The 46564-nt window shown below is 62.6% G+C and carries 45 protein-coding genes and 3 pseudogenes (1 of these 48 cut by a window edge); 24 read left to right on the top strand and 24 right to left on the bottom strand.

The genetic code is table 11. The features are described from left to right. Positions 1-387 precede the first annotated feature (387 nt). Positions 388-702, top strand: a complete 315-nt coding sequence (locus HDG39_RS09130) for a DUF4148 domain-containing protein (protein WP_184005191.1) — start codon at positions 388-390, stop codon at positions 700-702. Between the two features lie 274 nt (positions 703-976). On the opposite strand, the gene HDG39_RS09125 is transcribed toward HDG39_RS09130, so the two are convergent. Both HDG39_RS09125 and HDG39_RS09120 read right to left on the bottom strand, forming a co-directional pair. After that, positions 977-1225, bottom strand: coding sequence for a hypothetical protein (locus HDG39_RS09125; protein ID WP_129961873.1), 249 nt, complete (start codon positions 1223-1225; stop codon positions 977-979). 183 nt (positions 1226-1408) lie between these two features. Beyond that, a complete protein-coding gene (locus HDG39_RS09120; RefSeq protein ID WP_184005189.1) occupies positions 1409-2455 on the bottom strand; it encodes a phytoene/squalene synthase family protein in 1047 nt (348 codons plus the stop codon). Positions 2456-2963: 508 nt separating this feature from the next. Between HDG39_RS09120 and HDG39_RS09115 the strand changes: the two genes are divergently transcribed. From HDG39_RS09115 to tehA, 3 genes are all read left to right on the top strand, one after another. After that, the gene (locus HDG39_RS09115) at positions 2964-4499 is read left to right on the top strand and encodes an ATPase domain-containing protein (protein WP_221305653.1); all 1536 of its coding nucleotides are present in this window, start codon (positions 2964-2966) and stop codon (positions 4497-4499) included. Positions 4500-4505: 6 nt separating this feature from the next. Then, positions 4506-4856: a response regulator gene (locus HDG39_RS09110; protein ID WP_184005187.1), complete on the top strand. Its 351-nt coding sequence runs from the start codon at positions 4506-4508 to the stop codon at positions 4854-4856. Positions 4857-5036: 180 nt separating this feature from the next. Then, positions 5037-6059 (top strand): dicarboxylate transporter/tellurite-resistance protein TehA, encoded by a 1023-nt coding sequence (gene tehA / locus HDG39_RS09105; RefSeq protein WP_184005185.1) that lies wholly within the window; start codon positions 5037-5039, stop codon positions 6057-6059. 65 nt (positions 6060-6124) lie between these two features. On the opposite strand, the gene HDG39_RS09100 is transcribed toward tehA, so the two are convergent. Beyond that, positions 6125-6616 (bottom strand): DUF4126 family protein, encoded by a 492-nt coding sequence (locus tag HDG39_RS09100; protein WP_184005183.1) that lies wholly within the window; start codon positions 6614-6616, stop codon positions 6125-6127. A 340-nt stretch (positions 6617-6956) separates the two neighbouring features. Between HDG39_RS09100 and HDG39_RS09095 the strand changes: the two genes are divergently transcribed. Further along, positions 6957-7835, top strand: a complete 879-nt coding sequence (locus tag HDG39_RS09095; RefSeq protein ID WP_184005181.1) for a LysR family transcriptional regulator — start codon at positions 6957-6959, stop codon at positions 7833-7835. Between the two features lie 4 nt (positions 7836-7839). Here the strand turns inward: HDG39_RS09095 and HDG39_RS09090 are convergent, their stop codons facing one another. Together HDG39_RS09090 and HDG39_RS09085 are read right to left on the bottom strand one after the other, a co-directional pair. Then, positions 7840-8091: a hypothetical protein gene (locus tag HDG39_RS09090; RefSeq protein WP_184005179.1), complete on the bottom strand. Its 252-nt coding sequence runs from the start codon at positions 8089-8091 to the stop codon at positions 7840-7842. Between the two features lie 40 nt (positions 8092-8131). Beyond that, complete coding sequence (locus HDG39_RS09085; RefSeq protein ID WP_184005177.1) at positions 8132-8653, bottom strand: lecithin retinol acyltransferase family protein; 522 nt, start codon at positions 8651-8653, stop codon at positions 8132-8134. Between the two features lie 450 nt (positions 8654-9103). On the opposite strand from HDG39_RS09085, the gene HDG39_RS09080 reads away from it, so the two are divergent. Beyond that, positions 9104-9391, top strand: coding sequence for a hypothetical protein (locus HDG39_RS09080; protein ID WP_026226395.1), 288 nt, complete (start codon positions 9104-9106; stop codon positions 9389-9391). A 5-nt stretch (positions 9392-9396) separates the two neighbouring features. Continuing rightward, positions 9397-10167 (top strand): PP2C family protein-serine/threonine phosphatase, encoded by a 771-nt coding sequence (locus HDG39_RS09075; protein WP_184005175.1) that lies wholly within the window; start codon positions 9397-9399, stop codon positions 10165-10167. A gap of 45 nt (positions 10168-10212) precedes the next feature. Here the strand turns inward: HDG39_RS09075 and HDG39_RS09070 are convergent, their stop codons facing one another. From HDG39_RS09070 to HDG39_RS09030, 9 genes are all read right to left on the bottom strand, one after another. After that, a complete protein-coding gene (locus tag HDG39_RS09070; protein ID WP_184005173.1) occupies positions 10213-11565 on the bottom strand; it encodes a sigma-54 interaction domain-containing protein in 1353 nt (450 codons plus the stop codon). Beyond that, positions 11562-14630 carry a peptidase domain-containing ABC transporter gene (locus HDG39_RS09065; protein ID WP_184005171.1) on the bottom strand — a complete coding sequence of 1023 codons (3069 nt, stop codon included), beginning with the start codon at positions 14628-14630 and terminating at the stop codon, positions 11562-11564. The genes HDG39_RS09070 and HDG39_RS09065 overlap by 4 nt, the downstream gene beginning before the upstream one ends. 39 nt (positions 14631-14669) lie before the next feature. After that, positions 14670-15422, bottom strand: a complete 753-nt coding sequence (locus HDG39_RS09060; RefSeq protein WP_184005169.1) for a peptidylprolyl isomerase — start codon at positions 15420-15422, stop codon at positions 14670-14672. A gap of 37 nt (positions 15423-15459) precedes the next feature. After that, the gene (locus HDG39_RS09055) at positions 15460-16833 is read right to left on the bottom strand and encodes a beta-barrel domain-containing protein (protein WP_184005167.1); all 1374 of its coding nucleotides are present in this window, start codon (positions 16831-16833) and stop codon (positions 15460-15462) included. After that, on the bottom strand, positions 16811-19423 hold the full coding sequence (locus HDG39_RS09050; RefSeq protein ID WP_184005165.1) for an FHA domain-containing protein: 2613 nt from the start codon (positions 19421-19423) through the stop codon (positions 16811-16813). Before HDG39_RS09050 ends, HDG39_RS09055 begins: the two co-directional genes overlap by 23 nt. A 239-nt stretch (positions 19424-19662) precedes the next feature. Further along, positions 19663-21039 carry an efflux transporter outer membrane subunit gene (locus tag HDG39_RS09045; RefSeq protein ID WP_221305676.1) on the bottom strand — a complete coding sequence of 459 codons (1377 nt, stop codon included), beginning with the start codon at positions 21037-21039 and terminating at the stop codon, positions 19663-19665. Between the two features lie 350 nt (positions 21040-21389). Beyond that, positions 21390-21668: a hypothetical protein gene (locus HDG39_RS09040; protein ID WP_184005163.1), complete on the bottom strand. Its 279-nt coding sequence runs from the start codon at positions 21666-21668 to the stop codon at positions 21390-21392. Between the two features lie 251 nt (positions 21669-21919). Then, positions 21920-22357 (bottom strand): DUF4399 domain-containing protein, encoded by a 438-nt coding sequence (locus HDG39_RS09035; RefSeq protein WP_184005161.1) that lies wholly within the window; start codon positions 22355-22357, stop codon positions 21920-21922. A gap of 46 nt (positions 22358-22403) precedes the next feature. Further along, a complete protein-coding gene (locus HDG39_RS09030; protein ID WP_184005159.1) occupies positions 22404-22907 on the bottom strand; it encodes a DUF4399 domain-containing protein in 504 nt (167 codons plus the stop codon). A gap of 312 nt (positions 22908-23219) precedes the next feature. On the opposite strand from HDG39_RS09030, the pseudogene HDG39_RS35805 reads away from it, so the two are divergent. Continuing rightward, positions 23220-24050 (top strand): annotated as a pseudogene (locus HDG39_RS35805) (caspase family protein); the annotation flags it as partial. A gap of 105 nt (positions 24051-24155) precedes the next feature. Beyond that, the gene (locus HDG39_RS35800; RefSeq protein WP_409339018.1) at positions 24156-25259 is read left to right on the top strand and encodes a formylglycine-generating enzyme family protein; all 1104 of its coding nucleotides are present in this window, start codon (positions 24156-24158) and stop codon (positions 25257-25259) included. A gap of 28 nt (positions 25260-25287) precedes the next feature. On the opposite strand, the gene HDG39_RS09020 is transcribed toward HDG39_RS35800, so the two are convergent. Beyond that, positions 25288-27345 (bottom strand): serine/threonine protein kinase, encoded by a 2058-nt coding sequence (locus tag HDG39_RS09020; RefSeq protein ID WP_184005154.1) that lies wholly within the window; start codon positions 27343-27345, stop codon positions 25288-25290. 433 nt (positions 27346-27778) lie between these two features. Here HDG39_RS09020 and HDG39_RS09015 point away from each other — a divergent pair, with 433 nt between their 5' ends. The 6 genes from HDG39_RS09015 to HDG39_RS08990 all read left to right on the top strand — a co-directional run bounded on the left by HDG39_RS09015 (position 27779) and on the right by HDG39_RS08990 (position 30072). After that, the gene (locus tag HDG39_RS09015) at positions 27779-28045 is read left to right on the top strand and encodes a hypothetical protein (protein ID WP_018423726.1); all 267 of its coding nucleotides are present in this window, start codon (positions 27779-27781) and stop codon (positions 28043-28045) included. Positions 28046-28136: 91 nt separating this feature from the next. After that, the gene (locus HDG39_RS09010; RefSeq protein WP_184005152.1) at positions 28137-28439 is read left to right on the top strand and encodes a hypothetical protein; all 303 of its coding nucleotides are present in this window, start codon (positions 28137-28139) and stop codon (positions 28437-28439) included. Positions 28440-28634: 195 nt separating this feature from the next. Then, the gene (locus tag HDG39_RS09005; RefSeq protein WP_184005151.1) at positions 28635-28853 is read left to right on the top strand and encodes a hypothetical protein; all 219 of its coding nucleotides are present in this window, start codon (positions 28635-28637) and stop codon (positions 28851-28853) included. A gap of 346 nt (positions 28854-29199) precedes the next feature. Next, entirely contained in the window at positions 29200-29406 is a 207-nt protein-coding gene (locus HDG39_RS09000) for a hypothetical protein (RefSeq protein ID WP_184005149.1), read from the top strand. Positions 29407-29634: 228 nt separating this feature from the next. Further along, positions 29635-29790, top strand: a complete 156-nt coding sequence (locus tag HDG39_RS08995; RefSeq protein ID WP_018423731.1) for a DUF3309 family protein — start codon at positions 29635-29637, stop codon at positions 29788-29790. A gap of 105 nt (positions 29791-29895) precedes the next feature. Next, positions 29896-30072, top strand: a complete 177-nt coding sequence (locus HDG39_RS08990; protein WP_184005147.1) for a hypothetical protein — start codon at positions 29896-29898, stop codon at positions 30070-30072. A 347-nt stretch (positions 30073-30419) separates the two neighbouring features. Here the strand turns inward: HDG39_RS08990 and HDG39_RS34965 are convergent. Continuing rightward, a pseudogene (locus tag HDG39_RS34965) lies at positions 30420-30655 on the bottom strand (LysE family translocator); the annotation flags it as partial. 336 nt (positions 30656-30991) lie between these two features. On the opposite strand from HDG39_RS34965, the gene HDG39_RS08985 reads away from it, so the two are divergent. Beyond that, positions 30992-31465, top strand: coding sequence for an Lrp/AsnC family transcriptional regulator (locus tag HDG39_RS08985; protein WP_184005145.1), 474 nt, complete (start codon positions 30992-30994; stop codon positions 31463-31465). 20 nt (positions 31466-31485) lie between these two features. Here the strand turns inward: HDG39_RS08985 and HDG39_RS08980 are convergent, their stop codons facing one another. The 4 genes from HDG39_RS08980 to HDG39_RS08965 all read right to left on the bottom strand — a co-directional run bounded on the left by HDG39_RS08980 (position 31486) and on the right by HDG39_RS08965 (position 34513). Continuing rightward, positions 31486-32274 carry an alpha/beta fold hydrolase gene (locus HDG39_RS08980; protein ID WP_184005143.1) on the bottom strand — a complete coding sequence of 263 codons (789 nt, stop codon included), beginning with the start codon at positions 32272-32274 and terminating at the stop codon, positions 31486-31488. Between the two features lie 88 nt (positions 32275-32362). Beyond that, entirely contained in the window at positions 32363-32710 is a 348-nt protein-coding gene (locus HDG39_RS08975) for a DUF4148 domain-containing protein (RefSeq protein ID WP_184005141.1), read from the bottom strand. 40 nt (positions 32711-32750) lie between these two features. Then, entirely contained in the window at positions 32751-33098 is a 348-nt protein-coding gene (locus tag HDG39_RS08970; protein ID WP_184005139.1) for a DUF4148 domain-containing protein, read from the bottom strand. A gap of 374 nt (positions 33099-33472) precedes the next feature. Further along, on the bottom strand, positions 33473-34513 hold the full coding sequence (locus HDG39_RS08965; RefSeq protein ID WP_184005137.1) for an alpha/beta fold hydrolase: 1041 nt from the start codon (positions 34511-34513) through the stop codon (positions 33473-33475). Positions 34514-34817: 304 nt separating this feature from the next. Here HDG39_RS08965 and HDG39_RS08960 point away from each other — a divergent pair, with 304 nt between their 5' ends. From HDG39_RS08960 to HDG39_RS08950, 3 genes are all read left to right on the top strand, one after another. Continuing rightward, positions 34818-35789: a LysR family transcriptional regulator gene (locus HDG39_RS08960; RefSeq protein ID WP_184005135.1), complete on the top strand. Its 972-nt coding sequence runs from the start codon at positions 34818-34820 to the stop codon at positions 35787-35789. A 178-nt stretch (positions 35790-35967) separates the two neighbouring features. Further along, on the top strand, positions 35968-36684 hold the full coding sequence (locus HDG39_RS08955) for a cytochrome c biogenesis CcdA family protein (RefSeq protein WP_018423741.1): 717 nt from the start codon (positions 35968-35970) through the stop codon (positions 36682-36684). 1 nt (position 36685) lies between these two features. Next, positions 36686-37225 carry a thioredoxin family protein gene (locus HDG39_RS08950; protein WP_184005133.1) on the top strand — a complete coding sequence of 180 codons (540 nt, stop codon included), beginning with the start codon at positions 36686-36688 and terminating at the stop codon, positions 37223-37225. A gap of 84 nt (positions 37226-37309) precedes the next feature. Here HDG39_RS08950 and HDG39_RS08945 read toward each other — a convergent pair whose 3' ends face one another. Next, positions 37310-38176 carry a MipA/OmpV family protein gene (locus HDG39_RS08945; RefSeq protein ID WP_184005131.1) on the bottom strand — a complete coding sequence of 289 codons (867 nt, stop codon included), beginning with the start codon at positions 38174-38176 and terminating at the stop codon, positions 37310-37312. A gap of 655 nt (positions 38177-38831) precedes the next feature. Between HDG39_RS08945 and HDG39_RS08940 the strand changes: the two genes are divergently transcribed. Beyond that, positions 38832-40154 carry a metal-dependent hydrolase family protein gene (locus HDG39_RS08940; RefSeq protein ID WP_184005247.1) on the top strand — a complete coding sequence of 441 codons (1323 nt, stop codon included), beginning with the start codon at positions 38832-38834 and terminating at the stop codon, positions 40152-40154. A 60-nt stretch (positions 40155-40214) separates the two neighbouring features. On the opposite strand, the gene HDG39_RS08935 is transcribed toward HDG39_RS08940, so the two are convergent. After that, the gene (locus tag HDG39_RS08935) at positions 40215-42443 is read right to left on the bottom strand and encodes a beta-glucosidase family protein (protein ID WP_184005129.1); all 2229 of its coding nucleotides are present in this window, start codon (positions 42441-42443) and stop codon (positions 40215-40217) included. Positions 42444-42841: 398 nt separating this feature from the next. On the opposite strand from HDG39_RS08935, the gene HDG39_RS08930 reads away from it, so the two are divergent. The 4 genes from HDG39_RS08930 (at position 42842) to HDG39_RS08915 (ending at position 45302) form a co-directional block, all read left to right on the top strand. Further along, a complete protein-coding gene (locus HDG39_RS08930) occupies positions 42842-43429 on the top strand; it encodes a helix-turn-helix domain-containing protein (protein WP_184005127.1) in 588 nt (195 codons plus the stop codon). Then, on the top strand, positions 43426-43953 hold the full coding sequence (locus HDG39_RS08925; protein WP_184005125.1) for a GNAT family N-acetyltransferase: 528 nt from the start codon (positions 43426-43428) through the stop codon (positions 43951-43953). The genes HDG39_RS08930 and HDG39_RS08925 overlap by 4 nt, the downstream gene beginning before the upstream one ends. Before the next feature lie 97 nt (positions 43954-44050). Beyond that, positions 44051-44491, top strand: a complete 441-nt coding sequence (locus HDG39_RS08920; RefSeq protein ID WP_184005123.1) for a MarR family winged helix-turn-helix transcriptional regulator — start codon at positions 44051-44053, stop codon at positions 44489-44491. A gap of 166 nt (positions 44492-44657) precedes the next feature. After that, positions 44658-45302 carry a trimeric intracellular cation channel family protein gene (locus HDG39_RS08915; RefSeq protein WP_184005121.1) on the top strand — a complete coding sequence of 215 codons (645 nt, stop codon included), beginning with the start codon at positions 44658-44660 and terminating at the stop codon, positions 45300-45302. A 103-nt stretch (positions 45303-45405) separates the two neighbouring features. Here the strand turns inward: HDG39_RS08915 and HDG39_RS08910 are convergent. Further along, positions 45406-45606 (bottom strand): annotated as a pseudogene (locus HDG39_RS08910) (type II secretion system F family protein); the annotation flags it as partial. Positions 45607-45707: 101 nt separating this feature from the next. After that, positions 45708-46564, bottom strand: the 3' portion of a protein-coding gene (locus tag HDG39_RS08905) for a YbfB/YjiJ family MFS transporter (protein WP_184005119.1). The gene runs 379 nt beyond the window's last position; only the last 857 of its 1236 coding nucleotides appear in the window; its start codon lies beyond the right edge, outside the window; its stop codon occupies positions 45708-45710.

The following is a 46564-nucleotide window of genomic DNA, read 5'->3' as shown; positions in this document are numbered from 1 at the left end:
TTGATTACGCGACAGGCGAAGCGCGGGGATAGCTAGCGGCTCTTTTTCACGCCGAACGACCGCTTTCGGAGAAATCGATCGTCTCTTTTGGGTCGATTTGACGCAATCGCGGACCACCTTACTCCCGCAAGGGATGTCGACCGCCCGGATCAATCACGAACTGTGGCAGCAGTCGTTCACCGACCTCGCATAGTTTCCATTTCCTGCGACACCGGAGACACGTCTACGCGTTAACCCTAAACGCTTCGTCGTTTTATATCAATTTCCGCAACAAACATTACATATTTCACGACTTACTCTCCCCAGTTCGCCAAATTACAATGCAATCACTGACTACGAACAAGCAAGTTCGCAGCAAGATAAAACCCTGAACTGGAGGTAAGTATCATGAAATCGCTGATTCAAGCCGTTGTCATCGCCGTCGCTGTCGCCGCCCCGGTCGCCGCGTTCGCGCAAGCCAACCAGCCCGTGACCCGCGCTCAAGTGCGCGCCGAGCTGATCCAACTGGAAAAGGCCGGCTATCAACCTGGTCACGCCGACCCGCACTACCCGGCTGACATCCAGGCTGCGCAAGCCCGCGTCGACGCGCAAAACGGCGTCGGTCAAACCGCTACCGGCTTCGGTGGTACGGTGAGCGGTACGTCGCAAACGAGCCATGCGGCTCCGACGAGTGGCCCGAAGTCGGTCTACTTCGGTCAGTAAGCGGTAGGCGGCAGGCGGTTCGTCAAGCGCAGCTATGTGGCCACGAAGCCCTGCGGCGAAACGAACCGCGAGCACGTCCAAATAGCGCGTCCTTGCGACGCGCACCCCGATTCAAATGAACTGGCCCGCGACTCGGGTATCTCCGAGCGCGGGCCAGTTCGTATGTGGTTACCTCCGTCATCGGGCTCCCGATGACTTCGCCCAGGCCTTCACGGTCTGGGCGCTTTTTCGCGACGCTCCGCGTGCGCCGCGATGAATTCTCTGCTGCCCGCGCTCAGTCGCGTGCGATCAGATTGCCGACCTGGCCGCGCCCGGTCACGAGGCAACTCGACAGGAAGCTCTCGCTCTGCGCGCTCGCGCCAGCGTCACCAAAGCCCTTTTTCAACGCGTCCGATTTGACGAGCGCCGCGCCCTGGTGACATGTAATCGTGCCGACCTCGCCCGCCTGCGCACGCATCAACGCGCGATCCGCCATCAGATAGCCAAGCAAAAGCACCAACGCAATATTGAACGCTTGTCGCATGGTCGCCTCCTTTTCGAAGAGACTAACGTGAAGCGCGAATGCAGTGGCCTGGGGCTTTCCCGATTGTTGAAAATTCAATGATCCAGAATAAATCGCGGCTACTGCGGGCGATTCGTAGTGCATTGAAGCGATTCAGTTTTATTCGATGCGCGTAGCTGTGCGCGCAACGGTAGGCGTTTACGCCTACAGCCGAGTTTCGATCCGCGCGATGCGGCTATTGATCGCATTGCGCACCAGCGCATTCGACGGCAACAGCAGCAGCGATGACGCGATGATCCGATACACGTCATGGCGCGTCACCTTCGACACTTTGGCCGGATCGAGCCACGCGTCGTTCTCCGCGAGCAGCAGTAAGGTGTCGAGGCCGATGAGGATCGGCCATAGGCAGGCGAGCCGCAAGCGCACCGCGCTCACCGGAATCGCAAGCGTATAGTCGAGCGCCGCGCGAAAATGATCGAGCGTCTTGCGCAGCAGTTCGACGAGCAGCGGCCGCGCGCGCATCGAATTGGCCGGTTGCAGCAGATCGCGCGCGCTCAGACCGTGGCGCTCGAGCATGCTCTGCGGCAGATAGCAGCGGCCGATGCGCAAATCTTTTCCGCAATCGCGCAGCACGTTGGTCATCTGCAATGCCTTGCCGAAACGCACGCCACGCTGCTTCATCGTGTCGGGCTGTTCTTTCAGCGTGCCCGGCATGTGCGCGTAAGTCATCGTGGTCCAGAACTCGCCGACGCAGCCCGCGACCAGATACGTATAGCGATCGAGTTCGTCGTATTCGCGCAGCGCCGCGATCTGGCCGGAGCGTTCGTCGGGGAACGTGCGCAAATCGAATTCCATGCCCTCGGTCAGCGTCGTGACGATCGCGCGCACCGAGTGGCGGTCGGACTCGCTCAGTTGCGCGAGCACGTCGAGCGCGGGGCTCAACGATTCGAGCAGCAGCTTTTCATCCGAATGCGCCTGCTGACCCGCGACTTCCGCGGCGATGCGCTGGAACGGCGCACTATCGACGGCCACGCCATTGACCTGATCGCGCAACGCGAGCAGCAATTCGAGGCGTTGGCCCGGTGCTATCAGCGAGGTGTCCGCAATCGTATCGGCCGCGCGCGCGAGCAGATACGCAAGGCCGATCGGATCGCGCATGCCGATGGGCAGCACGCGCAGCGTCAGATAGAAGGAGCGTGAAACACCTTTCAGGAGCGGGCCGAGAAGAATGGCCCGGGTCGGATTCGGCATGGGTTGGATCGGTTGGCAAATAGGCGGGTGTAAGCCCGCTGGGATCAGGCGCTGCCGAATTGTATACGGCGAGGCGCGTCACCCGGTACACCATGAACAAGCATCAGAAGCCGTCCGCCGAAGCCGGCGCCACTCGCAGCCGTCGTTCGAACCTGCACCTGACCTATGTGATCGGCAGCCTAGACCGCATCCTGCGGCGGCCGTATGAGTGAAGCGCTCGCCTTTCCGTTTCATTGCATCGGTTTGCAAGTTCGACCGGCCACCGCACCTCACTCCCCCCTCATGCCGCATGCACCGGGCTCCTCGCCGCCGGCTTTTTTCGCCCTCTCAGGCCGCCCTGTCGAGCACACGCCGTTCGCCGAGCACGCGTTGCCGGATAGACTCCCCGCATTTCACGCCGCGGGACACTGCCGCTCGCGATCGGGAATGGGGATTGCTGCCACGACTGGGTTGAGCACAGGACGGTCACGACCAGGCCGTCGCTTGCACTTTGAACGACACATCGACAATGACTACCGACGCATCCAACACGTCTCGCCCGTCCGAGGCGGCGCGACCTGACGCGGCCCGACCTGACACGGCCCGGCCTGACGCGGCGCGACGCAATGTCGAAACCGGCGTGCCCGGTTTCGACGAGATCCTCGGCGGCGGTCTGGTGAGCGGTGGCGTCTATCTACTGGAGGGCATGGCCGGCGCCGGCAAGACGATCCTGTCGAGCCAGATCGGTTTTTATCGGGTGCGGCAAGGCGAGAAAGTGCTGTACATGACGCTGATCGCCGAATCGCACGACAAGCTGCTCGGTCACCTGAAAGGCCTGAGCTTTTTCGACGAAGCCGCGGTCGCGCAGCAGATGCTGTTCGTGTCCGGCTATCACGAGCTGATGCAGGACGGCCTCGACGGTTTCCTGAAGCTGATCGCGTCGAGCATCTACGACTACCGGCCGAGCCTGATGATCATCGACGGCTTTCGCAGCGCGCGTGAATTCAGCGAAACCGAGCTGTCGCTGTCGAAGTTCATCCACGAGCTGAACGCGCTGGTCGCCGCGATGGACTGCACGACACTGCTGCTCGCGCCGCTGTCGGGCAACGAGTCGCATCCCGAGCACACGCTGGTGGATGGTCTGATCGAGCTGAACAGCTATCACGACGGCATGCGGCGCGCGCGCGAAATCGAAGTGCACAAGATGCGCGCGCGCGATCATCTGATGGGCAAGCACTTCTTCCGCATCGCCGGCAGCGGGCTGCTGATGTTCCCGCGCCTCGAAGCGCAGTGCGCGGAGCAAGCGGGCCCCGTCGATCTGAAAGCGCGGCTCGGCTTCGGCTTGCTGCACCTGGACAACCTGCTCGGCGGCGGCTTCGCGCAAGGGGCGACAACCACGCTGATCGGCCCTTCGGGCGTCGGCAAGACGCTGCTGTGCCTGCAGTTCCTCGCGGCCGGTCTCGCACGCGGCGAGCGTTGCGTGTATCTCGGCTTCTACGAGGGTCCGCACAGACTCATCGGCAAGGCCGAAGCGGTGTCGATCGCGCTTGCCGATGCGTGGCAAGATGGTCGTCTGATGGTGCTTTGGCAGCCGGCGATCGAACTCGCGGTCGATGAAATCGCCGCGAAGGCGCTCGCCACCGTCAAGCAGACTGGCGCGACGCGCATCGTGATCGACGGCGTCGAGGGCTTTCGCGATTCGGCGTTGCGTACCGAGCGCTTCGGCCTGTTCCTCAATGCACTGCTGCATCAGTTGCGCGAAGCGGCCATCACGACGCTCGTCACCGAGGAACTGTCGCTGTACAGCGATCCGGGTCACGCGAAGGCCGTGCGCGTGTCGGCGTTGACCGAAAACCTCGTGCTGCTGCGCTACGCCGAGACCGAAGGCGGACTGCGGCGCATGATTTCGGTGGTGAAGCAACGCGAAAGCGCGCACGACACGTCACTGCGCGAGCTGTCGATTTCGTCGCAAGGACTCGACGTGATCGACGGCTCGCCCGGCGCCGCGGGCACCCAATCGACGCCGGGCCTGTCGGCCACGCTGCGATCGCGGCGAAAAACCTAGCCGCTCATGAAAACCATTCTGGTGGTGGACGACGAGTTCGACATCCTCACGGTGTGGCGGCTGCTGCTGGAACGACACGGCTATGCGGTACGGACGGCGTCGAACGGCGCCGTCGCGCTCGAACTGGTCCGCTCGAGCCGGCCCGGTATCATCTTGTCCGATTGCATGATGCCGGTCATGTCGGGCCTCCAGTTGTGCGCGGCGCTGTATGAGGATCCAGAGCTGCGCGAGATTCCGATCATCCTGTGCAGTGCCGCATCGGACATTCCGGTGCAGCCGAATCCGCATATTGCCTACGCGCGCAAGCCGCTTTCGTTCGACCAGTTGCTGGCGATGCTCGTGCGCATGGGCGGTTGACGGCCGCCCTTCCTCCCCCCGCCTTCTCTGCCCCTTTCCCCCGCTAAAACACAGCTTGCGACGCTCGCGCCATTTGTCGAGCGTTTGCAGCGTTCTGCGATTCTCCGTGGCCTTTTACAGTAGGCCATCGATCGCGCATGACCAGCAACCCGCAGCGCGACGCAACTTTCGGAGGTCGTCATGAACAGCAATCGTGGTGCGGTTCCGGCTGGCTTCTTGAGCATCGCGGTGGGCTCGTTGGCGCTGGCCAACCTGTGGCGCGTAGCAATCCGCCTGTGGCATTTGCCGGCCGTCGCCGGCAGCGTGGTGACGATCGCGGCGCTCGCCGTCTGGGTCATCATTTTGTTCGCCTACGTGCACAAGTGGTTCGCACAGACCGCCGACGCACGCGCCGAACTGGACCATCCGGTGCAGTCTTCGTTCGTCGCGCTCGCGCCGATCTCGACGCTGCTTGCCGCGCAACTGCTGCAGCCGTACGCGCAGTCCCTCGCGCTGATGCTGTACGGCATCGCGGCGATCGCGCAACTTGGGCTCGGCGTCTATCTACAGGGCAAGCTGTGGCAAGGCGGCCGCAAGCCCGAACTGACCACGCCGGCGATCTATCTGCCGACGGTCGGAGCGGGCTTCGTCGCGGCGGCGAGCTCGGCCGCATTCGGCTTCCATCAACTGGGCGAGCTGTTTTTCGGCGGCGGCATGCTGGCGTGGCTCGCGCTCGAATCGATGATCCTGCATCGCGCCGCCGTGCACGAACCGCTGCCCGAAGCGCTGCGCCCGACCCTCGGCGTGCAACTCGCGCCGCCAGTCGTCGGTGGTGTCGCGTATCTGAGCCTCACCAGCGGCACGCCCGATCTGTTCGCCTACGCGCTGCTCGGCTACGGTCTCTATCAGGCGCTGATGCTGCTGCGTTTGCTGCCGTGGATCCGCCAACAGGTATTTGTGCCCGGCTATTGGGCGTTCAGCTTCGGCGTAGCTGCGTTGCCGACGATGGCCCTGCGTCTCGTCGAACGCGGCGCGACGGGTCCGATCGAATTCGCGGCACCGGTTCTGTTCGTGGTGGCGAACGCGATCATCGCGATTCTGGTCGTGAAGACGCTTCAGCTGCTCGTGCAAGGCAAGCTGATGCCGCCAGTGGCGGCGAGTTCGACGGCGGCGGCGCCGGTCAGGCAAGTCACGACGGCCGCGCGAATCGCCCGGGTTCGATAAGCTGCGGGCAGCGACCGAACGCGGCGGCGACGCGCAAAGCGTCCCGCCGCGTTTTCGCGTTTGTGTCAGAACCCGTGCAACGACACGACGATCAACGCAGCCGCGACGATCGCGACCACGTCCTCGATCAACGCCGCGGGCGCATCGCGCCCGAACATGCTGGCGAGCGAACTGCGCACCTTCGCGCCGCCGAGCGTGCCGATCACCGCGCCTACAGCGCCGACCACCGCGCCCAGCACCCCGACGATCATGCCGCCCGCCAGGCCGCCATGCGCGCCGCTGATCGCCGCGCCGCTCAGCGCACCGAGCACGATTCGCGCGCCGAACTGCAGTGGCACCTTGCGGCTCGGCGTTTCGGGCAATTGATCCGTGATCAGTTCGATGACCGCCAGCACGGTGAAGATATACGGCGTGGCCGCGAAGCCGAGGAAGGCGAGCGAGGTGCCTTGCAGCGGCAGCCATCCCAGACGCGCGGCCCAGCTGACGGCGGTGGGGGCGATCATCGCGCGAAGGCCGGCGACGACGCCGATGAGCAAGGCCAGAACATACACGGACATAGCGCACTCCCCATCGAGGGCAATGATGCAAGGTTGCACGAGCCGACGGCTTACCTGGACGAACGTCGGCAGAACATGTCGAACATTCCATCTGGACAGTCAACTTCTCACCACCTACATCGAGGCAGTCCGTGGCGGCCGTTCACCGTTGCTCACCATTGCCGGCTCTTCATCGCCGACTCGCCACCGCGCGTCTGGCGCGGCGCCGGGCGTACGATTGCCCCCGTCGATGTGGCCCTAGTGTCGCACAATTCGACTGGCGAATAACAGACAGGAAGTCGGCGAAGTGGGCCGATGGTGATAAGTTAGCCCACTCACAAGAAAATCTTGTATCTGCACCATGAGACCGTATCTTCCGCTGAACGCGCTGCGCGCGTTCGAATCGTCCGCGCGGCATCTGAGCTTCACGCGCGCGGCGCAAGAGCTGAACGTGACCCAAGCCGCGGTCAGCCAGCAGGTCCGCTTGCTGGAGGAGCGGCTCGGCACCGCGCTATTCAAGCGTTTGCCGCGCGGCCTCGCGATGACCGACGAAGGGCTCGCGCTGCGCCCCGTGCTGTCCGACGCGTTCGATCGTATCGAGGCGGTGCTCAAGCAGTTCGACGGCGGGCATTTTCACGAGGTGCTGACGATCGGTGTGGTCGGCACGTTCGCGGTCGGCTGGCTGATGCCGCGCCTGAAGTCGTTTCGCGACGCGCATCCGTTCGTCGAGCTGCGGCTGCTGACCAATAACAACCTCGTCGACCTCGCGACCGAAGGCCTCGATTTCGCGATCCGTTTCGGCGACGGGACGTGGGCCGGCTCGCTCGCCACCAAACTGCTCGACGCGCCGCTCGCGCTGCTCTGCACGCCCGAGATCGCCGCGCGCCTCGCACGGCCCGACGATCTCGCCAACGAAACGCTGCTGCGCTCGTACCGCATGGACGACTGGCTGAACTGGTTCGCGGCCGCGGGCATCGCGCCGCGGCCGGTGCGCGGACCGGTGTTCGATTCGTCGCGGTTGATGGTGGAAGCGGCGATACAGGGCGCGGGCATCGCGCTCGCGCCTGCGTTGATGTTCGAACGGGAGATCAATACCGGGCGTCTGGTGCGCCCGTTCGACATCGAGGTCAAGGCGGGCAGTTACTGGCTGACCTGCCTGAAGGGCAAGCCGATGACGCCGGCGATGTTGCTGTTCAGTCAGTGGCTCGCCAAGGAAGCAGCCACGGCGGGTCACGCATGAGTTCCTACGCGGCCGTGCGGCAATACCCGTTTATCGCGGGCCGCTCGGCTTGCGGCGGGAACACGTTCCACGAACCGTCGCCGTGGCGGAAGAAGAAAATCGACAGCAAGCCTTCCGGCTTCAACGCCTGCACACATACATAGCGTTGCTGTTGCGACGCGCGATGGCAGAACCGCACCACGCGCGCGGGCATCGACGGCGTGGGTGCGAGCCATTTGTCGACGGCCCAGTGCAGGCTTTTTTCTGCGGCAATCATGATGTTCTCCTCGAATCGTCCCGTTCCTGACGCGCTGCGTTCACGCGACTTGCGCGAATTGCGCCACGCGGTGTTCGTTCCTCGCCCCGCTCTCGACGAACGCCTTCACGAGGCACAGCAGCGCGCGCACCCCCGTGCTCGGATGGCGCAAGCAGCAATGCACCTGTTCGCTGTGGCTTTCGCCGAGCAGACACCACGCGCAGAAGTGTTCGCAGTTGTTGGTCAGCAGGCGATAGCGGTTTTCGCCGAGGCGGGAGCGCGCGCGGCGCACCGCATCGGCGCCGACGTAGATCGCGCTCGGCGTCGCGCGAACCGACAGCGAATGGCCGGCGGCGAAGCGCGCGAGTTCGACTTCCTCGACCGGTCCGGGATGCGCGGAGGCCGCAAAGCCCGAGTAGTGCACGACGCGGCCATTGCCGACATAGATGCCGTGATGTTCGTAGCCGTTGCGTTGCGTGACCAGATGCGCGCCGATCGGCAGATCGATCGTCGATGATGCGGTGTCGCAAGCGGCTGCGGATTGCGGGTCGTCGTCGCGTGTATCGAGCGTTTGGGTGTTCATGGCTGGCCTCGTTCGCATTTCCAACACTGTTGCGACAGCTTTTGCATCATCCGGGCCAGGCGCCGGAAAACCCCTGTTTACAGGGTTGACGGCCGATCGAGCGGTTTTCTGAAGAGGTAGATGTCAGGACGGGACCAACAGAAATCGCGCTGCTCTGTTGGTGTGCGACGCTCATTTACGAGCCGTGTCGCGCGTTGATTTCAACCGGATGGAGAACCCGTGGGATCCCGCTGAATGTGTTGGATCTCACACCTGTTCGAATGTGGGCTTGTTGGCCGCGAGCCGACCGATCGCATCGACCGCGTTGGTGTTAAATCCGCGCAAGCCGCGCCAGTCAATGCGCCGCGGGCTTCGCGTCGAATCCGCCCCCGATTGGCATGGCCTTTGCACCGTGTGGTGCAGAGTCCATTCAGCCGCGCGCATTGCGCACGCGGCCAACCGGAGAACGACATGTCCTGCATCAAATTGAACGACCTCTCGCTGAACCTCGCGCTCGATCGCAAAGCGATGGCGGCGATTCGCGGCGGCGGCGGCGCGCCATGGATCTATGGCTGGATTCAGCCGTTCGTGCCGCAAACGCCGAGCATTGGGCCGGTGGTCAATCTGTACGAGGTCTCCAACAACTTCTATGCTAACCAGATGATCAACCAGTTCCAGTCGGTCGACGTACGCAACACCGGCGCGAACGCGAACCTCACCGTGTCTCCGGACGCACGCAACCGAAACGATATGGTGTAGCCGTTGTGACCTGCGAGAGTCAATTTCGCTGGACGTCGTCCGCGCGTTCCGACACGGGACGGGTCCGCGAAATCAACGAAGATGCCTGCCTCGACGAGCCCGAAGCGGGACGCTGGGCTGTCGCCGATGGGATGGGCGGTCACGCGGTCGGCGACGTTGCCAGCCGCACCGTGATCGACGCGTTGACTCAACTTGCGGCGCCGCACGGCCTCAGAATGCTGATCGCCGATGTACGCGCGCGTCTGCAAACCGCGAACCGTCAATTGCGCGACGAAGCCGCCCGCCGCCAGGTGCAGCGCATCGGCAGCACCGTGGTCGTGCTGCTTGCATGCGATCGCTTCTGCGGCTACGTGTGGGCCGGCGACAGCCGCATCTACCTGTACCGCGCGGGGCAATTGCGGCAACTGACGCGCGATCACAGCCAGGTCGAGGAGCTGCGCTCGCTCGGCGTCATCACCGACGAAGAGGCGCGCCATCATCCCGCGCAGCACATGATCACGCGCGCGGTCGGGGCAACGGATTCGCTCGAACTCGACGACGACGCGATCGAAGTCGCCGACGGCGACGTGTTCCTGTTGTGCAGCGACGGTCTCAGCAACGAACTGAGCGACGACGAGATCGCCGACGTGCTGACCACGGCGGAGCGCGAAAACGCATGTTGCGAACTCGTCGACCTCGCGCTCGCGCGCGGCGGGCGCGACAACATCACCGCGGTGGTCGTCGAAGCGCAGGACCCTAATGCGGCGGACAAGACCTTGCTGAACCCGGCGCCTTGATGATCTTCTGGCACGCGTTTCACCGAGCGTTCAGTGGTCGTTCACTCAGCCTTCGTCGTCTTCCTCGTCGCGCTCGTTCGCGCCGTTCTTCGTGGGCGGCGCATTGCGATTGCGGAAATCCTTCGAGTGCAGGCCGTGCTTTTTCAGCAGCATCTGCAAGTGCGAGCGATTCATATCGATGCGCCGCGCCAGTTCGGCGACGGTTCCGCTGACTTCACGCAGTCCGCGTTCGAGGAACGCTTTCTCCGCGTCGTCGCTGGCCGCCCGCTTCGCGTCGCTCAACGACATCAGATTCGCGACGCTGATCGGCTGCTCGCCGCTCGCCTGCTCGCCCTCCGCCTGCGCCGCCGAACCGGGTGCGGCGGGTCGCATATCGAGCGGCAAATGCTCGACGTCGGCCATGTCTGCAGCCAGACATGAGATGCGGTACATCACGTTGCGCAATTCGCGAATGTTGCCCGGATACGCGTAGCTCAATAGAAAGTCCCGCAAACGCGGCGTCAACCTGACTGGCCGGCGTTTCAGCGTGCCCGCCGCTTCGTCGCCGAACCACGCAATCAGCAACGGAATTTCGTCGCGCCGTTCGCGCAGCGGCGGCAGCGTTACGTGAATCACGCTGAGCCGGTAGAACAGATCCTCGCGAAACCGGCCTTCCTCGCTGAGCTTGCGCAGATTGCGATTGGTCGCCGCGACGATGCGCGTATCGACCGCGATCGTTTCGTCGGAGCCGACGCGTTGAATCTCGTGCGCCTCGAGCACACGCAGCAGCTTGACCTGGCCCGCGAGCGGCAACTCGCCGATTTCGTCGAGAAAGATCGTGCCCGTATGCGCGCTTTCGAATTTGCCCTTGCGGTCGCTCGACGCGCCGGTGAATGCGCCCTTGCGATGCCCGAAAAGTTCGGATTCGAGCAGATTTTCCGGAATCGCGCCGCAGTTCACCGAAACGAACGGCTTGTCCGCACGCGAGCCATTCGCGTGAATCACTTTCGCCATCAGCTCCTTGCCGGTGCCGCTTTCGCCATCGATCAACACCGGCAAATCGGTTGGCGCCGCTTTTTCCGCGATTTCGAGCGATTCGAGCAAACGCGGGTTGTCGCCGAACGTGCCCTCGAAAATGAAGCTGCGTTCGAGTAGTGCCTTGCGGCGCGCACCGCGCGATTGCTCCGCGCTCGTCTGCGGCTCGCCCGCGGTGGCCGCCTGCACGAAGCGCTCCTTGTGCGAAAGCTGCATCACTTCGTCGCGCAACGACGTGGCCTGCCTCAGCAGCTTGTCGATATCAGCGCGTTCGAGCCGCGACGACCAGCGCAACGTGGAGCGCAGGATCTCGATCCGCTCGATCAGTCCCGCGTACGATATCGCGGGACTCGCCTCTTCAATCTGGTCGAGTATCTTCATCATGATGCACTCAACTGTTTCTGCACGAGCTGATAGTACATGCCGCCGCGCTGGATCAACTCCTCATGACGGCCCTGTTCGACGATCGCGCCTTCATACAGCACGAGAATCTTGTCCGCGCGCATGATCGTGCTGAGCCGATGCGCGATGATCACCGCCGTGCGGCCCTTCAGGATGTCGTGCATATTGCCGAGAATATTGCTCTCCGATTGCGAGTCGAGCGCCGACGTCGCCTCGTCGAACACGAGCAGACGCGGATCGTGATACAGCGCACGCGCAATGCAAAGCCGCTGGATTTGACCGCCCGACAAACCGATGCCGCGCTCGCCGACGATCTGCTCATAACCGAGCGGCATCTTGCCGATGAAGCCGTGCGCGTCGGCCATTTTCGCGACTTCCTCGATGCGGCGGCGCTCCGGCGCATCGTCGCCGCTTGCGATGTTCTCGGCGATCGTGCCCGAGAACAGCAGATTGCTTTGCATCACGTAGCCGATTTGCGCGCGGAAATAAGCCTTGTCGATCACGCCGGAGTCATAGCCGTCGATCGTCATTTTCCCTTCGCTCGGCTGATAGAAGCCAACCAGCAGCTTCGCGAGCGTGGTTTTGCCCGACCCGCTGCGCCCGACGATCGCGACCAATTCACCCGGCTTGATATCGAAGCTGATGTTCTCCAGCACATAAGCGGAATCCTCTTCGCCATAGCGGAAGTACACGCCTTGCAGGCTGATTTCGCCTTGCAGCTCCGGCAGCATCACGCGCGAGGGCAAATCCTGCGGCTTCTGTTCGGGCTCGATATCGAGCACATCGCCGAGCCGTTCCATCGCGACACCCGCATCGTTGAGCATGCTCCACAAGCCGACGAGACCCATCAGCGGACTCAATACGCTGCCCATGAATGCATTGAACGCGATCAGCTGACCGATCGTCAATTCACGCGCGAGTACCAGATTCGCGCCAACCCAAAGAATCGCAATCGTCGTTGCCGCATTCAGCAATTGACTGCCGAAGCCGACCAGAATATTGAATGCGTGTGCGCGATACTGCAATTCGAGCGCCTTTGCGTATTTCTTCTCCCAGCGCAACCGTACCGGCCGCTCGATGCCCATGCCCTTGACGGTCTCGACGCCGGACAGAGCTTCCATCAGGAACGACTTCGCCTCGGTCGATGCCGTGAACACCTCGCGTGCGTAGCCCTTGATCTTCGGCGTCGCGATCACCGTGAGTCCCATGATCGGAATGACGAATGCGATCAACACCAGCGTCATCTTCACGTTGTACACGAACATGATCGTGAAGTAGATGAAGATCATTAGCAGATTCAGCGCGGTCGTCACGGTGGATTCCGTCAGGAACGCGCGGATCGTCTGGTTTTCCTGAAAGCGCGCGAAGATATCGCCGGTCTTGCGCTTCGCGAAGAACGAGAACGGCAGCGACAACGTATGCTTGAAGAACTGCGACATCATCGCGAAGTCCATGTTGCGGACCATGAAGTTCGCCAGATACGCGCGAATCGTCGACATCAACTGCGTGAAGACATTGGAGATGATGAGCCCGCCGATCAGCATATGCAGCAGGCTGACGTTCTGATGCACGATCACCCCGTCCAGAATGTTCTGAATGATCAGCGGTGGAATCACGCCGAGCACCTGAATCACGAAGGTCGCCAGAAACAGATAGCCGAGTATCTTGCGGTACGGCCTCAGATAGCCGACAAAGCGAATCCACGGCGAGCGCGCGGCCGACATCTGCAGCAGCTGCGATCCGCCGGTAAACAATAGGCAGGTGCCGCTCCACCCGCGTTCGAAATCTTCGACGCTCAGCTTTCTGAAACCGAGTGCCGGGTCCGCCACCCAGACATACTCTTTCGACAGCCCGTACACGACCACATAGTGATAGCCCTCCCAATGCACGATGAACGGCAGATCGAAGCCACGCAGCGAATCGAACGTGCATTGCACGCCGCGCGTCGTGAAGCCGAGCGACTCGCCCGCGCGCGCGAGGCTGTCGAGCGTCGCACCCTGCGTCGTCACGTTCGCGAGTTCGCGCAATTTGCCGAGCGTCATCGGAATGCCGTAATGGCGGCAGATCATCGCGAGACACGCGGCGCCGCAATCCATCTCCTCGGCCTGCTCGACGAGCGCGAAACGCCGGATGATCTTCTCGCCGAGTTCCGGCTTGCTCTGCAGGTCGAGCATCAACGGCAGCTTGCGCCGCTGTTCGAGCCGCTTTTGCCGCTGCAATTCGCGGTCGCCATAGTGGATGCGCTCGTCGAGCACTTCTCGCAGTTTCGGATTGCGTTCGAGAATGAAATGAACGGTGCGCTCGGGGATGACCAGCAGCCGCGTGTCAGTGGTTGCAACGATCGATGCCATCTGTTCCTGGCGCATCAGGCACGCCTTCTCGCCGAATATCTCCCCTTTGCCGAGCGTCGCGAGCGTATAGTCGTGGCCCTCCTCATGCCGCACGATGCGCACCTGGCCTTGCCGCACCACATAAAGCCGCCTGTCGTCGCGGCCGTCCTGTTTCAGAATCTCCTTGCCGGCAGCGACCCGTTTTGCGCCGACGCTACGCACGTACTCTTCGAGTTCCGCCTTGTTCAGCTTGCCGCGCAGATCGAACAATTGCGCGACGAAGCCCCCGGCCGAATTGATCGCCACATAGCTGGCGACGAACGCCAACGCGGCGGCGTTGCCCGCCATCACCGGTTCGACCGCGCTGCGCGGAATGAACAGCACTTCGGTCTTGCCCGACGAACGCACCGACGCTTCGTGAACGTACGAGCGCAACATCGCAATGTCGGCAAAGATCTCGCCCGACTTGCGCACGCCCATGCTGGTTTCCTTGCCGCGCTCCTCGGTGAAGATACGTACCGTGCCCGAGCGGATCACATAGAGACCTTCGGCCACTTCACCGGCCGAGCACACCGTTTCGCCAAACGAATAGAACCTGGCCTGCGCGTCCTCGGCAAGCCGCTCGATTTCGTCGCGCGAGAACGGCGACAGAATCTCCACCGAAGCGAGAAATTCGGCGGTGGAAGGCGCGGATGGCGCGGTCTGGGGGGCGTCCATGTATCGGTGAGCCTCGCTTTATCGGGCGCTAGTCGGGCACTAGCGCGCTTCGATCACGTGTTCCTGGGCGCGGGCAATGAGCCAGCTCTCGCGCAGCAAACGGCGGATTTCGGTGGCCACGTCCGCATCGAGCGTGGCCGGATATTTGGCCGTGACCGCGAAGATCTCGAAACACGAGCGGTCGGCCGACGGAAACGGCCCAAGCAGATCGCCGACCGCCGCGTTAAAAATCTTCGCCTCGATATCGGGCTTCAGCGAACCGCGCAGCACTTTGCCGATCACGCCGCCCGACTCGCGCGTGTCGGCAATCGAATGCTCGCGCGCCATCTCGCCGAAGGCGTCGGGGTCGTCGTGCAGGTACGAGATCATTTCCTTCGCCTTGCCTTCGCTATCGAGCACGATATGGCTAACTTCGATCGCGTCGAACTTCGGTGAATTCAACGCAAAGTAATCATGGATCGCAGTGTCGTTACCGATGTCGTCGAGCATCTTCTCCTGATAAAGCCCGTCGGTAATGAACGCCTCGAATTCGTCGAGGCTCACGTGCAGCGCGTCGAGATAATGATTCATGTCCGCCGCGCGATGCAGCCCGCGCACGCGGCGAAACTGGTCCGCGCGCTGCTGGATCTCGTCGGCGCTGACGGCGATGCCCTGCTTCTTCGCGGCATGGACGGTAAGCTTGTCGCGCACGATCTGCTCGATCAGGCTCTCGAACTGGCCGGTCAGTTTCAGAAGACGAATGAACTCGTCCACGTCCACGACTTCGTCATCGATACGCACTATCGCGGTCATTTGCTCGGCTCCTTTCGTGGATGTTTGATTCGCGCGCTCAACCCGCCACCTCTCTGAACGGATCGAGACCGAGGTCGATCAGGCGCCGCTCGCGAACGACGATTTCCGCATTGGCGGTCATGCCGTAACGCAGCGGATAACGCGTGCCGGCCACCTGGTAGTAGTCCTTGTCCAGCGTGACACGGCCTTCGTAGACCGGTTGCTTGTCCTGCGCGGATGGCTTCGTGGCTGGCGAGATATATGCGAGCGTGCCGCTGATCAACCCGTAGCGCTGGTAAGGAAACGCGTTGAACTTCAATTTGACAGGCAGGCCCACGTGCAGAAAGGCGCGGTCGTGTTCGGAGATTTCGATCTTCAGCACGGGCCGCGCGTCTTTTGGCGCAATGCCGCCGAGCGGTGCATTCGCCTGAATCTTGTCGCCGCGCTGCGTCGACGTGACGTCGGTAATCACGCCTGAAACCGGCGCGAGAATCAGCAAAAAATTGTCTTTATCGATGTTCTCGAAACGCACCCGCGCGGCGGCATCGGCTTCGAGGCGCGCGCTTTGCAGTTGCACGCGCAGTTTGTCTTCCGCATCGGTGACCTCGCGCACCGCCGAGTCGTATTGCAGCTGCAGATCGGTGCTTTGCTGGCCGCTCGTCGCCAGTTGCGCATTGGCCTGCGCGTATTCATGGCTCAGACGAAAGTCGAGCTCGGCCAGCTTCGACTGCGCGACACGGTAAGCGTTATCCGCTTCGAGCGCGGCCGTGCGTTTCTGCTCGACCTGTAATTCGGCAATGCCACCGCCGCCCGGCTGCGCGAACAGCCGCGAATAGCGATCGAGTTCCTGATTCGCCGCTTCGCGCGTGCGGCGCGCGTTGTCGAGCGAGCTGCGCGCTTCGTCGAGTTCGGCCTTCTGCCCTTCGGCAAGCTTCGTCGTGCCTTCTGAAACGCGATTCTCGTGCAAGCGCTCCTCGACTTCGAGTTGCGCCTTCAACGACGCGGCCTTGCGTTCCATCAACGCCTTCTTCTCCGGGAACTGCTTCCATTCGCGTTCGGCGTCTTCGAGTTTCAGTTGTGCCTGTAACGCGTTGCTCGCTGCTTCGATCGCGCCGCGCGCATTGAGCCGCGCGAGCACATCGCCTTTCGACACCGGCTGCCCCTCGGCGATATACAGATCCGCGAGTTCGCCGTCGATCGGCGTATAGATGCGCCGCACCTCCGATTCCGGCGACAAGGTGCCGGGCGCACTGACGATCACATCCGCGCGGCCGACGAACGACCACAGCAAACCCGACACGACGAGCGCGACCATCGCCCAGATCAGCGCGCGCGCAATCCGCACCGGCTCGGACGTCAGAATCGCAATGCCTTCGACGCTATGATCTTCGAGCGCCTCCGACAACGGTCTAGGGTGAGGGTCGCGTTTCACTCTGATCGCCTCCAATCAACGCGAGCTTCGCTTTCAGCAGCCCGGGGTCCAGCACCATGCGCAACTCGGTCAACGAGCGGCGCTGCAAACTCGCTTCGGCTTCGATATCCGCGAGCAGGCGATCGAAGTCGGCGGGATGATCGGCCTTCAGCTGCGTATAGATGCGCATGCCCTGGCGTGCCGCCGTCTGCGCGTCGCTCAGCAGACGCGCCTCGTTGCGAAAGCCCGGCGAGATGCCGGCTTCGAGCCGCTGCGTGCCGCCGATCGGACCGTTCGCGCGGTACTCTTTCCACAGGCTTTGCGCGCGCACCAGCAGATCTTGCGCATGCGCGAGCGCCTTGTCATGCAACGCGGCCACGTCTTTCTGGATCGCCTGCACGAACCATGCGTCGGTTCGCGGATCGAGGCTCGCGTAGAACGACAGCAAACGCTGGTCGTAATCTTTCCCGCCACGCGTTTTCTGCAGATCGTTGTATCGATCGGACAACGCCTTCTTCTGCGTCGCTTCGGCCGCGAGCACATCGGACCACGGGCTCGCCGGCATCGACTGCAAATCGTTCAGCGCCTGCTGCGCGTCGCCGCGCTGCCACGCGGCATCGACCGCGTCCTGCCGTTGAACGATCTCCGCCGACGGCAAGCGTGTAGACGCAAGCTGCTGGAATTGCGCCTGAAAAGGCGGCGTGCTGAAGCGCACCGTTTTCATCATCGCCAGCAATGACGTCAATTGACGGCTCAACGCGGCATTCAGCAACCCGGTGTATTGGCGCAAATCGTCGCGCACTCTATCGAGCCCCGCGAGCCGCGGATAACGCTGCGCGTAATCGTCGAGTACCGGCGGCAGCGCGTCGGGTTTGTCGCGCGAAAGTTCGGTATGAATTACGGCATTGAGCCGATCGATCGCGGCGACGTACACCGAATCGTCGCTTTCGAGCTTGCGCAGATGGCTGAGCGTGTGTGCGTAGGGCTCCGCGAAGACCGGCACGTAACTCGCAATCCGATCGAGCGCGCGCTGGTGACTCGTCGCGTCGTCGTCCCAGCGGTGCAGCAGACCGTTGATCGTCGCTTCGTCCGTATATATGCGGATCGGCGCGTCGACGCCGCCACGCGTCGCGACGAAGCGTTCGAGATCGCCGACCCATTGCAATTCGCCGACCAGCGACGCGGCATCGGCGTCATGTCCGCTCAACGCCCTCATGTTCTTCAGCAGCATGTCGGCCTGGTCGAACTTCGCTTGTTGCATGGCTTCGATCCAGCCCGGCAAGTTCGCTTTCAACAACGCCTCGCTCGCGAGCGCACTGATTTTCGTGTCCGCCGGATGCGTGGCCAGATAGCCGCTTGCCATCGTGAGAGCGCTCGAGTAATCACCGCTCGCGAGCAGGCTCTTCAACTCCCGTTCCGATGAACCGTGCAGATAAAGGCCCACGCCAAGCGCAACCACGATCGCGATACCCGCTCCGCCCCATGCCGCCGCGCGCCGCACATTGGTGCGCTCGCCGTCCGCTAACGCCTTGTGGAGTTCGCCGGCGATCATTTTCCAGCGACGCGGCTTACTTCTTGCCGCGCTTTTGGCTTTGCCGCTTCTTTCATTCGCGCCGTCTCTCGTATCGGCGGGATGCCCCGCCTGCGCGCCTTTGGCGCCCTGCGCGCCATTTGCCGTCCGTACTCCGTCACGCTTCGCGCGCGCGGAGCCCGGCTGCGCCGCTTCATTCACTTCGTCTTCGCGTTGCAGCGCCGGATCGACGCAAAAGATGTCGAGAAACGAATGCGCAGTGCCGACGAAGGTCGTCTTGTCGGCATCGGCGGCACTGTCGACAGCGGGCTGAAGAGAGAGCTGGGTCACGGTGGGTTCGACGTCGGCGGAGTTCTGTAGCGACACCCTGTAGACGAAGTGGTCGCCGCCAAATGCAACGACGTCGCCGTCCGCCAGTGCAAGCGCCGATTCGCCGATCCGCTGTCCATTCACGAACGTGCCGTTGGTGCTGCCGAGATCCTCGACATAGAGCTCGCCACCCTTCAGAAACAGGTGCGCATGGCGCCGGGAAATGTAATTGACCTGGTGCGGATAACGGTCTTTGTAGCGCGAGAAAACCTCGTCCGTTTTACTGACCAGAAATGGAAAAGCCAGCACGTCGACCGGTTGCAGACCCAGGTCATCGCGCTGCGGCACCAGCAATAGATGAATGAGGGAAGAAGCGCTTCCACCCGTGACGACGCGCGCGCGCGGCTCGATGCCGACACGATAGCGCAGTTCACCGCCAAAGCAGAGTTCATCGCCGGCGCGTATACGCGCGGGGGTTTGCCGCACCGCGATGCCGTTGACCGTCGTGCCGTTCTTGCTGCCGAGATCGGCAACATAAATCGCGCCATGCTCGATGAAAACGCGCGCGTGTCGGCGCGAGAGACCGACGGTCCATTGTGCGGGATAGTCGCTGAACGGCGCTTCGATGCGGCCGATGGCGAACAGGTTGTCGACGATGCGAATGGCGTCGAGCGCGGGGCGCTGCGCGCAGGCAACCGGCGACAACACCACGTCGAAGGCAGCGTCCACTGTCACGCGCATTTCAGCAATCGGAGCTTCGCCGGTGGCCATTTTATCTGGATCGCTAAGCGTTTACCCGCCGCGGCGGGAACGCGGGGCGAACTGGACGAAGAACAGCGGCGCAACGATATTGTCGTGAAGAGCCACGCAAACGCTGACCCCTAAAGGATTGTAAGTCACGCATCGAGAGTGTCAATTTGGATATCGCCGGATGAGGAGACCGCGGATAAGCCGTCAGCCGACGAAATACCCGCGCGGTACGCCAACTCGTGGATTAGCTCAATGCTTCGTTACTTCTCCTTGACCTGCGCTTGCACGTCGACACCAGGCCATCCGCCGCCGAGCGCCTTATAAAGCGTTACCGTGTCGGACAGAATCAATTGGTGGTTTTCCAGCAATGCCTGTTGCGCCTCCAGCAAGGTCCGCTCGTCTTCGAATACTTCGAGTTGCGACACGACGCCAAGGCGCAGTTGCGACTGGATCTGATCCGCGACGATCTGCAGGCGCGACACCTGCTGCTGCAATTCCGCGCGCTGCGCCTTATGGGCACTCAGATTGACGAGCGCGTTCTCCACTTCCTCGAATGCGCCCATCACGGCCACGCGATATTGCTGCTCGGCGACTTTCGATTGCGCCTCGGTCACCTTCACATGTGCGCGCACGCCCGGATCGAACAGCGGAAAATTGATGCTCGGCATCAGGCCGAACGTGAACGACTTCAGCAGCTGGTTAAGCGCGTAACTTGCCGTGCCGCCTTGCGCGGTGAGGCCGATGCTCGGCAATTGCGCGAGCTTCGACTGACCGACGAGGTCATAGGTCTCGAGCACCCTGAATTCGGCCGCCACCACGTCGGGGCGGCGCGACAGCAATTGCGCGGGCAAACCATCGGGCACGGCCGGCAATTTCACGCGCTCCTGTAAATGCCCCTGCGGCACATGGAATTCGCCGGCCGGCACGCCGAGCAACGTGCATAGCGCGTTGTCGGAGACCGCCCGCGATCGGCGCAGGTCATACAGATCGTTGGTGAGCCGGTTGATCTCCGCCTGCTGGCGCAACACCTGCGTTTGCGGCACGAGCCCATTGCGCGCCTGGCCTTCGTAGATCGCCAGGATTTGCTTGTTCGTGGCGATGGTCTTTTGCTGCTGTGCGATCTGGTCGTCGAATTGCAGGATCTGGAAATAGGTACTGGCCACATTCGCGACGAGTTCGAGATACCCCGCGCGCCAATCCGCCTCGCTCGCGTGGAATTCGGCCTTTTGCGCCTGCACGCCTTTTTCGACCTTGCCCCAGATGTCGATGTCCCAGTTCACCTGCAGCGCGAGGTTGTACGTCTTCGTCAAAGGCTGGCCAGTCGTCTTCGTGTAGTCGGCGCCGGCACCGAGATCCACCGTCGGCAATGCGGCCGCGCCTGTCTCGCTGATCTGCGTGTGCGCGACTTCGATACGCGCGGCCAGCACCCGGATGTCGAAGTTGCCGTCGATCGCCTTGTCGATCAGCGTATCGAGGTACGGGTCCTGGAAGCCCTTCCACCAGTCGCGCTCGATCGTCTCCGCGGCCGATACCGGCGCGCCATTGCGATCCGACCACGAGGTCTTGGCCGGCGTGTCCGGGCGTTGATAAGCCGGCATTCTGATGTCGACGCACGCACTCAACGCCATTGCGCACATCGTTGCGGCGCACGTCCCGCGCAGCACACGGGCTATGCGGCGAGGCGTCCTGGCTTCAGCAGGAACCCGCTGAAGGTCCGGCGAATCACGCGACGAATCGAACGATGATTCCGGCAATGCTGACACGGTGGTCTCCAGTTGCACCCGCCTGTTTCGCGCGAGATGCCCGGTTTTTCAGGCCGAGCCGCTTCCGCGCGGCTTCGGCAACGAAGCGGCGGAAAAGTCGATGCGGGGAGCGGCGGATACGCGAAGGATGCGTGGAAAGGACGATTGGATTAGCGGTCTTTTTGAGCGATGCGCCTGTTGGGGCACGCACACGCGGCCGCCCGGGCCGCGCGTGCGCCGCTTCACTACCCGTTGTTGACGTTGCTCGAGTAAATGGTCGGTTGGATGTAGGTGGTCGTACCGCTGACCAGCGCCGAGTTGTTGCCGTTCGCGCTCTGGATGTTCATTTCCGTGTTGATCATCTGCGTCGTGGTGACATTCTTGATGCTGTTCGGCGCATAGACGGGCGCATAGCTGAGGTACGACGGCATCGAATAGTAGCCGTTGCCACCGCGCACGGCGCTCATCGCCTTGCTGTCGAGTTGTTCGGTGTTGGACAGGTCCTTGATCATCAGCGTGTTCATGGCAAATCTCCTGGAAATGGGAAAGCGCATCGTGGTGCGTCGGGTTCGAGCAACTTGTCTGCTCGGGCGCTACTGACGCATGGGCTATGCCAGGAGGGCCTTGCTTTGGTCATTCGCGTCCTGAACGCCTTGTAGCAAAGGCCTGGAAGTTCGCACCCGCTGTCCCGACGCTGACGAGCGGCAGAGCGAGACCAGTGAATGGTGGATCGCAGCCAACAGCGCGCGCGACATTGTTGGCTGCATGATGACAGTCACCGCGCGATCACCGTGATCTTCTTCGAATACACCGGCGGGTTGTGCGGCATATGCATGTCGTCACCCATCAACAGCTGCAACGTATGCTTGCCCGGCGGCAATTGAATCATCGTTTCCGTTTCGCCCGCGCCGAAATGCAGATGATGACGATCCGAGGGTATCTCCTGGTCCATCGGCGGCAGATCGCTATCGATCAGAAGATGATGGTGGCCGGTGTTCGGGTACTTGACGCCTTTCGGCGCGACACCCATGAAACGCAGACCAAACCACACGCGAAACGGCTTATTGGCGGGCACCACCTGGCCATCGTTCGGATAGCCGATGTACGCGTAGGCGCCGGGCGGCGACGGCGTCGCTGCCAACGCGCTCTGCGGCGCGGTCGATACCGCCAGTGCCGCTGCGACGAATGCCGCGGCCGCAATGATCTTGTTCATCAGGACTCTCCGTTCCGGCTTGACCAGTTCTAACGAACGGATCGCGTTAGTCTTTTAGCACGGTGATGGTGATCTTCTTCGAATACACGGGCGGTACGTGCGGCACATGATGATGGTCGCCGAGAATCAGCTGCAGCGTGTGCTTGCCGGGCGGCAACTCGATGCGCGCGTCGGTTTCGCCCGCGCCGAAATGCAGGTGCTGGCGATCCGATGGAATCTCCTGGTCGAGCGCGGGCAAATCCGTGTCGATCAGAAGATGATGGTGGCCGGTATTCGGAAACGCGATGCCCTTCGGACACACGCCCATATTGCGCAGCCCCATGCGCACCCACAGCTTGCCGCCGTGAATCACCGCGCCATCCGACGGCCAGATGATGTACTCCTCGGCCCCCGGCGGTGACGGCGTCTGCTCGGCGCGCGCAACGCCGCCGGTGCCGATACCGAGGCAGACCGCGACGAGCGTCGCGCACACCGCCGCGCGTAATCCGCCGCAACGCGCTTGCGCCGGATCACGACTGCCGAAAAGAAAGGAAACACGGGTTCTTCGCATAGCGCACTCTCCCGAACAGGAGTCATGGCTGGGGCCCGGCTATCGATGACCTTCCGGGTGTTCGAGCGGCCTGTCGCGGGTTGAAACCGGCAGGCAGCCACCTAGTTAAAACGGCCGTGCGACGTGACTTTGTGAATCAGCTTAGGACGTAACTTGCCAAAAAGATACGCCATGCTCGTTAACCGTATGACGCGTTAAGGACTCCCGGACAGTTGTGACGCAAAGCGCGTGCTATCGTTAATAAAGAGCGCGGGCAGCGCGAGCGTGGTGCACGAATGCCTGAACTCTGTCCGGTACAAACAGGATATAAAGATGTGGAGACGATTCCTGCTGGTGTGCATGGTTGGGGCAATCCAGGCGCAGTGGGACAGTGCCGGTGCCGCGACGCAACGTGAAAGCATCGAGCCGAGCCCGGCTTGGGTAGCGAGTCATCCGGCGTGGCCGGCGGACACCGCTTTGCTCCTTTCTCCCTTTGCGTCGTCACGCGACGACACGCATTCGCGGCGTGTCGCGCTCGTGATCGGAAACGGCGAGTACGGTGACGCCGCCAACCCGATCCGCACCAACGCGCCGCGCGACGCCGAATCGATCGGCGCTGCGCTCCGTGCGCGTGGCTTCGAAGTCATCACGCGCACGAATGCTACGCCGCCGCAAATGCGCGCGGCCATCGACGAATTTCAACGACGATTGCGAACAGGCGATATCGGACTGTTCTATTTCGCCGGACACGGCATGCAGGTAGGCGCACAAACGCTGCTTCTGCCGGCGGGACTCAATGCGCGAGGCGATATCCGCGCGCCGGTGTCGCTACTGAATAACGGCGTCGATCTGAATACCGTATTGCATGCGATGCAATCCGCTCGCGCGGGCCGGCTCAATCTCGTGATTCTCGATACGTGCCTCGACAATCCATTTGCGCCCGCCGCGGTTGCGATCGATAAACCGAAGATCGCTGCCAACACCGTGATTGCCTATGCAACCGCACCGGGCGGTTTCGCTGCGGACGGTCCGCGGCATGGCGTGTATACCGATGCCTTGCTGCAAGCACTCAACGACGCCGACGCCTCGTCGCGATCGCTCGCCGCGCTGTTCCGACACGTCGGCGCCGAGGTACGCGCCGCTACACGCGGAACGCAGCAACCGTGGCTCTCTGTCGCGCGTTCATCCATTCCCACAAGTGGCGAAAGCGCTATCGAGTCGTCCAATACCTCAGACCACCGCGCCATCACGCCGCGCAGTCGCGGCATCATGCCCAAGGAAAGCGGAGAACAATACGAAATCACGTTCTGGGATTCGATCAAGGACAGCAACTACCCAGCCGATTACGAGGCTTATCTGAAGGCCTATCCGAATGGCCGCTTCGCCACACTCGCGCATGCGCGTATCGATCGATTGCGCGCGGCGGCATCGACTCCCGCGGTGAGTGCCGCGCCGGCTGCACCGCCAGCCGCGCCCGCGACGCAGAGCGGTCACGTCGCGCCACCCACGCCGTCTGCACAGGTCACGCATCCCGCGACGCAAGCCAGCGCAGCCGCGCCGCCACCACCGCGCCCCGCTGCCGCGCCATCGCCGCCGCCGCCCACCACGGCCGCCGCGGCGCCACTCGCGCAAAAGACCGTCGCCCATCCGCCGACCGCGGATGAAATCCGCGACTGCGCGGCCTGTCCGATCATGCTCGCGGTACCCGCAGGCTCGTTCGCAATGGGCAGCAATACCGACGATCCGTCGGAGAAGCCCGTGCACCACGTGAGCATTGGCGCGCCCTTCGCGATCGGCAAATTCCCGGTGACGGTCGAGCAATGGAATGCGTGCGTCGCCGCCGGCGCCTGCCAGAAGCTGACGCCGGAGAGCAATAGCATCAAGACCGCACCCGCGCGCGATCTCAGTTGGGACGACGCGCAGCAGTACGTCAAATGGCTCGCCAAAACGACCGGCAAACCGTACCGTCTGCCGACCGAGGCCGAATGGGAATACGCGGACCGCGCCGGCACCACGACCGCATACTGGTGGGGCGAGCAGATGCGCAAGGGCAACGCCAATTGCAAGGACTGCGGCGACCCATGGCACAAGGAAGGCCCGGAAAACGTCGGCACGTTTGCCGCGAATCCGCTGGGTCTGTACGACATGAACGGCGGCGTCTGGGAGTGGACCGCCGACTGCTGGCACAACAACTATCAGGGCGCGCCCGTCGATGGTCACGCGTGGGACTCGCCCGGCTGCGAGATGCGCGCGATTCGCGGCGGCTCATGGCGCGAAGGCGGCGACTACATGCTCAGCGCGACGCGCTTCAAATACAGCGCGGGCGTGCGCCAATCGCAGAACGGTTTTCGCGTCGTCAAGGAACTGCACTAAAAGCCGTGTCGATTGGCTCCCTGACGGATCATCGCGTCGCGGGTCTGGTCGTGATCGGGGCGAAGTCCGCCAACAGGTGATCCTGCCCGTATTGACCGCCAATCTGCTTGAGCCGGGTCTCGAGCGCGCGCAGATAATCGGCGCGCGCTTCGCTTTCCGGCCGCAGCTTGTCGAACAACAGCACCGGCGTCACCATCAGCACCACCATCTCCGAGCCGAATGGCTTCGATACGGTCCAATCGCCCGCATTGCTGCCGATCGTGTATGGACCGCCGTTCGACTGCATCTGATTGTCCGGCCACAGACGACTGGGCACCATGTGCACGACGTGGCCGTCTAGCTGGTAGTAGTCGACGGTCGCAAAGGAATCGAACGGCGGCGCTTTCAGGTCGACCACCAGCGAGTCGTTCTCGGTCAGCAAACCGCTTGGCGGACGCATCTGCAGCGACGCCACGCGCCCCGCCTGCCAGTTGCGCACCAGAAACGGCGCGAGCGTTTTGACGAGGTCGCATTTATCGTCGGCGAGCGGCCGCACGTCTAGCGAAACCGTATCGACGCCAGGCAGCGCCGCCAACGTCTCCTTCAGATGCGCGGCACCGTACCGTTGCGACAGGAAACCGCGTACCGTCAGTGCGTGGTCCTGCACCGCGCCCGATAGAGCCGAACACGGCACCTGGGCAAGCGTGGGCGTGATCGCGGCGAGCGTCAACGCGGGCTTCGGCGCAGGCGCGACAGCGGACGCCCCAGCCGCCCGATCGACCTGATCGCCCTGCGATCTCGCCGCCTCGATTTGCGCGGCTTGCTGCCGGCTGGACCCCGAGCGAAAAGCGAACACGCCCACCGTGACCGCGCACACGATGGCGAGGCCAGCAAGCCCGATCCACGCGAGCGTCCCGGACTTCTCCGCTCGCGCTTCGTTGTCGAACTCTGCGATAAAGCGCACGACGCTCGGTATCCGCGTATTGCGATCGAACGACAACGCGGCACGCAACGCGCGCCACTGTCGCGCATCGAGATTCGCCGGACGCTGCGGCTTGAAATCGGAATTGCGCGCCTGCGTGGCCGACAGGCGATCGAACGGATGATGTCCCGTCAACAGCTCGTACGTGATGCAGCCAAGCGCGTAGATATCGTCGCGCGGGTCCGGCTCGCGATGCTCGATCATTTCCGGGCTCGCATAGGCCGGCGTCAACGCGCCCAGACTGCCGGGATCGAACACCGTCGCGTCGCTCTCCTCTTCAGGCCGCTGGAATACGCGCGCGATGCCGAAGTCGATCACCTTCACCTCGGCATTCGTGGTCAAAAACACGTTCGCGGGTTTGAAATCGCAATGGACGAAGCCGCGCTCGTGCGCGTACGCGAGCGCCGCGCACATGCCGCGCACGATCGGCAGCGCGGCCCGCACCGGCATGCCCTGAAAGCCCGGTGTGCGCAGCAGCTGGCTCAAGGGTTTGCCGCTCAGGTACTCCATCGTCAGATAGACGATCGGTCCGTCGCGGTCGAAGTCGTAGACGGTGATGATGTTGCGATGCGCGAGTACCTGCGCCTTGCGCGCCTCGCGCTGCAGCGCGACCAGCGAATTCGGATTGCCGCGAAACTGGACGTTCAGCACCTTGATCGCGAGGTAGGGCTTGCGATCCGACGCTTCGAGCTTGCGCAGATCGAGCGCCTTGTACACGGTGCCCATGCCGCCCACGCCGAGGCACTCCTCGAGCACGAAGCGGTTGTTCAGCGTATCGCCGATGCCTTTGATGGTCTCGTGCGCGGCGCTTCCGGCAGTACTCGCGGCGCCCGCACTGCCAGCGCTCGACGAACGCAGCGACGGTAGATCGACCGTGGTCTGGATGCCGGTTTCCTCGCCACCCGCCGCGACGTTCGACACGCGCAGCAGCTCGATGCGCCGCCGCACTTCCAGGTAGAGATCGTCGGGCAACGGCGACCGATGATGCGCAGCGTACAGCGTCTCCAGCAGCCGCGTCGGACCGAGTTGCTCGGTCGCCAACGCGCTGTCGAGCTGCGCGACGAACTCGTCACGCGATAGCTCGCCGCTCTGGAAGTCGAGAATCACACGCGCAAGGCTAGCCATTTGTGCGAAGCACCGCCGTTGCCGCTGGACCGTGTCGCATGCGACCGACGCCACGCGGGTCGATAGAAAACCTGTCGTATCCAGTTACATGTGCCGTTTCGATACTAGCTCCCGGTCCGCGCTTTCGCAAACCAGGCAAACCAGGCATGAGCCGCGCGCCGCGCCGCGTGCTGGCTCGCGCAATGTCGTGCGCCATCCAACAGGGTCCGCCGCGATGTCGGACGGCGGCCACCGCTCGGGGCGCGTGAGCGTGCTTCGAGCTGACCGGCACGGTGGTCCCTCCACGCGCAAAACCCTTATACGACAGGGCTTCGTCGATTTCCTCAGGATACTTGACTAAGACTGGCACAGCCTGTGCGTTAGTGATGTCCGAGCAAACGAATTGCTCGAAACCACTCGCAACACTGCGAACACTTCTTTCAGGAGACTCACCATGAAAACGCTGATGATCAAAGACCTGTCCGTCACCGAACAACTCGACAGCAAAGCCATGCAAGCCGTACGCGGCGGCTTCGGCCCGAGCAAGTACTATAGCTTCGCCCCGGTCTATGCGCCGACCAGCGTCAAGAACAGCACCACCACGCAAGTGATCAGTAACGAACTGAACTTCCAGAACGCCAACGGCAACGATGTTGCGTTCGCCACCGGCATCACGTCGGACTTCTCGCCGTATATCAATTCGAGCAACAGCAACCACTAATAGTGCGTGGTGCGGCGAGGCGCCCGCAGCCGCGGGCCGCTTCGTCGCAAGCCATTCATGTCCGCTTTCCGTACGTCTTTGGAGAAACGCCATGTCATCCCTCATGATTCGCGATCTGTCCGGCACGCGCGAACTCGACCGCCGGGCCATGTCCGGGATCGCCGGCGGCACCGGCAGCAACGTGCCCATGCCCTCGGGCCTTGGTGGTCTCGGCAGCCTTGCCGGCATCGCCAACGTCAACGTCAACGTCAACGTCATTCAGAATCTGGATCAGCAGCAAATCGTCAATGTCGCAGCGCTCAATAACATCGGTTCGATCGGCCCGGGCGTCGTGTTGCCGCTGAAGCTGAAAGTCGACCCTATCCTGTCGGGCGCCAATTACTCCGCCGTGTAAGCCGGGGCAGCAGCGGGGGACTGGGGGTTCCTTCACTGCCGCGGCAACACCACGGCCATGCGCGCCGCGAACGGATTTCCTATACTGATAGTGCGTTGAGACCTCAGTACAACGAATAACACGCCGAACACATTCCGGGCACGGCGGCCGGCACCCGAACGGGTCTGGCCGCCGGAGCGTTTTTCTGGAGCCATCATGGCCAAGCTGAGCATCAAGGATCTGACCGAAAGCGTCGAACTGGACCGCGAGGCGATGGCCGCGATCGTCGGCGGCGCCCGAGTCGGCGCGCGCTCGAGTCTCGCCGCGCCGCTGGTGCCGGCCGCGATGCGCGTCGTCGAGTACCCGCCGGGCTTTCCGGCCGCGCATCTGCGTATCGCGGAAGCAGCCTCGCCGCGTAGACGCCAGCGCCGCTAGCATTCCTCGCCGGGGCGTTTCACCATCACGGCACGCGCATATGGCGCGTGCCGTTTCTGTTTGCGCTTGCGATTGAGTGTGGGACGCCTGAGTTCGCCACGCGCGACGCTGCGCTGCGCCCCAACCATTCGCACGTGACGCGTGGGACGCGCGCAAACACTTCGACGCGCAATCGCGATCGTATTCAGTACGATTCAACGCGGCTATCGCGCGGATCCTTGCCAGGCTTCGCATCGCGGCCCCCGCTCCATGTTGCGGCGCACGTTCCCCCACATTGGCATAGGCCTTGCAGAAATCTACGCGGGCGCCGCACTGTGCTCGCCTTTCCACGTCAAGGAGATATGCCATGAAAGCCACTGTGATCATCAAAGACCTGCCGCCCGGCGCGGGCGAGCCATCCGACGAGAAAACGCTGACCGCCGAACAGATGAAGACACTGCGCGGCGGCCGCTCGGTAGTCGTCAAGGTGGACGGTGGCGGCACGGGTACCGTCGACGATTGGGACATCAACACCGCGATCTTCGAAGGCCGCATCGGCGGAACCTATCTATAGGACGCGCGACGTGTCCGCAATTGGAAAAACGGCACCCTGCTCAGGTTTTGAGCGCGACGGGTGCCGTTTCAATTGGCTCGAGAATCTCCGCACGCGCCGCGCGTCGCCCCGGTGATCTGATTAAAAGGATCGACCTTGGGCACAAGGTTTGCTGCCTAGGGATTACCCTGCGGCCTTGTGGCCAACGTAGATAAAGCAGGTCTCTCTCAACCAGGCGGAGGTCATAACATGCTAGGAACCATTCTTCTAATCGTGCTGATTCTGCTGCTGATCGGCGCATTTCCGGCGTGGCCACACAGCCGATCGTGGGGCTATGGTCCGACCGGCGGACTCGGCATCGTACTGATCGTGGTGATCGTTCTGCTGGTTGCCGGTGTGATATAGACCACGCGTAGTGGACTGGAACATGAGGCGGGCCGCCGTCTATCCGCGCGACGTCGCGTGCCGGTAGGTGGCGGCTTCGCTTTTTCGTCGTTGCCGGAGCACTCGATGGAAGAGTTACTGGCCAATCACGTCGCGCTGATTACCGGCGCGAATTCGGGAATCGGCGGGTCGGCGCCATGGAAGATATCGGCAAGGCGGCCGTATGTCTCCGGGCTTTTCGAACAATGGCTAAAGCCCGATACGCGGACCATCGGCGTTGCGGTCGATCGATTGCTCGAATAGATCGACATCTTCGAGCCAGGCACGCTGCCTGCTGAAACTCCCGCGTATTCGAACTTCAATACGAAAGGAGATGACATCATGCCTTATCTACTTGGCTGGCTGCTCGGCGTTCCAGTAATTGTACTGATCATCCTGTACCTCATTTTCCATTGATATCGCGCGGTACAGACGATAAGGATGACGTTGTTCCCGCGGCGGCGGTATGCGGATCGTTTCACGGTCAGCGTACCGCCGCCATCAGCGCGCCCATCCCTGCCAGCAATCTCCCCATCAGACGGTTCGGGATGCGCAGCCGCGTCGGCCGCTGTAGAACCGTACGCAGACGGTGCGAGAAGATTGCCGTGGATGCCGGCCCAGCGCAATACGATTAGCGCGCGCTCATCGATCAGCAACAACGAATTCAGACACAACGCCGTCAAGGCGAGTTGCAGCAATACCGCGCAGGTGCCTCCCCACACGCAGGGCAATGCCGCGCGCCATCCGGCGCGGAGCGCACGGCTCATCGTCGGAACATTGACCGGGCCGGGCGAATAAACGAGTACGGCGGAAGCCAGAAGAACGAAACGTACAAGTGGATCGGCATCGGCAAATCAGCGGGCAAAAGAGGGGAGTGATAGACATATGCGGCGACATGCGTCCATGCCCGGCGAGCGCGCCTTCTGGCGTGGGTAACGCCGGAATTCGCCCGCGTGCCGCCTTCCCGTGAAGGCGGCGAGACACCGAAAAAGCGGCTTGTGGCCACGGAGGATCGCCGGCGCAAGGCCGGCAGTCCGGGCGGTTGTCCCGGGCATGAATGCACGCTGAAAATATACCGGGAGCCCCACTGGATAGGCTTCTTAAACGCACCATCGTACGCAGCTAAATCGGAACGATCTTCACCTATAATCGACTTTTTCAAAATACCCTTCTCATAACTTCGATGAACACCCGAAACCGTCCGCTCGACGCCCTCGATCGCAAGATCATGCGCGAGCTTCAGAAGAACGCCCGGCTCAGCAATGCGGAGCTTGCCGAACTGGTCGGCATGTCGACCACCGCGTGCTGGAATCGCACGCGGCAGCTCGAAAACGAAGGGTATATCCGCGGCTACGTCGCATTGCTCGATCAGCAAAAGCTCGGCTTCGCGGACGTCGTGCTGCTCGAAGTCACGCTGGACCGCCACGACGAAAATGCGCTCGCACGCTTCGGCGCCGAACTCGCCACGCTCAGCGAAGTGCTCGAAGCGTACCTGGTGTCCGGCGACTACGACTACCTGGTCAAGGTCGCGGTAGACGGCACGGCCGGCTACGAGCGCTTCCTGCGCGAAAAGCTCTACAAGATCGCAGGCATTCGCCATAGCCGCTCGATGTTCGCGCTGCGCTGCATGAAGAGCATTCCGTCAATCGCAATCTGATTGACAAGACTGCCCGCGCTTCAATGCGCGGCCCGCGAGGCGGCGATGATCGCGTCGGCCACGGCCTGCGGCTGGCTCAGCATCGCGACATGGCTCGTGGCGACGCGCGTGATCTTGGCGTCGATGTGTTTCGCCATCTCCAGTTGCAAGGACGGATCGATCATGCGGTCGCGGCCCGACACCACAAAGTACGACGGCTTGCCATGCCACGCGGCGTTCGTCACCTTGTCGTCGATACAGCCAGCGACCCAAGGCTGCTGGGTCGCCGCGATCAGGCGCTTCTGCGGCAGCGGCAGATCCTGCGCGAAGTCGTCCAGCACCGCCTGGGTCGATAGCGTCAGATAACCCGCCGAGTCCTTGCGCAATTCGCTCGCCCAGACCGGCGCGGGTTGGTCCTTCGTGAGGTCCGCAATGGACTGACTGTTGTCCGGCGCAAATGCCGCGACGTACACGAGGCTCTTCACCTTGTCGTCGTTGCCGGCCTCGCTGACCACCACGCCGCCCCATGAATGGCCGACCAGAATCACAGGTCCGTTCTGCTGCGCGATCACGCGCCGGGTTGCCGCCACGTCGTCGGCGAGCGAGCTCAGCGGATTCTGCACGGCCACCACGTGCAGGCCGCGCGCTTCGAGCAATGGGATCACTTTGTCCCAGCTGGACCCGTCAGCGAAAGCGCCGTGTACGAGAACGACGTTCTTGCCCTTCAGGTCATCGGACGGCGCCGCCTGCGCGGACTCCGTGGCCTGCAACGCGAACAGTCCGCCCAGCAACAGAACGGAACCCAGAATTTTTTTCAGCCGCGAGGTCATCGTTATTGTCTCGACAGGTTGAGTTAAACAAGGAGTCCGCGCGTCGACGTGAGCCGATGCACGCGGACGGCCTGCTCATTTGCATCGATCACGAATGCGCGTAGATGGAACCGAGGCCGACGATGTTGGAGCCGTCGTACACGCGATCCGCCGCCGCCCGCTTCATCGGCACGTGCGAGCCCGAAGCGGAACTGCCGTTCGCGACGCCACCGTAGGCGGCCGAGTCATGGCCCGCGCTGATGCGCGCCTCGGCCGCTGCGATGTTCTGCGGGTATTGCGTGTTGTCGCTGGCCGGGTTGTAGCCGGCCTTTTCCAACTGGACCAGTTCCGCGCGGACTTCGGCACGTGTGAGTGCCTGTTGCGGTTGCGATTGTGCGAACGAAACGACGGGAACGGCAACGAGTGCGGCGACGATCAGCGATTGAACGAGTTTCATGAGTCTTCTCCGGGTATCAAAACATTCAGGGATCAACGAATCAGGAGTGCGCGTAGATCGCGCCGAGGCCGACGACGTTCGAGCCGTCGTTGGCGCCATTCGCCGCCGCATGCTTCATCGGCACACGCGAGCTGGAAGCCGAGCTGCCATTCGCGACACCGCCGTAGGCGGTAGCGTCGCTGCCGGCGCTCACGCGCGCTTCTGCCGCTTCGATGTTCCGCGGGTATTGCGCGTTGTCGCTGGCCGGGCTATAGCCGGCCTTCTGCAACTGGACCACCTCCGCGCGGACTTCGGCACGAGTGAGCCCCTGTTGCTGTTGCGATTGCGCGAACGAAACGACGGGAACGGCAACGAGTGCGGCGACGATCAGCGATTGAACGAGTTTCATGAGTCTTCTCCGGGTATCAAACCATCAGGGATAAGGATTGAGCGGGACGCGAAGCCATCGACGCGGATACACTGTGACGTCCCACCTGATTCACGCAACGTTGTGAATCAACCTTGCGTGAAGACATTAGAACGCTCCAACGTATCTGCAATGTTTTCGTCACCCCCCATTTCTGCAAGCGTGTTTGTCTGCGTATGCCGTTGATACATTGCGATACAAAAACCGACTTCCGAACATGCCGTGCAGGGCCGGCGTCGCATGCGTCGTGCGGGTTGCAGGTGTGTTGCAAATGGCCCGCTCATGAAAAAACCCCAGCAGCCGTGCGTTCGACTGCTGGGGTTCCGTTCAGAAGAAGCCGGCGCGCGCCGGCTCGATCAAAGGCGGGTGACGTCGAGAATCGCATCCGCAAAGGCTTTCGGCGCTTCCTGCGGCAGGTTATGGCCGATGCCGCCGCTGATATTGCGGTGCTGATACTTGCCGGTAAACTTCTTCGCGTATGCTGCGGGCTCGGGATGCGCGGCGCCGTTCGCATCGCCTTCGAGTGTGATGGTCGGCACCGCGATCGTCGGTCCGGTGGCGAGGCGCTTTTCGAGTTCGTCGTATTGCGGCTCGCCCTGCGCGAGTCCCAGACGCCAGCGATAGTTGTGAATGACCACGGCAACATGGTCCGGGTTATTGAACGATTCGGCGGAGCGCTCGAACGTGGCGTCGTCGAAATTCCATTTCGGCGAGGCGGTATGCCAGATCAGCTTGTTGAAGTCATGACGGTTCGCTTCATAGCCCGCGCGGCCGCGCTCCGTGGCGAAATAGAACTGATACCACCACGCGAGCTCGGCCTTCGGCGGCAACGGCGCGCGGTTCGCGTCCTGGCTGCCGATCAGATAGCCGCTCACCGACACCATCGCCTTCACGCGTTGCGGCCACAGCGCGGCGACGATGTTCACCGTGCGCGCGCCCCAGTCGAAGCCGCCGAGCACGGCCTTGTCGATTTTCAGCGCGTCCATCAGGTTGATGATGTCGACCGCGACCACCGCCTGTTGACCGTTGCGCGGCGTATCCGCCGACAGAAAACGCGTGCCGCCGTAGCCGCGCAGGTAAGGCACGATCACGCGATAACCGGCCGCCGTCAGCAACGGCGTCACTTCGGCGAAGCTGTAGATGTCGTAAGGCCAGCCATGCAGCAGAATGACCACCGGTCCGTTCTGCGGGCCCGCTTCCGCGTAGCTGACGTTCAGCGTGCCCGCATTGATCGAGCGAATGTTCTCGAACGACGCCACGCGCGCGCCCGCTTTGGCATTGCCGGCCGCGTCGGCCGATTGCGCATGCGCAAGCCCGCTCAGTCCCAATTCGAGCAGGCTGATACCGGCAACCGCCGTTCCGAGAAAGCGGCGGCGACTATTGATCTGATCCGACATGGTTGTTCTCCTTCACGCAAAGGCTTTGATACGGAATTGATCGGGTCCGCTGGCGCGCGATATCGCACAGCCGCATGCGAGCGCCGTGCAGGCAGAGCGGACTTCAATGGCAATCTGAGACGAATCGAACGAGACGGGTAGAGCGAATCTGAAACCGGAGATGCCTTGACGACTGAACCACTGGCTTGCCGCTGTCGCGACGCTTGAGATGGATAGTGACACCGCAACCCTTCATCAGCAAGAGCAACTAAGTTCACATATCGTTGCCTTGTAGGCAACACATTAATTGCAATCGACAAATCACATGCGCGAGATCAACCAGCAACGCCTTCGCTACTTCAACGAAGTGCTCACGCACGGCACTATCCGCGGCGCCGCCGAAAGCATCAATACGTCGCCCTCTGTGATCACACGGCAGATCAAGCTGCTCGAGGACGAACTCGGCACCGTGCTGTTCGAGCGGCAGGCGCGCGGAGTAAAGCCAACCGAAGCGGCCACGCATCTGCTCGAATTCTGGCGCGGCTACCGTTCGCAGCAGGAGAAGCTCGAAGATCAATTGCATGTGTTGAAAGGCCTGCAGCGAGGGCAGATCCGGATCGCGGTCAGCGAAGGCTTCGTCGATACGCTGGTCGACGATGTGCTCGCACCATTCTGTGTCCAATATCCAGAACTCGAAATCGGCCTCGATATGCTCGCGGTCGACGCGATCCAGGAAGAAGTCGCCGAAAGTCGTGCGCATATCGGGCTTGCGTACAATCCGCCGCCTCATGCGCGCCTCGAGCATCGCGCGAGTTCGCCGCAGCCGGTCGTGTTGTTGCTAAGAAGCGACCATCCGCTCGCGAAGCGCAAACGACCCGCGACGCTCGACGACCTGCGCGCGTGGCCGCTCGCGTTGATGCCACCCACCTTTGGGATCGGTCATGTCGTCAAGATGACGGAACTCGCCGAAAACGTGTCGATTCCCGCGACGCTGACCACCAACTCACTGAGCGCATTGAAGCGCTTCGTCACGGTCGACAACTTCATGACGCTGATCGGCGAATTCGCTGCCTACCGCGAAATCGCGAGCGGCGAATTGACGACGATACCAATCGCGCATCCGCTGTTTTCCGGCGCGCAGGCGCGTGTGCTCGTCAAGACCGGCCGTCCGCTCGCACCGGGACCTCTCGAATTGCTGCGCTGGATCGAGGAGCGTATGCCGATGTTCTCCACGTCCAGCGCAAATAGCGTCGCAGCCGCGACGGGAACCGCTGTGCGTAAGCGCAGGTCGCGCTGATCCAGCGTTCGGCTACCGCCGCCTCGCCCCCGCGCGCATCGGTTCCTCAACCGATTTGTGTCGCAATGTATCCGCGCCATACGCAGAAACACTACATTGCAAGCGCGCCTGATCCCGACATAAACCAGATACGTGCGGGCGTTCCAATACGGCCATCCCAGCCAACGGAACGCCCATCATGCACAGTACTCTCGAAACTCCGCTCGCCCTGCTCGCCGGGCTGCTGACGATTGCCTCTCCCTGCGTGCTGCCGGTGATGCCGATCCTGCTCGGCACTTCCGTCGAACGACCGAGCCGCACGCGGCCACTGTTCATCGTCGCCGGCTTCATTCTGACTTTCGCGTCTTTCGCGCTGCTATTGGGCGCGGTGTCGAGCACCGTGCACGTCGCGCAACAGGTACTGCGCAATACCGGCATTGCGTTGCTCGCACTGTCCGGGCTTCTGCGTATCTGGCCGCGACCTTACGACTGGCTCGTCGCGCAACTGCAAGGGCCGCTCGACCGCATCGGCGCGGCTATTGCGCCAGGTACGCAACCCGGCAGCGGCAACGCGGGCGGCTTCGTGCTCGGCATGTCGCTCGGCGCGGTATGGACGCCCTGCGCCGGCCCCGTGCTCGCGTCGATTCTGGTGCTCGTCGTGAAGGCTCAGGATCTCGGTTGGTCGGCTTTGCTGCTCACGCTGTATGCGATCGGCGCGGCGATTCCGATGCTGGCGATCATCTACGGCGGCCATTACGTGACGCGTCATGTCCGTGTGGTCTCACGTCACGCGGAGCGCCTGCAACAGGTATTCGGCGTACTGGTGATGCTGACCGCCCTCGCCATCTATTTGCAGTACGACGTGCTGCTGTACGCGCGGCTCGCCGGTCTTTTCCCCTCACTCAAAGGACTTTGACATGACTACCCGCTTGAAAACCTTCGCACTGTCCACCGCGGTTGCCGCCCTCGCGTTGATCGCGACGAGTACGGTCGCCATCGCCGCGCCGCAGGAAAGCGGCTCGCCCGCACCCGAGCTCACAGGCATCACGCAATGGCTCAATAGCGAGCCGCTCAAATTGCAGCAATTGCGCGGCAAAGTGGTACTCGTCGACTTCTGGACCTATAGCTGTATCAATTGCGCCAACACGCTGCCTTACGTGAAAAGCTGGAACCAGAAGTACAAGGATCAGGGGCTCACGGTGATCGGCGTGCATACGCCGGAATATCCGTTCGAACGCGACACCGGCAACGTGAAGACCGCGCTGAAACGGCTCGGTATCAGCTATCCGGTTGCGCAGGACAACCAGTACGCGACCTGGAATGCCTATAACAACCAGTACTGGCCCGCGTTCTATCTGATCGACAAGCAAGGTCATATCGTCTACACGCACTTTGGAGAAGGCGCCTATGCGCAGACCGAAGCCCGGATTCAGGCGCTGCTCGCGCAGAAGAATTGACGAAGTGCTTGCTGACTCGTAGAACGGGAAAGCCCGCTACACCCACGCGATCGGGTGCAGCGGGTCTTCGTTTTTGGCGGACGACTAAAAGAGGTAATTGGCGAAAAGGCCGTACGTAATCTGACTCGTCTTTTCGGTGATGGGGCTGTCGGTCGCGTCGCCGCGCAGCCAAGCGAACGACACGCTCGCGCCGACGTTCCAACGCGTCGCGATCCGGTAAACCCCGTTGACTGAGAAGCGCAACTGGTTCAAACCGGAGCTGGCCGAGTAGGTCGGCAATCCCGAGCGCGCGCTCTGCCCGGAATTGACGCCAAAATAGGTTTCGTTGTACTTGTCGCTTCCCCACGTCAGGCCCGGGCCTGCGCTGAGCGTCAGTTGCGGAATGGGTTGATAGCGTCCCAACAGATCGAAAGTCGCGACGGTGCCGCGATCGTTGCCGGCAATATCGGTCAAAACGCTCGCGCGCGCCGTGACGAACTCCCACGTATAAATACCGAAGAGCTCCGCGTGCGCGGTGCGTTTGACGTCGCCGAGTCCGTGCAGCCGCGAGTCGTCGGACTCGCTGCGCGGTTCGATGAAATCGTAGGTCACCGCCGCGCCGACGCGCCAGTTACTATCACGATACAGATATGCGCCCAGCGATAGCAGCGAGCCCGCGTCTGGATTCGCGCCGATAAAGAAGCGGTCGTAATTCACGCTCACCGACGGCACCACCTCCCATTTCGTGCCACTCGCGCCCGGAAATTTCGGCATGTTCACGACCCCTGCGCCAACCGCAAAGCGCCACGGGCTCGCGCTCGCGCCAGGCGCCTGCGTCACTTCCGGCGCGCCTATGGAGAACAGGCTTTCCGACAAACCGAGCGTATCGTCGGCCATCGCGGTGACGGCAAACAGCGACAAGGCAGCCCCCGCCAATACCTTGAGCATACGCGGCTTTGACACATCGATCATTTCTGTTTCTCCGTGAAAAAATTAAAAAAGACTGAATGCGATTTTTCCGAACCCGGCATTCATGGAGTGGCGGCGAAATTGTGAAATAGTTGAGTTTCTAATTGCAGCGGCGTTAAAAGAATGACCGGTCGCCTCGCTCGAAAATGGCGATGATAGAAGATACGTTTGTAATAGCCGATGCATCCGCTTTATTGGGACGTTTGTTTGGCACGTCTCTTCCTCCCAAGCAGGGTAGGGAATCGCGCCTTATTTCGGGGGATTCATTTACAGAATACGTGGCGTGAGCATAGCCCGTTCTTTTCGCCCGTCGCAAGCATATTTTTCTAATTACATGCTGCAACCGCATAATCGACTAATAGATGCAATCTCAATGCTTGTATCAAGCCGCGTGGAATTTGCCATCCTCGTTCGCAGGCGATAATCTGTGCGGGCTTGACTTTCGCGTCGCCAAGTGTGAAATGTAGTCAGATGGCGGCTTTCGATGCACGGTGATCTACGTTACGGGTGAGCTATGCCTTCAGGAAAGTACATCGGCGATAAAACAGTCAGTCCGTCGTTTTCATGTCTTTGTGACAAGTCTCAAGCGCAGTATGCCAACCGCCGTATCAGTGCCGATCTGTCGCGGCGCGGCTTCGTCACCGGTCTCGCCGCTTCGATGCTGAGCCTGGTTCTGCCCGGTCTTGGCAATGCTCAAACCACCCAACCGCCAGCACCGCCGGCCAAGCCGGTGCTGTTCACGAACTTCCGCTTGTTCGACGGCAAATCGTCGACGTTGCGTGACGGTCTCCATATGGTTGTCGAGGGTGACAGCATCAGCCAGTTGGGTCAGGGTCAACCGGCTTCGATCGACGGCAAAACGCTCGTCGATTGCGGTGGCAAGGTGATGATGCCCGGCATGATCGACATGCACTGGCACGCGCTGCTCGCGGCAGTGCCGATTCAGGTCATCCTTCAATCCGACATTGCATTCGTCCATCTTGCGGCAAGCGCTGAAGCCGAACGTACGCTACTGCGCGGCTTCACAACGATACGCGACGCGGGCGGCCCGTCATTCGCGCTGAAGCAGGCAATCGATAGCGGCATGATTTCCGGGCCGCGAATCTATCCGTCCGGCGCGATGATCACGACCACCGGCGGTCACGGCGATTTTCGTGCGCTGAGCGATCTGCCGCGCACCGGCAGCCAGGTCACCCAACTGGAACGGGACGGTGGCTTCGCGATTGCCGACAGCGAAGACGAAATCCGCTTGCGGGTGCGCGAGCAATTCATTCAGGGCGCGACGCAGATCAAGCTGGTCGGAGCCGGTGGGGTATCGACGCCGCGCAGCCCGCTCGACATGCTCACGTTTACCGAAAAGCAGTTGCGCGCGGCCGTCGAAACAGCGGCCGATTGGGGCACCTATATCCTCTCGCATGCGTACACGTCCGAAGCGGTTCAGCGCTCCGTTGCGGCAGGCGTGCAGTGCATCGAGCACGGTCATCTGATGGACGACAGGACTGCGGCGTTGATGGCGAAGAACGGCACGTGGTTGAGCACGCAGCCGTTCGTCAACGAAGACGACGCGGGTCCGCTCGCCCCACCGATCCGCGAAAAATTTCTTCAGGTGATCGCGGGCACCGACAGGGTTTTCAAACTCGCGCGCAAGCATGGCATCAAGGTCGCGTTCGGCACGGACCTGATCTTTTCGCAGGCCGTGGCCGCACGGCAAGGCACGATGCTCACGCATATGAAGGGGTGGTATAGCGCAGCCGAAGCATTGAGCATCGCAACGGGCACCAATGGCCAACTACTCGCGCTGTCGGGGCACCGCAATCCGTACCCGCGCAAGCTCGGTGTAGTGGAGAAAGGTGCGTACGCCGATCTGCTGCTCGTCGACGGCAATCCGCTCGAGAATCTCGACCTGATCGCGAACCCGGAGCAGAACCTGCGCATCGTGATGAAGGATGGAAAGTTCTACAAGAACACGCTGAAAGCGTAATCAGCAATACAGGCGGGCGCGCAACTTGGCGCGCCCGCATTCGCTACACCGTCACACTATTTAGCCGTGCCCCTGCAGACGAATATCGCGCGACGATGCGCCGACGTACACCGAGCTGCCCGGCACATAGAGCCAACGGTTGCTCGTCGTATCCCACACGCTCTGCATGCGCTGCGTCACGACAACGTGCACACGACGCGATTCGCCCGGGTTCAGACCCACCTTGTCCCAGCCGACGAGACGCCGCGGCGGTTCACCCTGATACGGCACGCCGAGGTACACCTGCGGCACTTCCGCACCGGCGACGCGACCATCGTTACGCACGTTGAACGACACGTCGATCAGGCCGCCCGGCAGATGCTGAACCGACAGACCCGAGTACGCGAAGTGCGTATACGACAGGCCATAGCCAAACTCGAACATCGGCGTGATGTTCTGCGAGTCGTACCAGCGATAGCCCATATCGAGCTTCTCGGCGTACACCGGGTTCGCCGCAAACGCGCCATTCGTGCCCCACGTCGGCGTATCCTGGTCGCGCACCGGGAACGTGACGGGCAGCTTGCCGGAAGGATTGACCTTGCCGAACAGCACGTTCGCAATCGCGTTGCCGCCGCCTTCGCCCGGATACCATGCTTCGATGATCGCCGACACGCTATCCTTCCACGGCATCAGCACCGGGTTGCCGCTTTCGACGACGACGATCGTGTGCGGATTGGCCGCCGCAACCGCTTCGACGAGTGCATCCTGGTTGGTCGGATTCGCGAGGCCCAGGCTCGGCAGATCGCCGATGTCCTCACCGGCCGGCTGCGCGACCACGACTATCGCGACGTCGGAGTTGGCCGCCAGCGTGGCCGCCTGGGTGATCTGCTGCTGCGTGTAGGCGGCAAACGGCGACTGCTGATCGCTGTTGCCGGCGAAGGTCACCGTGGCCTGCGGCGCGAGCGCCTTGATTGCCGACACGATCGGCGTATTCAGCTTCAGCCACGGGTTGGTCCACCAGCTGCAGCCCGTCTCCGTGCCGAACATCAAGCCGCCGCAACCGGCGAACGCGCCCGTCACCGGATCGCGCGTGTTGCCTGAACCGCCGCCCGTCAGCACCGCCGCGTCGGCATGGCCGCCGATCACCGCGATACGCGACAGCGAACCAGCGGCGAGCGGCAACTGATTGCTGGCGTTCTTCAGCAGTACCATCGACTGCTCTTCGACCGACTGCGTGAAGGCTCTCGCGGCCGAGAAGTCGATGGTCGCGCCACCCTTCGGCGGATCGTCCATCACGCCCGTGCGGATCATCACATACAGCTTGCGCTCGACCATGTCGTCGAGACGCGCGGTCGACACCGAGCCGTTCGCGATCGCCTGTTTGACCAGCGTGGGCGTCAGATAGACGGTCGAACCGACGTCTTCTTCCTCGTCGAGACCCGCATTGATCGCCGGTGCCGTGCTATGCGTCGCGCCCCAGTCCGACTGCACCTGACCTTCGAAGTGCCAGTCGTTCTTCAGCACGTCGTTGAGAATGTGCGGGTTCTCGCAGGCTTGGACGCCGTTGACCTCGTTGTAGCTGCACATCACGCTGCCGGGCTGCGCGCGGCGCGCGGCGATTTCGAACGGCAGCAGATAGAGCTCGCGCATCGTGCGCTCGTCGATCTGGCTGTTACCGCCGCCGCGGTTATGTTCCTGCTCGTTGCCCATGTAGTGCTTGATCGTCGCGATGACCTTCTGGCTTTGGGTGCCGTCGGTGCGCTCGGCGAGCATCTCGCCGGCAAGCACCGGATCTTCGCCGAGATACTCGAAGAGCCGGCCACCGCGTGGCTCACGCGCGAGGTTGGTGCCACCGCCGAGCCCCATGCCGAAGCCCTGCTGACGCAACTGGATCGCGATCTGCTTGCCGAAGTTCCACGACAGCGCGCGGTCCCAGCTCGCCGCTACCGCGAGCGTCGCCGGGAAGGTCGTCGATGGCCGGTTGGTGCTGCCCGAACCCGTGGCCGAGTCGACCATGTTCAGGTCGGGAATGCCGAGACGCGGCACGCCCTGAATGTAGCCCGCGCCGCCGCCCGGCACGGCGGACATTGCGTACTGCGAGTGAATGAACTGCAGCTTTTCGTCGATCGTCATTTTGTTGACGAGCGTTTCCGCGCGCCGATGCGCCGCGGCCGACGCGAACGCGTTCAGCACCGTCGACATGGGCGCGAAGTCGAGACCGGGAGTGGGAATGTCCGCGGGCGCAGCGGCGTGCGCAGCGGCGCTCACGGCCGCCGCTATCGCGACGGCCGGCCATAGTTTCTTCTGCATAGGTGTCTCTCCGAAATTGTGCTTTTCTGGGGCAACGGAGCGCGTCGGGGGATGGGAAACGGACGCGAAAACAGGCACGCAGCGATGACTGCAAACGTTTGCCTGTTGGAAGAAGAATCGGCGCAACTGGATGGGCTGTAGCGACTCTCCGTGGTGAGTAATGTAGGAATGTAGTCTGACTACAGCATCAGTATTTATACCAATACGTGTAATTTTATGCGTAATGGGGCGTAAGGCTTTTCCGACACAGGCTAATTGAAAGTTATCGAATCAAAGCGAATAAAGAGTCGGCATTTTGTGCGGGTTTTTATTCAAAGTGGTGAGTGCGCATTTGCGCATTGACAACAAAAAAGCCGCCGTCTAGTTTACTGGAAACCGCATCCCTTAAACTGGATTACATGGACATCAACGCTCTGATCGCGCGCCGGATCAAAGAACTGCGCGACGCTCAAAATTGGTCGCTCGATGCACTGGCCGAGCGCAGCAAGGTCAGCCGCTCGAATATCTCGCTGATCGAGCGCGGTCAGAGCAGCCCTACCGCGACCGTGCTCGACAAACTCGCGACCGCGTTGAACGTGCCGCTCGCGTCGCTATTCGAGCAGGATGGCGCGCCGGCTGCCGAGCCATCGCCGGTCAGTCGCGCGAGCGAGCAGGCGGTGTGGACCGATCCGAGCTCGGGGTATGTGCGACGTCATCTGTCGCCGACCGCGCGCTCGGCGATCCAGTTGGTCGAGGTCAACTTTCCCGCCGGTCAGCGCGTCAGTTACGAAACCGGCGCGCGCGACGCGGACATTCATCAACAGGTGTGGATGCTCGACGGGTCGATGGAAATCACGGTCGGCGACACCAGCTGGCGGCTCAAGACCGGCGACTGCCTGGCGATGCGGCTCGACAGCCCGATCGTGTTCCGTAATCCCACTCGCAAACGCGCGCGCTATCTCGTCGCGCTGACCACATCGCCAGTCAACGAACGGAGAAACGGATGAGCGATACCATGACCATACGGCGCGTCGGCGCGAACGAAGCTTCGGCCTGCGTCGAAGCGCTCGCCGACGTGCTGATCGACTGCGTGGAAGGCGGAGCATCGGTCAGCTTCATGCTGCCGATCTCGCGTAACACGGCGCTCGCGTTCTGGCGCAGCGTCGTGGAGAGCGTCGCGCGTGGCGAGCGCGTGTTGCTGATAGCCGAAGATCACAGCGGCGATATCGTGGGCACCGTGCAGCTGATTACCGCGCAACCCGAAAATCAGCCACATCGCGCCGACGTCGCGAAGATGCTCGTGCACAGAAAAGCCCGCCGGCGCGGCGTCGCGCACGCTCTGATGAGCGAACTCGATCGCATCGCGCGGGAAGAGAGAAAGTCGGTTCTCGTGCTCGACACCGTAACCGGTGGCGATGCCGAGCGACTCTATCAGCGCGCCGGCTGGCAACGCGTCGGCAGCGTACCGAATTACGCGCTGATGCCCGACGGTGCGTTTTGCGCCACGACGTTCTATTGCAAACAGCTTTGACTGCGCTGGCAGTGCGCTCCGCGCAAGTATTTGAAAATTTCAACTACTTGCCTATAATGCCGGCACCACGTATGACGACCGACAGCGGAGCAAATTCTTGTACTCGGACTTCCTGACTTTCAGGCTCGATCTGACCAGCGCATTGCTGATCAATCGCGCGAACATGGTCTATCGCGAGCGCTGGGATCTCGACGTGCGTGCGCTGCGCGTGCTGCGCCTCGTCTGCGCGGAGCCCGACATCACGCCCAAGGCCGTTTCGCAGCGCGCGCTGATCGAAAAGACGCTGCTTTCCAAAGTCCTCGCCGAGCTTCAAACCCGCGGCCTGATTACGCGCAACATGCATGCGTCGGATCGTCGTAGCATCGCGTTACGCGCCACCGCGCACGGCCTCGAGGTCGCGCAGGCGTCCGAAGCGGTGGGCACCGAGCTCGAGGTCGAGCTCGCCAAGGCGCTCAGCGCGAACGAACGCAAAACGCTCGAACGTCTGCTTTGTAAGCTTTCACACAGCCTGCTCGAAAGCGGGTCTGCGAGATCCTGACAGACGGTCCGCGTTCCGCCGCCTTCCGTGGTGTCCACGCCAACAAGGAGCCCTCCATGTCGAAGCTGATCGAAGCGATCTACAAAGACCTGTACGCACACGCCGAACTGTCGATGCAGGCGCCGCGCACCGCAGGCATCGTCGCCGACCAGGTTGAAACCATTCAGTGAATTCACACGCCGTCTATACCATTCTCGATCTGATCGGCACCTTCGTGTTCGCGATCAGCGGCGCGGTCGCCGCGCGTCAACGACGGCTCGACCTGTTCGGCATCGTCGTGATCGCCTTCATGGTCGCGTGCGGCGGCGGCATCGTGCGCGACGTGTGCATCGGCGCGATCCCACCGGCCGGGCTGTCGAACTGGCGCTATCTGGCCACCGCGCTCGCCGCGTCGGCGGTGACGATTCTCGCGTATCCGCAGGTGCGCCGGCTGCGTCAGCCGGTGCTGTTCTTCGACGCGATCGGGCTCGGTCTGTTCGCGGTGTCGGGCGCGCAGAAAGCGATCGCGTACGGCCACAATGCCGAACTCGCGATTCTGCTCGGCGTCGTCAGCGCGGTGGGCGGCGGAGTGATGCGCGACGTCGTGCTCTCGCGCGTACCCGCGATTCTCGAGCGCGAAATCTATGCGTCGGCCGCGCTGTTCGGCGCGGCGGTGCAGGTCGGTTTTTCGTACGCGGGCTGGACGGACTGGTGGACGCCGTGGTTCGCGACGTTGGCTTGCGTGTTGGTGCGGCTCGCGTCGCTGCGCTACGGCTGGCGGCTGCCGGTCTTCCAGGGCAGACGCACGGCCGAGACGCGCGACAATCCCTAACAGGTCCTGCGCGCTTCACCTCGCGGTTTGCGGAATCAGCACCGCTGCCGCGCCACGTTGTCTCGTGCGTTTCATGTCGATCCGCTCGCGACGAAATGCGTGGTCATGTGCCGCCCGCCATGCTCGGCAGCAGATCGCGATAGACATGATTCATCGCGGGCCCCATCAGCACGACGAGCAGCGCCGGAAAAATGCAGAACATCAACGGAAACAGCAATTTCAGCGCGATCTTCGCGGCCCGCTCCTCGGCGCGCATCCGGCGGCGCGTGCGCAGCGTATCGGACAGCTTGCGGGCGGGCCACCCGCGCTCGGCATCGCGCTAGTCGTGTGCGTGGTGCCGCCGCTCACGTTCGTCGCGCATCGGTGCTGGACGTATCGCTGAGTACGAAGCATGCATAAAGCGACTCACGTCGCGCGCAACGCCTTCTGACACGCCGCGAGTACCGCGCCGGCCGCCAGCAGCAGCGCCGAATACACGAGCCCGCGCGCGAGCCCGGCGCCATCCGACACCCAGCCGATCACGACCGGCCCGACGATCTGCCCGAACGCGAACACGATCGTGAAGGCGCTGATGCCCTTCGCCCAGTGGCTCGCGGGAAGATTGTGGCGCACGAACGCGGTCGTCGACGCGACCGCCGACAGGAACGTCGCGCCGAACAGCGCGCCCGAAACGAACGCGACCCACGGCTGCGTGAAGAGCGCGGGCAGCAGCGTCGCGATCGCCAGCAGCGCGTTGAGCAGGGCGAGCGCCCGGCCCCCGCGCATGCGATCGAGCAGCGTCGACCAGATCCGCGCCGACACCACGGTCGCCGCGCCGAGCAGTAGATAGAAACCGGTGACGACCGCCGCGCTCATGCCGGCGTTACGCAGCAGCGCGACGATGAACGTCATGTAGCCGATATAGCCGATGCCGAACAGTCCGTAGCCCGCGAGCGCGGCCGCGAAGTGCGGCCAGCCCGGGGCGGGATTGGCGCCGGTTGCATGCGCCGCAGCCGCCGCGCTCGTGTGCGCGCGCTCGATCCTGCGCGACGCGCCGATCGCGACCGCGGCGAACAGCGCGCAGGCCGCCGCGAGCGCGAACCACGCGAATTGCCAGCCGTGGGCGGCATCAAGGATCGTCACCGGCACCAGCACCGACGACGCGACGATCCCCCAGCCCGTACCGCCGTAATACAGACCGAGCACGAGCCCCGCGTCGCGCGGTCGCGCCGACGCGAGCCGCGCCGCAAGCACGCCGCCGCCGATGAAGATCGCCGCGCTGC

This window comes from Paraburkholderia lebeckiae, assembly GCF_014201005.1.
Taxonomy (GTDB): domain Bacteria; phylum Pseudomonadota; class Gammaproteobacteria; order Burkholderiales; family Burkholderiaceae; genus Paraburkholderia; species Paraburkholderia tuberum.
Note: the sequence above shows the minus strand (reverse complement) of the source record. Positions and strands in the feature narration are given on the sequence as shown.

Excerpts from the sequence above, each read along its gene's own strand:
- HDG39_RS09030 (WP_184005159.1), bottom strand. The coding sequence starts at position 22,907 with ATGCGAAGAACCCGTGTTTCCTTTCTTTTCGGCAGTCGTGATCCGGCG.
- HDG39_RS09065 (WP_184005171.1), bottom strand. The coding sequence starts at position 14,630 with ATGGACGCCCCCCAGACCGCGCCATCCGCGCCTTCCACCGCCGAATTT.
- HDG39_RS08955 (WP_018423741.1), top strand. The coding sequence starts at position 35,968 with ATGCACAGTACTCTCGAAACTCCGCTCGCCCTGCTCGCCGGGCTGCTG.
- HDG39_RS09035 (WP_184005161.1), bottom strand. The coding sequence starts at position 22,357 with ATGAACAAGATCATTGCGGCCGCGGCATTCGTCGCAGCGGCACTGGCG.
- HDG39_RS09095 (WP_184005181.1), top strand. The coding sequence starts at position 6,957 with ATGAGACCGTATCTTCCGCTGAACGCGCTGCGCGCGTTCGAATCGTCC.
- HDG39_RS09040 (WP_184005163.1), bottom strand. The coding sequence starts at position 21,668 with ATGAACACGCTGATGATCAAGGACCTGTCCAACACCGAACAACTCGAC.
- HDG39_RS08950 (WP_184005133.1), top strand. The coding sequence starts at position 36,686 with ATGACTACCCGCTTGAAAACCTTCGCACTGTCCACCGCGGTTGCCGCC.
- HDG39_RS09100 (WP_184005183.1), bottom strand. The coding sequence starts at position 6,616 with ATGTCCGTGTATGTTCTGGCCTTGCTCATCGGCGTCGTCGCCGGCCTT.
- HDG39_RS08965 (WP_184005137.1), bottom strand. The coding sequence starts at position 34,513 with ATGTCGGATCAGATCAATAGTCGCCGCCGCTTTCTCGGAACGGCGGTT.
- HDG39_RS09115 (WP_221305653.1), top strand. The coding sequence starts at position 2,964 with ATGACTACCGACGCATCCAACACGTCTCGCCCGTCCGAGGCGGCGCGA.
- HDG39_RS09015 (WP_018423726.1), top strand. The coding sequence starts at position 27,779 with ATGAAAACGCTGATGATCAAAGACCTGTCCGTCACCGAACAACTCGAC.
- HDG39_RS09005 (WP_184005151.1), top strand. The coding sequence starts at position 28,635 with ATGGCCAAGCTGAGCATCAAGGATCTGACCGAAAGCGTCGAACTGGAC.
- HDG39_RS09060 (WP_184005169.1), bottom strand. The coding sequence starts at position 15,422 with ATGACCGCGATAGTGCGTATCGATGACGAAGTCGTGGACGTGGACGAG.
- HDG39_RS09070 (WP_184005173.1), bottom strand. The coding sequence starts at position 11,565 with ATGATGAAGATACTCGACCAGATTGAAGAGGCGAGTCCCGCGATATCG.
- HDG39_RS09080 (WP_026226395.1), top strand. The coding sequence starts at position 9,104 with ATGTCCTGCATCAAATTGAACGACCTCTCGCTGAACCTCGCGCTCGAT.
- HDG39_RS08925 (WP_184005125.1), top strand. The coding sequence starts at position 43,426 with ATGAGCGATACCATGACCATACGGCGCGTCGGCGCGAACGAAGCTTCG.
- HDG39_RS09010 (WP_184005152.1), top strand. The coding sequence starts at position 28,137 with ATGTCATCCCTCATGATTCGCGATCTGTCCGGCACGCGCGAACTCGAC.
- HDG39_RS08940 (WP_184005247.1), top strand. The coding sequence starts at position 38,832 with ATGCTGAGCCTGGTTCTGCCCGGTCTTGGCAATGCTCAAACCACCCAA.
- HDG39_RS09110 (WP_184005187.1), top strand. The coding sequence starts at position 4,506 with ATGAAAACCATTCTGGTGGTGGACGACGAGTTCGACATCCTCACGGTG.
- HDG39_RS08930 (WP_184005127.1), top strand. The coding sequence starts at position 42,842 with ATGGACATCAACGCTCTGATCGCGCGCCGGATCAAAGAACTGCGCGAC.
- HDG39_RS08990 (WP_184005147.1), top strand. The coding sequence starts at position 29,896 with ATGGAAGAGTTACTGGCCAATCACGTCGCGCTGATTACCGGCGCGAAT.
- HDG39_RS09130 (WP_184005191.1), top strand. The coding sequence starts at position 388 with ATGAAATCGCTGATTCAAGCCGTTGTCATCGCCGTCGCTGTCGCCGCC.
- HDG39_RS08960 (WP_184005135.1), top strand. The coding sequence starts at position 34,818 with ATGCGCGAGATCAACCAGCAACGCCTTCGCTACTTCAACGAAGTGCTC.
- tehA (WP_184005185.1), top strand. The coding sequence starts at position 5,037 with ATGAACAGCAATCGTGGTGCGGTTCCGGCTGGCTTCTTGAGCATCGCG.
- HDG39_RS08980 (WP_184005143.1), bottom strand. The coding sequence starts at position 32,274 with ATGACCTCGCGGCTGAAAAAAATTCTGGGTTCCGTTCTGTTGCTGGGC.
- HDG39_RS08970 (WP_184005139.1), bottom strand. The coding sequence starts at position 33,098 with ATGAAACTCGTTCAATCGCTGATCGTCGCCGCACTCGTTGCCGTTCCC.
- HDG39_RS09050 (WP_184005165.1), bottom strand. The coding sequence starts at position 19,423 with ATGGCCACCGGCGAAGCTCCGATTGCTGAAATGCGCGTGACAGTGGAC.
- HDG39_RS09000 (WP_184005149.1), top strand. The coding sequence starts at position 29,200 with ATGAAAGCCACTGTGATCATCAAAGACCTGCCGCCCGGCGCGGGCGAG.
- HDG39_RS09085 (WP_184005177.1), bottom strand. The coding sequence starts at position 8,653 with ATGAACACCCAAACGCTCGATACACGCGACGACGACCCGCAATCCGCA.
- HDG39_RS09045 (WP_221305676.1), bottom strand. The coding sequence starts at position 21,039 with ATGTGCGCAATGGCGTTGAGTGCGTGCGTCGACATCAGAATGCCGGCT.
- HDG39_RS09120 (WP_184005189.1), bottom strand. The coding sequence starts at position 2,455 with ATGCCGAATCCGACCCGGGCCATTCTTCTCGGCCCGCTCCTGAAAGGT.
- HDG39_RS09090 (WP_184005179.1), bottom strand. The coding sequence starts at position 8,091 with ATGATTGCCGCAGAAAAAAGCCTGCACTGGGCCGTCGACAAATGGCTC.
- HDG39_RS08945 (WP_184005131.1), bottom strand. The coding sequence starts at position 38,176 with ATGATCGATGTGTCAAAGCCGCGTATGCTCAAGGTATTGGCGGGGGCT.
- HDG39_RS35800 (WP_409339018.1), top strand. The coding sequence starts at position 24,156 with ATGCCCAAGGAAAGCGGAGAACAATACGAAATCACGTTCTGGGATTCG.
- HDG39_RS09020 (WP_184005154.1), bottom strand. The coding sequence starts at position 27,345 with ATGGCTAGCCTTGCGCGTGTGATTCTCGACTTCCAGAGCGGCGAGCTA.
- HDG39_RS08995 (WP_018423731.1), top strand. The coding sequence starts at position 29,635 with ATGCTAGGAACCATTCTTCTAATCGTGCTGATTCTGCTGCTGATCGGC.
- HDG39_RS08935 (WP_184005129.1), bottom strand. The coding sequence starts at position 42,443 with ATGCAGAAGAAACTATGGCCGGCCGTCGCGATAGCGGCGGCCGTGAGC.
- HDG39_RS08985 (WP_184005145.1), top strand. The coding sequence starts at position 30,992 with ATGAACACCCGAAACCGTCCGCTCGACGCCCTCGATCGCAAGATCATG.
- HDG39_RS09125 (WP_129961873.1), bottom strand. The coding sequence starts at position 1,225 with ATGCGACAAGCGTTCAATATTGCGTTGGTGCTTTTGCTTGGCTATCTG.
- HDG39_RS08975 (WP_184005141.1), bottom strand. The coding sequence starts at position 32,710 with ATGAAACTCGTTCAATCGCTGATCGTCGCCGCACTCGTTGCCGTTCCC.